Genomic DNA, 57,671 nt, shown 5'->3' on the forward strand with positions numbered 1-57,671 from the left:
AAGAATAAAAAAACCCACTTCGCAATGAGTGGGTTTTTCAGAATCTTGGCTCTCCCACCTGGGCTCGAACCAGGGACCTGCGGATTAACAGTCCGTCGCTCTACCGACTGAGCTATGGGAGAATAGATTGGCTCTCCAACCTGGGCTCGAACCAGGGACCTGCGGATTAACAGTCCGTCGCTCTACCGACTGAGCTATTGGAGAATCTGCAAGCGATTATAGAGAGATTTAAAAAGGGGTCAAGGCACTTTTATAAAAAAGCTAAAAAAACTGAATCAAGTGTTTTAAAAATAATCAAAAATGATTGTAGTTCAAAATGTTATGTTTATGTAAACCCAGATTAAGGGTAGAGGGGTTGCGTGATTATTCGCTGCCATGGTTGAGAGTCGCTAAAATTATAAACAAGACTCATATAGATATTTAATCCCAAAAAGATAGACATAAAAAAACCCACTTCGCAATGAGTGGGTTCTTTCGGAATCTTGGCTCTCCCACCTGGGCTCGAACCAGGGACCTGCGGATTAACAGTCCGTCGCTCTACCGACTGAGCTATGGGAGAATAGATTGGCTCTCCAACCTGGGCTCGAACCAGGGACCTGCGGATTAACAGTCCGTCGCTCTACCGACTGAGCTATTGGAGAATCTGATGCGCATTTTAGGCAGGAAAACAAAGACCGTCAATCAATTCCTGTAAAGAAATGAATCATTTGCTTTTTTAATATGCACCTCAGGCCTAAAAATAAAAAAATCACCCATAAAGGGTGATTTTTTAAGCTGGAAATAAAAATTATTTCTCAACACCAGCAGGTTGACCTGCATATTTCGCGTTTGCGTAGTCCCAGTTCACCAGGCTTTCTAGGAAAGTAGAGATGTATTTAGGACGAGCGTTACGGTAATCGATGTAGTAAGCGTGTTCCCAAACGTCGATTGTCAACACAGCGATTTTGCCGTGCGCCATCGGAGTGTCAGCATTTGAAGTTTTAAGGATAGACAGGTTACCGTTTACTTCATCAGCAACTAACCAAGCCCAACCTGAACCGAACTGAGTTGCAGCAGCAGTTGCGAACTCTTCAGCGAATTTTTCGTAAGAACCGAAAGCTTCGTCAATTTTTGCAGCCAAAGCGCCAGTTGCTTTACCGCCACCGTTTTTAGTCAAGCAGTTCCAGTAGAATGTGTGGTTCCATACTTGCGCAGCGTTGTTAAATACACCTGCTTTAGATGAATCACCAGCAGTTGCTTTGATGATTTCTTCTAGCGTTTTGCCTTCAAGCTCAGTACCAGCGATCAGGTTGTTCAGGTTAACCACATAAGTGTTGTGGTGTTTGTCGTGGTGGTATTCTAAAGTTTCTTTGCTGATGTGTGGAGCAAGAGCGTCGTAGTCGTATGGTAATGGTGGTAAAGTAATGGTTGTCATGTTTTCAATTCCTTGCATTTTGCTGGGTTTTGACAATAAGTGGCGTTATTGTAATAGATTCTTAGGCAAAAATGGGCACTGTGTATAAATAACAATACAGAATAAAGCCTGAAAATTTAAAGATAAAGCCACCAATGTACTTGCCAATCGAAATTAAATCGGATTGTTTAATTCGAAATAACTATACTCAATATTAAATTGTTCTGAAATAGCTTTAGCCAGACGTTGTACACCATATTTTTCAGTGGCGTGGTGGCCGCAGGCATAATAATGCACATCCAGTTCCTGAGCATCATAAAAAGTACGTTCACTGACTTCGCCAGAAATATAAGCATCACAGTCTTGTGCTGCCGCTTTATGAATATAATCCTGTGCACCACCGGTACAGAAACCGACTTTTTGAATCAGGTTTTTTTCGGCAGGTAAATGTAACGCATCATAACCGAGTCTTTCTGAAACATAGGCTTTGAATCCTTCTGGCGTCATGGCCTGTTTTAAATAACCAATATTCCCAATTGGACGGCGCTCATTCGGATCAAGCTGTTCAAGGTTTTCCAGTTCCAGCAGGTCTGCAATCGCAGCATTATTTCCCAGAGTTGGATGGCTGTCTAAAGGCAGGTGATAGCCAACAAGCGAAATATCATGTTGGATCAGGCTTTTAATGCGTTTACCACGCATCCCGGTAATCGGGTAGGCTTCACCTTTCCAGAAATAACCATGATGTACCAGTAACAAATCAGCACCTTGTTCAATCGCAGCTTCGATCGCAGTTTGGGAGGCAGTAACCGCACATAAAATTTTATTGACTTCAGCGCGGCCTTCGATCTGTAAGCCATTCGGTGCATAGTCCTTAAATTCGGAAGATGCCAAAGTCTGATCGCACCAGCGGATAATATCGTTTAAATTCGCCATAAAATTCCTGTCAGTTGATGAACTTGCCAATTCTTATCTATATGTCCAATTGTAACTAAAGCAGCACAAATCTCTGTGGATTTTTTTGTGTTTAGTTATGTATTTGGCATTACAATAGGATACAAATTACTTAGTCATCAACGAATTAAAATATTTTAGAGGATAGCAAAGTGCGCCGCACCTTTACATGGTTACCTTGGGTGTTACTGATTTTAGTCATTATCGGTTTTTTGGGGTGGCAGCAGCTGCAGAAACCTAAATCACCGATTGCGCCGGATGGCGTAAAAATGCCTGCTGAAAAAGTAGAACCGTTGATTGATACTTCGCGTTCTGGAGGGGTTGTCTCCTATAGTGCCGCCGTGAAAGTCGCAGCACCTGCGGTGGTGAATATCTTTACCACACAAAAAGTAAAACAGCAGGCGCACCCTTTACTGACTGATCCAGTCTTCCGTGAATTTTTCGGTGATCAGTTGCCAGACCAGTTTGGTCAGAGTCCAAATGAAAACAGTTTAGGTTCAGGTGTAATTGTACGTCCTGATGGTTATATCCTGACCAATAACCACGTGATTGCACAAGCAGACCAGATTGTGGTGGCCTTGCATGATGGACGCCGTGCCGAAGCCAAGGTCGTGGGTACAGACCCAGATACGGATTTGGCTGTAATCAAGATCGAACTTGAACAATTGCCAGTTTTGCCATTCAAGCTGAGTGGCAATGAAGTCGGTGATGTTGTTCTGGCTATTGGTAACCCGTTTGGTGTCGGTCAAACCGTGACTCAGGGGATTATTTCTGCGACAGGCCGTTCTGATCTGGGCATCAATACCTATGAAGACTTTATTCAGACAGATGCTGCAATTAACCCGGGTAACTCGGGTGGTGCATTGATTGATGTTGCTGGTAACCTGATCGGGGTAAATACAGCAATCTTCTCCCAAACAGGTGGCTCACTGGGGATTGGTTTTGCGATTCCCGCTAAAATCTGTCAGCAAGTGATGAATGCAATCCTGAAAGATGGCCGTGTCGTTCGTGGCTGGCTGGGTATCAGTCTGTTGCCGACAGAACGTAATGATGTACTGCAACCTAAGGAATCAGGTGTAGTGGTCGCTGAAGTGCTGGAAAATGGACCTGCAGCAAAAGCTGGCATCCAGCGTGGTGATAAAATCATTAAGGTGAATAATGAAGTGATTACTTCTGCCTCACATCTGATTAATTTTGTCGCTTTACAGGCCCCAAACAGTACTGTTCAGATTGAAGTAGAACGCGCTGGAAAAACTATGACACTGGATGTGGTGATTAGTGAACGTAAAACGCAAAGCAGTTCTTCACAATATATTCCTTTACCAGGTCAGTAATTTTTTTCTTAAGAAAAATCCCTCCATGTGAGGGATTTTTTATGCATGCTGTATTTACTATAGATACAAAACAAAAATATTTTATGTGAATTAAATCATTTAACTTCATTGAATAAAAATCAAAAAGGGTGAAGAACAATGAGTTTTATGACTGCGGATCAGGCCAAAATTTTATCGGATGTGGCCAATTTAAATATTGAAATGTATAAGCCTCGCTTGGCTCAACTGATTGAAGATAATGCCCGACTGGGCAATACCGCTGTGCTAACGGTATTTCCCAAACATTTGCCCTTGGAAGAAATTCGTGGTCTTTCGGCGGAGTTAACTGAGCTTGGTTATAACGTGCGCTTTGAGGTGCAGGAATTTTATTATAGCTTTAATGTCTACTGGCTATAATTTTATCAATTGTTCAAAAAAAATCCTGTTCAGGCATATATCTTGCTGCATTCAACTCATAGTTAAAATATGAGAGTGATATGTCTTTATCTATTCATTTTGCAGCACAGGCAGATGCACCTTATATGGTGCTTTCGTCCGGATTGGGCGGACATGCCAGTTTCTGGAATCCTCAAATTAGAGTTTTACAGCAGCATTTTCATGTAGTCACTTATGATCAGGAAGGCTGTCATTCAGATTCTGAGCTATTGCCCACGTCTTATTCGATCGACCATATGGCCGGCCAGATTCTGGATTTATTGATCAATGATGGCATTCGAGAGTTTCATTTCATCGGGCATGCATTGGGCGGACATATCGGCATGCAATTAGCGACCTATCAGGCTGAAAGAAAGTTTAAGCTACTCAGTCTGACCATGTTAAATGCTTGGGGAGAGCTGGATGCTCATACTCAGAAGTGTTTCGAAGCCCGGACTTCGTTATTGCTCAATAGCGGGGCAGAGGCATATGTGAGAGCACAGGCTTTATTTCTTTATCCGCCGCAGTGGATTTCAACCCATATTGATCAGTTAACCGAAGCAGAAAATAAGCAGCTCCTTGACTTTCCACCGATCCAAAATGTTCTGGCACGCCTACAAGCCGTGCAGGCTTTTAAACTGAACGCAGAACATCGTCAGGCACTCAAGGATATTCCTGTGCATCTGCTTGCTAATCAGGATGATTTTCTGGTGCCTTATCAACGGTCACAGCAATTACAACAATGCTTGCCGCATAGTCATCTCAGTTTGCTTGATACAGGTGCACATGCTTCCACCGTGACCGAGACAGATCAGGTCAATCAACGGATCCTTTCCTTCCTGATTTCCCCTTAGTTTGAAGATTTTTTAAAAGCCAGACCTCCTGTCTGGTTTTTTATTTTTTCTAATTAATCATTTTGTAGCGTTAGTATGGTTTTTACTTCGAATTGATGCATGAACTGCAAATGCACAAATTGCTACGAGTGCACTTGAATGAAACAGTATGTTCAAAATTGACTCATAGGTAAAAATGGTTATTTTACTAAAAATTCAAAAAATAAAATATTAAGTATCTGATAATTATAAATTAAATAGAGTTGGCACACGCTTTGCAATGTTTATATCGTAAATAAAATTCCCGAAGTGGAATCAGAATTTTGAATAAGTGTTAAAAATAATGAGGTGTGAAAATGAAAATAGGTGTCTTTTGTCCAATCGGAAATAATGGCTGGTTACTCTCTGAAAATGCACCGCAGTACATGCCGACTTTTGAGTTAAACAAACAAATCGTACAGCGTGCTGAGCACTATGGTTTCGATTTCGCACTTTCTATGATCAAGCTGCGTGGCTTTGGCGGCAAGACTGAATTCTGGGAACATAACCTGGAAACGTTTACCCTGATGGCAGGTCTTGCGGCTGTCACCAGCAAAATTAAAATTTTCGCAACTGCCGCAACTCTGGTGATGCCACCTGCAATTGTCGCGCGCATGGCATCAACCATTGATTCGATTTCAAATGGCCGTTTTGGTCTGAATGTCGTAACTGGCTGGCAGCCACCTGAATATACCCAAATGGGTATGTGGCCAGGTAATGACTATTTTGGCAAACGCTATGAATATCTGTCTGAATATGTACAAATTCTGCGTGAACTTTGGGCGACTAGTAAATCAGACTTTAAAGGCGAACATTTCCAGATGGAAGATTGCCGTGTTAGCCCACGTCCACAAGCCGACATGAAGATTATCTGTGCAGGTCAATCTGATGCAGGTTTAGAGTTTTCTGCACAATATGCTGACTATAACTTCGTGTTTGGTAAAGGCCTGAATACTCCAACAGCTTATGCAGAAATTAATGACCGCCTCAAAGAAAAAACAGATGTGACTGGCCGTGATGTACAGACTTATGTGCTGTTTATGGTGATTGCTGCAGAAACTGATGAAGAAGCGCAAGCCAAATGGCAGCACTATAACGATGGTGCTGATATGGAAGCGATTAACTGGCTGATGAATCAAGGCGGTAAAGATACCACTTCCGGTGCAGACACCAATATCCGTCAAATGGCTTCTAGCGTATCTCCAGTCAACATCAATATGGGTACGCTGGTGGGTTCTTATGAAAATGTGGCACGAATGTTGGATGAAATTGGTGAGATCAAAGGTACGGAAGGCGTACTACTAACTTTTGATGATTTTATTCAAGGGGTTGAAGACTTTGGTCAAAAAATCCAGCCGCTAATGAAATGCCGTGATCATATTGTCATTGAAGATGAAGCGCCAGTTTTGGAGAAAAGCGCATGAGTGAATCAGTCGTCACAGCCGGTTTTACGGAAAAACTCGGCACAGGAAAAACGCTTAAAGCGGAACCCGAAGCGATTTGTCTTGCACCAGAACAGACAGCCTTGATTGTGATTGATATGCAAAATGCCTATACCTCTCAGGGTGGCTATCTGGATCTGGCGGGCTTTGATGTCTCGAAAACCAAGCCCGTGGTTGAAAATATTAAAAAGGTCGTTGATGCCGCACATGCAGCCGGTATTCAGGTGATTTATTTCAAAAATGGCTGGGATGCAGAATATAAGGAAGCGGGTGGTAAGGACTCTCCAAATTTCCATAAATCCAATGCCTTAAAGACCATGCGTAAACGTCCTGAATTACAGGGGCAATTGTTAGCAAAAGGTGGCTGGGATTTTGAGCTGATTGATGAGTTAAAGCCACTGCCACAAGACCTGGTGATCGAAAAGCCACGTTATAGCGGTTTCTTTAATACTGCGCTGGACAGCATGTTACGTGTCCGAGGTATTCGCAATCTGGTCTTTGTCGGGATTGCCACCAACGTGTGTGTGGAGTCGACGCTACGTGATGGCTTCTTCCTGGAGTATTTCGGTGTCGCACTTGCTGATGCCTGCCATCAGGCCGGTCCAGTCGAAGCGCATGAAGTCAGTCTGTATAACATCAAGACTTTCTTTGGCTGGGTATCAGATACCAAAAATTTTGTAGAGACCTTTCAAAAAGAAAGTGAGTCACTAAAAGAAACTAAATTAGCTGTAAGCGCATAAAGAATTAAAGAACAGAATTAAGGAAAAAATAGTATGCCTAAAGAAATCATTATTCCAGCAGGAACATCGAAACCATTAGCACCGTATGTACCGGCAACCAAGGCAGACAATATCGTGTATGTATCCGGTACATTAGCTTTTGATGAAAATAATAATGTGGTGCATGTCGGTGATGCCGCAGCACAGACCCGTCATATTCTGGAAACTATCAAGCGTGTGATTGAGGAAGCAGGCGGCAGTATGGATGACGTGACCTTTAACCATGTCTTTGTCAAAGACTGGGCAGATTATGCTGCGATTAATGCAGTTTATGCAGAGTATTTCCCGGGAGATAAGCCGGCACGGTATTGCGTACAGACAGGTTTAGTCAAACCTGATGCGCTGGTCGAAATTGCTTCGATTGCCCATGTATAAGTCGATCTACCTGATTCAATCTCATTACTAGATGCCCCAGGTCTGAAACTGAATATTGACTTGGGGGCGGGAGAACAGCATGAATGCCAAACTATCTAAAATCATCACAGAAACAGTTGCAGAAAATAACGCATTAAATAAGGTTTTGGCGACTAACGCATCAGATGACATCTTTACCCAAGTTGATCAGCAGATTTTCCGTCAAGGCATGTCCAATCTCGGGGCTGCAGTTAATGTCATTACCACGCAAGGTGAGGCAGGACAGGCAGGATTTACTGCCTCAGCCGTATGTAGCGTGACGGATACACCACCAACGTTGCTGGTGTGTCTGAACCGTTCTGCTTCAGTTTATGAAACCTTTAAAAAGAATCAGGTGTTGTGTGTGAATACCCTGGCATCACATCAACAACATCTTTCCAATCTGTTTGGTGGAAAAACACCAATGGCAGAGCGTTTCAGTCAGGGGAACTGGAAAACTTTGGTGACCCAGTCACCTGTACTTGAGGATGCCTTAGTCAGTTTTGACTGCGAGGTGGTCCAATGTTTATCCGTAGGCAGTCATGACGTGCTGTTCTGTGAGGTGAAAGCGATGTGCCAGAGTCAAGGCAATGCGCTGATGTACTTCAATCGTTCTTACTGTGAGCCACACAAAATGTGCTAATTCAATTCAATCCTAATCAAGGAGGGGAAGCCGATGCAAGAAAAAGAAACGTGGTTTCCAAAATTTAAGCCTTACCAAGGCAATCTCGATACCACACCCGTGCAAACAGATGAATATCTGCCTGCTGGAAAAAGTATTATTCTCGGGTTGCAGCATGTGTTTGCCATGTTTGGCGCAACCGTGCTGGCACCCTTATTAATGGGGTTTGATCCCAATCTCACGATTTTCATTACCGGGATTGGGACCATTTTATTTTTCCTGATCACGGGCGGTCGATTGCCAAGTTATCTAGGATCCAGCTTTGCCTTTATTGGTGCGGTCGTCGCAGTTACAGGTTATTCCGGAGTTGGTGCGAATCCTAATATCGGACTGGCGCTTGGCGGTACCATTGCTTGCGGTATTGTCTATGCCTTGATTGGTCTGCTGGTCATGAAAACCGGTACCAACTGGATTGAAAAACTGATGCCGCCAGTAGTGACAGGCGTGATTGTGATGATCATTGGTTTGAACCTGGCGCCAGTCGCAATTAAGAGTGTTTCAGCGAACCAGTTTGATTCGTGGATGGCATTAATCACCATTATCTGTATCAGTGTGATTGCTGTGTTTACCCGAGGAATGGTACGCCGTCTGTTGCTGTTATTGGGCTTGTTATCTTCCTATCTGATTTACTTCATTTTCACCAATGTGATGGGCTTCGGACCTGCGATTGATTTTACCAAGGTCAGTGAAGCCGCATGGTTTGGTTTGCCTAATTTCCAGAGCCCGGTATTTGAAATGAATGCCATGCTGATGATTGCACCAGTAGCGATTATTTTAGTGGCAGAAAATCTGGGGCACTTTAAAGCTGTATCTGCGATGACTGGTAAAAACCTGTCGCCATATATGGGCCGTGGTTTCTTTGCTGATGGGGTGTGTACTTCATTGTCAGCTTCTGTCGGTGGTACGGGGATGACCACTTATGCTGAAAATATCGGTGTGATGGCAGTCACCAAGGTTTATGCAACCACGGTATTTGTCTTCGCGGGTATCTTCGCGATTTTACTCGGACTTTCACCTAAATTTGGTGCAGTGATCAGTACCATTCCAGTGGCTTTATTGGGTGGTGCATCGATTGTGGTCTTTGGTCTGATTACGGTGGCTGGTGCAAAAATCTGGGTAGATAACAAGGTTGATTTTACCAAGAACAGTACGCTGATTATTGGTGCCGTGTGTCTGATCATGGGTACAGGGAACTATAGCTTGCAGATTGGTGGTTTTGATCTGGGGGGTATTGGTACTGCGACTTTAGCTGCGATCTTACTCAATCTATTCCTGAATCGTGGTGAAGATAAAGAATTGCCAGCATCTGAACCAGCTGAAACCATAACTGAGGTTGAGGCTAAGCCAGTCGCTTAAAATGAGGAGTATTTTTTGAGTCATACAATTGCATTTTTAGGACTCGGGGCAATGGGCTGGCATATGGCCTCCCATCTGCCAAAACTCGGACATCAGGTTTGGGTCTGGAACAGGACTGAACAGAAAGCTGTAGCGCATGCTGAAACTTTTGCGACTCAAGCGGTGAGTATTGATGAGGCGGTTCAGGCGGATTTTATTTTTTCCTGTTTGCCGACCAGTCAGGATGTGGAAGCATTGATTGCAGCCCATCCACCCAAACAAGGTGCAATCTGGATTGACTGTACCAGCGGGGTGCCGGAATCTGCACAGAAACTGGCGAAGTTATTGGAGCAACAAAGCAGTTTTTATCTGGATGCACCGGTTTCTGGCCAAACCATTGGAGCGGAACGCGGTACTTTAACTGTGATGGTCGGAGGCAATGAACAAGCCTTTGAACAAGTCAAGCCGATCATTGATGCCTTTGCAGGTTTGATTGAATATGTGGGAGAAAGCGGTTCTGGTTTTGCGGTGAAAGCCGTGAATAATACCTTAATGGCGACTCACTTATGGGCATTGGCTGAAGGGCTGACTGTGCTGAAAGGGCAGGGCGTTGATTTAAGCAGTGCACTAAACTGTATTAATCATTCCAGTGGTAAAAGCAGCATGTCGGAAAATATCATGGCACAGCGTGTACTGAGCCGTGAGTTTCACAAGACCTTTGCGCTGGATTTATTGCAGAAAGATATTGGTATTGCTTTGGAGCTGGTGCAGCAACAGCAACTGGATTTAACGGTGATGTCTTTGGTTCAGCAAGAGTTTCAGCAAATAGCGAAATCTCAGGCCAGTCAATTAGATTTTTCCGCTGCGGTGCAAGGCTTGGAGCAACGTACTCAAATTGAATTAAGAGGATAAGTTTATTTTTAATTTTTTATTAAACAGAGAAACTATGATTCTTTAATTAAAGAACAATAGATTTATCGATTCAAAATTTAAAAAACCGGGAATTTTAATTCCCGGCTTTATTATTGCTAAGATGGCTAAATAGCCTAAGCAATTCTTAACTCTGCTGATTCGATTGATATTCTTGGATCACTTCAAGCGCTGCACGGAATGCTTCTTGTGTTGCAGGAGCGCCGCAGTAAGGCAAGCTATGCAGTAGTACTTCCTGAATTTCTTCAACTGTCGCACCGTTATTCAAAGCGCCACGAACATGGCCTTTCAATTCAGTTGGGCTTTTTTGCGCGGTAAGAAAAGCAATAGTAATTAAAGAACGGTATTTACGTGGTAAAACCCCTTCACGTTGCCAGGTTGAACCCCAGGCATGTTCATTAATCCAGTCCTGTAACGGTTGGGTAAAAGGAACCGTATTGTCCTGAGCACGTTTTACAAAACTTGCACCCATCACTTCAGTACGGACTTTCAAGCCATTTTCATAATCTTGTTGTGACATCATTAACCCTCAATTTTATTATCGGTCTAGCTTAAGGCTTTAAAGGCAAAATGCCATCGTGCAATAGTCGTAAAAAAGTGGCTGGGTAGCCACTTGAGAGATTCCAAAGCAGAGTAAAGAAATAATACTTCGCTTTGGAATCAAAGATCGATTTAGATAAAAGCTCTATCTAAGGAGTCGTTGAATGTGAAGGTGCACTTTGAACTGAAGTATCGGTACCTGTTGCATCTGCTTTCGAAATATGAGGATTTTCAAGTTCCAATACTTCCTGTAAATGCAAATCGAAGACATCAGTCAACATGCTGTCGTAGCGACGCGCATTATAGTCCAGCAACTTATTGGCTTCTTCTTCATTAATAAAGCCTTGTTCATGCGCATCAGCCACATGATCAGCAAAACTGAGTCCTTTAAATTGACCTTTGTTTTCGGCTTTTTTAAAGCGATCCCAAAGCTGCTCAATCTCCAATAACATGGTGAAGGTTGATTCCATACGACCATTCACATCATCTTCCGCTGTGCTATAGAAAACATGCTTTTTCAGTACTTTCCGGAAAGCGTTATCTTCCATCATGACATTTGCGACTTCCTGTTTAAGTCGGTCAGATGGCTTCGCGACAGGTCGGCCAAATGGGAAACAGATAAGTTTGACCATGCCAGCAGCAACACCCACCGGGAAATTTGCAAACAGGTCATAAAACGCTTCCTGAGCCGTATATAAAGATTTCTCAATTGCCAATTGTGCATGCAGACGTTCAGCTTCAGTTTTTTTGCTATGTTCAAAGAATTTCAGGATTGCCGTCGCAATAAACAGATGGGCATGAATATCAGCCAGACGGCCAGAAAGCATTTCCTTGCGTTTAATATCACCTGCTAATAAACCTAAACACATATCTGCAGTCAGGGCAAAGTTGGCACTGAGCCGGTTGATAATCTTGTAATAGGGACGGGTAAAATCAACTGCACTTTGTGGCGCAGCACTTGAACCACCGCTAAAAGCATAGGCAAAAGAGCGGGCAGTCCGGTTAAAGGTATAACCCAGATGCTTAAACAACATAGTATCGAATGGATTCAGAGCGGCTTTTGGGTCTTCAGCTTGCAGAAGCTGTAATTCTTCATATAGATAAGGATGGCAACGCATTGAGCCTTGACCAAAGATCATCAATGAACGGCTCAGAATATTGGCGCCTTCGACTGTAATCGATACTGGAATGGCCTGATAGTTGAGAGCCAGGAAGTTACGAGGTCCCATTTGAATCGCACGGCCACCCACGACATCCATACCGTGATTGACAATTTTACGCATGGTCTCAGTGGCATAGTATTTAGCAATTGCCGTCATGACTGCCGGTTTACCACCTTGGTTCAGACCACAAGTCACTAAATAACGGAAAGCTTCCAGCATATAGGCATCACTGGCAATTTCACTATTGGCTTCCTGTACGCCTTCAAATTTACCCACTGAAATCTTGAATTGCTGACGGATTCGCGAGAACGCACTGACATTCAGGTAAGTCATTTCGGCACTGGAGGTAGACAAAGCCGGTAGGGAAATACCACGACCAACCGCTAGACATTCCATCAGCATACGCCAGCCTTTACCGGCATTTTTCACGCCACCAATGATCCAGTCTAAAGGAATAAATACATCCTTACCTTCAACAGTACCATTCATAAAAGGGGAGCCAGGATTATGACGTGGACCGACTTTTACCCCTTCATGATTGGCCGGTAGCAAGGCACAAGTAATCCCATAATCCGTTTTATCACCGAGTAGATAGTCAGGATCATACATTTTAAAAGCCAGACCAACCACGGTGGCAATTGGTGCTAGAGTAATCCAGCGTTTGGAGAAATTCATTCTCAGTCCCAAGACTTCCTGACCTTCAAACTGTCCATAGCAGACCACACCGGTATCTGGAATCGCACCGGCATCTGAACCGGCTTCAGGACTGGTCAGACCAAAACATGGGATTTCTTCACCTTTGGCCAGACCGGGTAAATAACGATCTTTTTGTTCATCGGTACCATAATGTAGTAACAACTCACCCGGCCCAAGTGAGTTAGGCACCATACAGCTCACAGCAGCAGTGAGAGAGCGTGAAGAAATTTTGCTCATCACCCGGCTTTGAGCAAAGGAACTAAAGGCACGACCGCCGTATTCTTTGGGAATAATTAGTCCCAAGAAGCCATTATCTTTAATATATTGCCAGATATGTTCAGGCAGCATTTTCTTCTCATGAATTTCCCATTCATCCAGCATGCTACACAGCGTTTCGACTTCGTTATCCAAGAATGCCTGTTCCTCAATGGAAAGTTTTGGATAGGGATAGCTATTAAAGGTTTCCCAGTTCGGCGCCCCCATAAAGAGCTCTTTTTCCCACCAGCTGGTGCCGGAATCAAGAGCCTCACGTTCTGTCGGGCTAATGCTCGGCATGGCATCCGCTAATGCCTTATAGGCTGGCCTGGAAATGAAAGACATACGCAAAGGTTCGATCATGACGACCAGACTGATCAGGATCAGAGGAATACCCAGAATCAGTGACCAAGGACTGATAAAGGCACAAACTACTGACATGATAATCAGGGTAATTGCACCAGTGGTACGGGAGAGTTGAAAAAAGAAAATCGCCCATAAACTGGCAATGAGAAGAAGTACGGCGAAAATAAATAGCATTGTTATATTTCTCCAGGGTCATACAATTGTGATGCTGCCGATCTCCCTAAGGTGTCTTCATAAGACTTGATCAATTTTTTTACATCGCTTAAGCAACTGGCAAATTCACAATTGTTGTTGTGAGAACGATCGTTATTAAATATTTCAACGATATATTGAAGTGTTTTATCTGTTTTTGAGATTGTTTGAAAAATGCACAGTCTTCAAGTGAGAACACGCAAAGAAATGTGAAGATAAGTAATAACTTAATCTTTAAGAGAGGGTAGTTAAAATAATTAAAAAGTGAACAAATACAAATTTAGTTAGGCATAAAAAAGCCCTCTACTTGAGAGGGCTTTGATCTAAGTCATTTTAAGCTTCAATTGCCTGTACAGCGATTTTCTTCGCTGGATCAACTTTACGGCGTACTTCTGGAACCGGTTCGCCGTAGTATTGACGATCCGCAAAGTAACTTGAACGTACCATCGGTGCTGACCAGATATTCTTAAAGCCAAGCTTACGGCCATGTTCTGCATAACGTTCGAATTCTTCTGGCGTTACAAAACGGTCGATTGGCGCATGCTGTTTAGATGGCTGTAGATACTGGCCAATCGTTACATAATCCACGTCATGTGCTTTCAGGTCGTCTAACAGAGCGAGAACTTCTTCTTCAGTTTCACCAATACCGACCATCAAACCACATTTGGTTGGAATTTCTGGGCAATAATCTTTAAACATTTTCAACAGATTTAAAGAGTGCTGATAATCAGAACCTGGACGCATGGCTTTATACAGACGTGGCACAGTTTCAATGTTGTGGTTAAACACGTCTGGTGGACATTCAGTCATGATGCGTAAAGCGATGTCCATACGACCACGGAAATCAGGTACCAGAATTTCCAGCAAAGTCTTTGGACTCAAAGCACGAGCTTCTTTAATACAGTCTACAAAATGCTGTGCACCGCCATCCAATAGGTCATCACGGTCTACTGAAGTGATGACTGCATACTTCAGACCCAGGTTGGCAATTGTTTCTGCCATATGACGCGGTTCATCTGGATCGAGCGCATTTGGACGACCATGTGCTACATCACAGAACGGACAGCGACGCGTGCAAATATCACCCATAATCATAAAGGTTGCTGTACCCCCACCAAAACATTCAGGCAGGTTCGGACAGGCAGCTTCTTCACATACGGTATGCAGTTTTTGCTGACGAAGTGTAGTTTTAATACGCTGAACTTCCTCGGGAGCGGCCATTTTCACGCGGATCCAGTCCGGCTTACGTGGCGTTTCAACCGTAGGAACAACTTTTACAGGAATACGGGCGACCTTTTCTGCGCCGCGAAGTTTGATACCCTGTTCAGGTTTACGGTTTTCAGACATATATAACTTTTCCACTGTTTTGAAGGAGGGAGATAAATCAAAGTTAACACTTTTTTAATTATAACGAAACTCGGGTGAAATAGGGCGAAAAGGATTATTCATTTAAAAAATGTTCTTATCACACAATATATGTAAGTTAAATACACCAAATTGGCAGCAATTACGTCATAATATAGCGTAGATTAAAGCAAAATTTTTTAATTTTAAGGAGCGTTGAATGCCACGTAAAAAAGAGGTCGTTAGTGGGACTTTCGTTAAGTACGATGCGGTAGTTCTAGGTTCAGGCCCTGCGGGCGAAGGCGCGGCAATGAAACTTGCCAAATCGGGTAAGCGTGTTGCAATTGTGGATATGCGTGAACAGCTGGGTGGTAACTGTACTCACGTAGGTACGATTCCAAGTAAGGCATTGCGTCAAACGGTATCCAGCATTATCCGTTATCAACGTGATCCAATGTTTCAAAAAGTAGGTGAATGGAAACAATTCACCATGAAACAGGTACTGCGCAATGCACATAAAGTGATTCAGCAGCAGGTGGATACTCACTCACGTTTTTATGACCGTAACAAGATTGATATCTATCATGGTCGTGCTTACATTCAAGACGAAAATACGATCTTTGTATTTACACCAGATGGCATAAAAGAAACTATTATGTTCCAGCAACTGGTGATTGCGACTGGTTCACGTCCATACCGTCCAGAGATTCTTGATTTCAATCATCCACGTGTATTTGATTCAGACAAAATTCTGGATCTGGATTTCTCAATCCAAAAAATCATTATTTATGGCGCAGGTGTGATTGGCTGTGAATATGCATCGATCTTTATTGGTCTGGGACATAAGGTTGACCTGATCAATACTCAACCAAAACTGCTCAGCTATCTGGATGACGAAATTTCCGATGCACTGTCTTATCACTTACGTGAACAGGGTGTATTGATCCGTCATAATGAACAGATCGACTTCCTTGAAACTTCTGATGATTATGTCGTTCTGCATACACAAAGCGGCAAGAAAATTAAAGCTGATGCTATTCTGTGGTGTAACGGACGTTCAGGGAATACTGATGGTTTAGGCCTTGAAAATATTGGTCTGAAACCAAACAGTCGTGGTCAATTAACCGTGAATGAGCAGTATCAGACTGAAGTTGAAAATATCTATGCTGCAGGTGACGTGATTGGCTGGCCATCACTGGCTTCTGCTGCCTATGACCAAGGTCGTTGTGCAGGTGCCAACATGAGCGGTGAACAAGACGTTGCACCTGTGACTGATATTCCGACTGGTATTTATACCATTCCGGAAATTTCTTCGATCGGTAAAACTGAGCAGCAGCTGACTGAAGAAAAAATCCCGTATGAAGTGGGTCAGGCTTCTTTCCGTCATCTGGCGCGTGCGCAGATTACCGGTGATACAGTTGGCGAATTAAAAATCCTGTTCCATCGCGATACGCTGGAAGTTCTGGGTGTTCATTGCTTCGGTAATAATGCATCGGAGATTATCCACATTGGTCAGGCAGTCATGAACAGCCCGAACAATACGATCAAGTATTTTGTGGAAACCACATTCAATTATCCAACGATGGCAGAAGCCTATCGTGTGGCAACCTTGAATGGTATGAACCGTTTATTCTAATTTGATTTATTCAGGTTAGATCAAAAACCCGCAGGTTTGGCTTGCGGGTTTTTTATTTTCCAGATTGAAAAAATTCAATCTTGTCAGTAATGCTGGAAATTAGGCTGCCATTTTGCGGCATTCTTCAGCACAGCGACGGCAAGCTTCGGCACATTGCTGGCAATGATCATCCTCATGATGGCCACATTCTTCTACACAATAATCGCAAGCTTTAGCGCATAGCTCGCAAATCTCTTTGATAAATGGAGATTGCTTTTGTTGCATGCGGGCGCAGAGCTGACACAGATCAGCACAGTCCAGACAGCGCTGGATACATTCCCGCATCATTTCTAAATGTTCTTCTTTCAGGCAGGCACTGGCACAGTTGGTACAGGCCAGAGAGCAGGTCATACATGCACGAACACAATCTGAAAACTGAATCTCGTTCATTTTCTTCTCCTTTTTGCAGCTATGGCAATGGCTTGTTTTTTTAATACGCTAAGCAGAAAAGGAAAAATACACTAGGCAGTTTGAGTGAGAAAAAGTAATCCAATTGCCGATTTTGTTAAAAGCTGTATTTTTAAAAAATTTAATTTAAAACCTCTATCCTGATATTCCCAAAATAGGATGACTAAAAATTTAAAAATAAAACCATTGAGGCGGTCATTCCTCAATGGCGGAAAATCTACATGATGAGTCGTTATTGTCGAAGGCTTAAATGACCTTTCTCTTTATTATATTTTTATGGTGATTAAAATGGACGACTACCTGCCAGGCTGATACGTTTTAATAAACGGCGCTGATCAGCAGGGAAAGGACGGCGTGAATGTAGAGTAACCTGATTGTCCCAGAACACGATATCGCCTGCTTCCCAATGGTGCTCATAAGCGAATTCAGGTTTTAAGACATGCTCACGTAATTTTGCAATCAGTTCACTACCTGCCTGATCGTCATAATTCACTAATTCAACTTCAGTATGGGTATTTAACCAAAGTGCTTTACGGCCAGATTCAGGATGGGTGCGTACCAGTGGGTGCGGATAGGCATGACCTAAAATTGGCTGATCTTTAAAGCGATATTTTGGCATATTTCCCGCATACGCATTACCACCTTTATTGCTCTGGAAGCGTACAAATGGATTATAGGTAATGAGCTGTAATTGATCGATTTTTGCTTTGGTTTTTTCATCTAAGGCTTCATAAGCCTTGATGGTATTGATCCAGGACGTCTGGCCACCGTCTTTTGGCAGTTCAATGGCATAGAGTAAAGAGCCAAAAGAAGGTAACGGTGTCCACTGGTGATCGGCATGCGGTGCAAGTTCACCATGACCGGTGTAATCCCCTTGACCGACTGCATTGGAAACTGGTACGACATCAGGTGGAGTGCCCGTATCTGTTTTAGAAGCCAGCACTGGCGTGTCGGCATCTGGACGGAAAATCGAACCGAAATAGGTGGCAAATGCCAGATACTGTAGATCATCCAGACTTTGATTCTTAAAGATCAGGATTAAATGTTCAGCCAGAGCTTGCTTCAGACGCAGGATGGTTTCGCCAGATTGGGCTTTACGGGCATCGAGGCCATAAACCACTGCGCCTAGGGCTTGATCTGCCTGCGGGACAATTTTGATTTCATCATTATTCTGAAACTGATCTTGCTGATGCCAGCGTGGTGCATCGTGAATGGCTTGTGAAAGTTGGGTCAAGCTTGTCATTGGAAAGTCTCTGAATTTTCTTGTTGCAGAAAATCTAAAAAAAACCAGAGCAAAAATAAAATCAAAAGAATTGCTAAACTTATGAAAAACTTAATAAAAATATCTAAATGATTGATTTGATATCTTTTAATTAAAATGGCAAAACAAAGTCCTAAAGCTGCTGAAAAATGTCAAATATTTGACAATCAGTGTGCGCAAAAAGCCTGATTAAAGTACTCAAACAGTTCTGGAGTCTGGCTCCAGAGCAATAGAGAAATAGCGAGGAGAAGTACCATTGCTATCGCAATGGAAAGCTTGAGCAGAAAGGTGGAATCAGTCATGTACGATTTGCTCCTCATTTACCCATAAGTGCACCAGTACACCAAAAATACTTAAGGCAATCGACAGCATCCATACCGCATTATAATTGCCACTCATGTCATGGTTTACACCGCCGAGCCAGCCGCCAAAGAATGAACCGACCTGATGGGTAAAGAATACAATCCCGCTGAGCATGGTCAGATATTTCACGCCAAACATATTGGCAACAATACCGTTGGTCAGTGGTACGGTAGAAAGCCATAATAATCCCATGATGACACCAAACGCATAGACCGTCCAGGTGCTTAAAGGCAGCATCAGAAAGGCGATAATTGCAAGCCCGCGCAGACCGTATAAGCCCATTAGCAGACGTGATTTGGAATATTTTCCACCGAGCCAACCAGCCGTATAGGTACCGACAACATTAAACAGGCCGACCAGCGCCAGAAAAATGGTACCAGTTGTAGCATTGAAACCATGATCAATCAGATAGCCTGGCAGGTGAATCCCGATAAAGACCACCTGAAAGCCACAGACAAAAAAGCCCATCGCCAGAAACCAGAATGGCTTATGGTTTTTGACTACCACTAAAATCTCTTTAAAGCTGAGTGATACCTTATTCGGTGTAGGAGTCGCATTCGGATCGACATACATCGGGGCTTTTAGCATCCAGGCCAAAGGTACAATCAAAGCGATTAAAATTGAGCTAACGACAAGTGCTGCTGACCAGCCGACATTTTGTAAAAGTAATAATGTTGAAGGCAGCATAATAAACTGGCCGAAGGAGCCTGCTGCACTGGCAATCCCCATTGCCAGACTGCGTTTTTCAGGTGGTGCAGCTCGTCCAACCGCAGATAATAAAACCGGGAAAGAGGTGGCAGACAAGGCCAGACCTAAAATCAGTCCGACGCTGAGATTCAACAATAATCCGGTTGAACTGACAGCCATCAATAACAGGCCAAGCGCATATAAGGCACCGCCAACGGCAACGACAATCTTGCTGCCATATTTGTCAGCGAAGGCACCAGTAATGGGTTGAACAGCACCCCAGATCAAATTCTGCATGGCAATGGCTAAACTAAAGACATTATGACCCCAGCCAAATTCTTCACTCATTGGTACCAGATACAGGCCAAATGCATGACGAATCCCTAAAGATAAAGCCAGAATAATGGCAGCGCCAATCAGCATAAAAATCAGGGTTCTGGAAAATTGACTGTCAGCCATAAGTCATTCATGCATATAAAGTTGATAGATATAGTATTCGATTCAACCTAGAGAGGCGATAAAATAAAAATTAATCAAACGATAAATTTTTTTTATAGCTGCATAGAACGTCAGAAAACAGAACAACGGCCGTAGCCGTTGTCCTGAAGTATTCAGTTTTTTTAATGAAAGAATTAATTGATTAGAAACGCATCCCGAATCCGGCATAGGCCAGAATTGGATTGACTTCAATATCGGCTTTGGAGCGAATCAGTTCACCTAGATTTGCATCTGTTACCGTAATCGTGGTGTCATTTTTCAGATGAGCATAAGATACAGAACCTACCGCGAACCAGGTATCATTAAAGTCATAAGTGAAGCCGACAGTCGCGACAGGAGCAAAAGCATCAGACGCTTCCAGATCAACTTTTGGATTAGCACTACTTTCTATCCCATCTAGAGAAGCGCCAGCTTTGCCTTCCTTAATGTTGGCAATCATATGACCGGCTTTAATCAGGTCTTGTTCAGTACTTGAATTGATTTCCAGTTCATTGAAATAGGCATACATGAGTCCAAGCCCGACATAAGGACGGAATTTATTGACACCTGTTTTGCCAAAATGGTACTGAAATTCAAAAGCCGGGGTCCAGGCACGTGCAGATGCTGCCGGTCCATATGCTTCCAGATCCGTAATCGGGATGTCATTTTTTAAGTCAATACTCGGTAAATCAATGCCACCCGGTATTTGAGGAATTAAATCAATACTTGGCGTTGCCATTGCAGAGAATGGTGCATAAATCTTGCCTTTACCTTGCAAGTCGACTTTGGGAGGAATGCCGGCTTTTATTTCCAGTGAGACATTGTCGGTAAAGAAATAGTTGGTCATGATCCCGAGTGTAGTGACATCATCAGCTTCCAGACCTGTTCCAGCATTATTCCAGCTTTCCAAGCCATAAATCTCTGCACTGCCACTTAAATTGCCAGATAAAGTTTTTCCGCCTAAGCCATCGATGAGGTTAATGAAGCCGGTTGAAAGATTCGACTCCATAGCAGGATCAAGATTGCCTTTGACTGCAGCGATCGAGATGTCACCAACTTTAGCCGTTTCACCATCTTGAACTGCTGTATTTACCGCAAATGGTTGTGCTTTTCCTTGTGGCATGACATGCAGTGCACCGACTGAAACGGAAAATCGCTTAAAGCCATCGCCATCCTGTAGGCTGAAATATGGGGATTCTGCATGTGCAAGCAGGGGTAGTGTGGCTAGACCTGCCATGCATACCATGATTGTCTTCATTGTTCAGAGGACTCCTTGTCCGTGCTAGTTATTTGTTTTTCTATTGAACAATTTAGTTAAATCTCACCAATTTACACAGTTACAGAACGAGTAGTGAAAAGTTAACAGAAAGTAAAAAATGCCAAAATTTGTATAAATTGTATTAATAAAATATATATTTATGTAAAAATTATTATGAATAGTGAAGATAAATAGGATATTAATTTTTATAAAATTTTCAGTTTTATCGAAGTAATAGAATAATAAGTGGGTAACATTTTTCTCATTAATCTAAGTTTTAAATAATGATTTAAGCTTTCTATCCTGGACGTGATTTGTACAAGAAATCAGAAAATTTTCTGCTCAAAACCTACTAGAAAAAGCTTGAATAAATTTAGCCAACCGGTGGTACACAGCAGATAGAGTTTTTTTGTACAATAGCCGCATAAATTATTGAGTATTGCGCATGAGCTCCCAAAATTCTCCCAAGAAAAAGCCCTTGGTTAATTTACCGTTTCCATTAAAACAAGCAGAACAATCTGCTTCAGATGAGGTTCTGGAAGATCTACGACCTAAACCGCAGCGTTATGCCGACCGGACTTGGATGCCACCTCGTGGTACACGCCGTTCAATGGGCAAACGTTAAAAAATAAAAAAGCCATGAAGTTCATGGCTTTTTTATGAGTAAAATTTGGGAGCTACCTTAGCGAACTGTTTTACGTGCTTTATTTTCAGGTTTTGGTGGGGCAATCTCACGATCACCTTTCCAGACATCAATAAAGTCTTTTTCATTGATATTATAAAGTTCCAGAAGTGCCAAAATCACAGCACCAAACAGCATGGAACCTTCAGAATTATTCTGGAAATCAAAAATCTTGCCATTCAGGTTATGCAGAATATCTTCAATCTCAAATACACGATCGCGGCCATTGCTGTCGACCGGATAAATCTGAGTGTTAAGCAGAATCTTGGCCAGACTCTTTTCATTGTCGGTCAGTGCCAGAACATCAATCAGCTCATCTGTTGCCGGAGTAAAAATCACCGAATCCCGAAAGATGGTATGCAGGAATTGCGACGTAATTTTCGGAAGCGCTTTTTCTACAAAAGGCCGGAAAGATTGCGGAAAAATGACATTGTGAGAAATGCCTTTGAACATTGGAGCGATCTCTTCGACTTTATAACCAGCAATGCCACAACCGACCGAAGTAATAAAATATTTAATTTTAGGATGGTTCTTGGTGTAAATCTTGAAGTCATCAATATAGTGCTGGATTTGTGAGAGAGGCATCTGTTGCAAATGCTCATTCATAGTCGGAATGGCATAACTTTGACCTGCCCAGCCACGACCAACCCCCATGACCGCCCCAAAATGCTCATAAGCTGTTCTGGCTGCTCCTCCGGCATGTTGTCCAGCCAAGTTGCTTCCGAAAACAAATACCGTATTTTCTGGCAGAGATTTAACAATACTTTCATCGTGATAATGGTAAGTCATGGCTTTTTTATTCGATGTCCTGATTAGCTTCATGTTGCCTTTGAATTGAATAAGGGTCAAGGTATTATTATGCAGGACTAGCCAAACAGATAGGACAATATTCCACCCATGATCCAAAACAGCATACCGAGTAAACCTAAATAAAGTTGTTGTCTGAAAATGCTTAATTTATTCTTTTGCACAAGTGATACTCATGGGTGAGTTTTAAAAAAAGTGTTTTTGAATAAGAAAGTAAATAACGCTAACTAAATAGAAAAGGCCCAAACAAAATATGATTGTGCCCATATAGCGAAACTGATTCTTAGTCACGATTTCACGATACTCTTTATCTTTCATTATCCTGCCAATTTTTTATAATTTTTAAAGATCTCAATTTTATATTGATTGTTGCATAATTCAAAATTGATTTGGATTGATCTGTACCTTATTCATTAAATCTAAGTAAAGTAAAGCACTATAAAATAATGACAATGATACTGTTTTATTTTACTAAACAGAAACCTGGATAGGGATTGAGTAATTCAGTTTTACCCCCATAATAAATTGAGTCGATATCCGCAGTGAAATGATTAAAGCTATGAGTGATAAACAACCCTTTGAACTGGTGACCAATTATCAACCTGCTGGCGATCAGCCACAGGCCATTGAAAAGCTGGTCAAGGGTATAGAAAAAGGCTATCACGATCAGCTTTTGCTGGGGGTTACCGGTTCAGGTAAAACCTATACTATGGCCAATGTCATTGCCCGTACCCAGCGTCCGACTATTGTCATGGCCCATAACAAAACGCTGGCTGCACAGCTCTACGGCGAATTTAAAGCATTTTTCCCGAATAATGCGGTTGAATATTTTGTCAGTTATTATGACTACTATCAGCCAGAAGCCTATGTACCATCTTCAGATACCTTTATCGAGAAAGATGCGGCAATTAATGACCACATTGACCAGATGCGTCTTTCGGCCACCCGTGCACTTTTAGAACGTCGCGACGCAATTATTGTCGCTTCAGTGTCTGCGATTTACGGTCTGGGTGATCCGAATGCCTATATGAGCATGTTGCTGCATGTGGTCGAAGGCGACCGTATTGGATGTGATGATATTATTCGCCGTCTGGTTGAAATGCAGTATTCGCGTAATGAACTGGAATTCCTGCGCGGTACCTATCGTATTCGTGGTGAGATCATTGATATTTTCCCAGCCGAATCGGATCAGGATGCCATCCGGATTGAGCTGTTTGATGATGAAGTCGACTCCATTCGCTGGTTTGATCCTTTAACCGGGAAAATGATCCGTAAAGTGCCGCGTGTCACGATCTATCCTAAAAGTCACTATGTAACACCGAAAGACAATTTGGCTCGCGCGATTGAAACGATTCGAGATGAGTTAAAAGAACGTCTGGTCTTTTTCCGTGAAAATGACAAGTTGCTGGAAGCTCAGCGGATCGAGCAGCGTACCCGTTATGATCTAGAAATGATGCAGCAGCTTGGTTATACCAACGGGATCGAAAACTATTCACGTCATTTATCGGGCCGTCCGGCAGGCGAAGCACCGCCGACGCTTTTTGATTATGTACCCGATGATGCCTTGCTGATTATCGATGAATCGCACGTGACTGTTCCACAAATTGGAGCCATGTACAAAGGTGACCGTTCCCGTAAAGAAAATCTGGTGAATTACGGTTTCCGCTTGCCAAGTGCGCTGGATAACCGTCCAATGAAATTTGAGGAATGGGAACGTATTGTACCGACGACCGTGTACGTCAGTGCCACACCTGCACGATATGAACTGGAAAAATCTGAACAGGTAGTCGAGCAGGTGGTTCGTCCAACCGGTCTGATTGATCCGGAAATTGAAATCCGTCCAGTCCTGACTCAGGTCGATGATGTACTGTCTGAAATCAATATCCGTAAGGAAATGAATGAACGTGTGCTGGTGACGACCTTGACCAAGCGTATGGCAGAAGACCTGACGTCCTATTTAAAAGAATACGGAATCAAGGTTGCCTATTTGCACTCCGATATTGATACTGTTGAGCGTGTGAAAATTATTCATGAGCTGCGTACCGGTGTGCACGATGTTCTGGTCGGCATTAACCTGCTGCGTGAAGGTCTAGATATGCCAGAAGTTTCACTGGTTGCGATTTTGGATGCGGATAAAGAAGGTTTTCTGCGTTCAGAACGTTCATTGATTCAGACCATTGGTCGTGCTGCGCGTAACTTGAAAGGTAAAGCGATTTTGTATGCGGATCGCATCACCGATTCAATGCAAAAAGCCATTGATGAGACTGAACGCCGTCGTGCCAAACAGATTCAGTTCAATGAAGAGCATGGTATTACACCACGTAGTGCAGTACGTCAGGTGATTAAGGAAATTGATACGGGTGAAGTGCTGGATGATGAAACTATTGAGCTGAAAGCTTCCGATCAGGCCCGTGCGATCAGTGCAGATGAACGCCATATCATGGCCGATCCAAAGATGTTCGCGAAGCATATCAATAAACTGGAGAAAGAAATGCTCAAGGCTTCAAAAGAGCTACAATTTGAGCAGGCTGCACGTATACGGGATGAAATTTTACGTTTAAAAGCGCAGATGTTAAGTTAGGTCTGTGTGTAAATTACAGATTTAAATTACGTAAAATCAATCACAAATCTAACATAATGCTACAAAGTATGTCTGCGGATGCCGCTATTGTAAGTACGAAATATTCATGTTGAAAATTTTGTCCTGATCAACAAATAGGTATCGTATGACAACTAAAAATAATCTCCCTCATGCGGGATTGAAACTTGCAAAAATTGCAGTGGGTGGTGCAGTTCTACTTGGACTCGGGGCTGCAACTATGGCTTATGCCAAGAACGATTCTTTACCCACTGTAGAGAAAGTTGAACTGGATCGTTATTTGGGCACCTGGTATGAAGTGGCTCGTAAACCACTTACATTCCAGAACAAGTGTGATCGTGATGTTACGGCGACGTATACATTAAATGAAAATGGTAACGTTAATGTAGATAACCGCTGTATCCAGAAAAATGGTCAGGTGACCCAATCCGTAGGTGAGGCATACATTCAGAATGCACCTTATAACACCAAGCTCAAAGTAAGTTTCTTACCAGAGTTTATTCGCTGGTTGCCAGTGGGCCGTGGCGATTATTGGGTATTGAAACTGGATGATAATTATCAAACCGTACTGGTCGGCGAGCCTAAACGTAAATATATGTGGGTATTGTCACGTGATCCTCAACTGGATCAGAACGTGGTGAATGAATACCTGCAATATGCGCAATCTGTGGGTTATGATTTGAGTGATGTGATTCATACCAAACAGACCCAACAGGCAAGAAAATAAAAGGCCACTTGGGTTAGGTATAAAAACCATGCTTCGGCATGGTTTTTTAATGCTTCTCTTTTTTGAATTATATATTTTGCCTTGCTATCACCTTTGGTCAGATGAATCTTCAAGCTTTATTTTAGACTAATCGTTATAATGCGCTGGAATGATCTTGAGTTTGAAGCATGTATAAAGGCATTGCATTATCGGTATTGGCATCAGTAGTATTTGGTGTTCTTTATATATTCACGCCATTTTTGCAGCCTTTAGACAGTGAACAGACCTTTGCCTGGCGGATGTTGGCGACCATTCCATTTTTGACTGCGTTCATGTGGTGGTCAGGTGACCTCAGCCATATCACTCAAATTTTAAAACGCATTCTCAAACAACCTGCTTTTCTGCTCTGGTTGATCATCAGTTCCCTGTTATGTACGACACAGTTGTGGCTCTTTTTATGGGGACCAATTAATGGCCGCGGTTTACAGGTATCCCTAGGATATTTCCTGTTGCCCTTAGTCATGGTGCTGGTCGGATGTGTGCTTTATAAGGAAAAACTATCGCGCTGGCAGATGGCAGCAGTCGCACTGGCCATATTAGGTGTGGGACATGAAATCTGGCGAATCGGTTCGATCGCCTGGGAAACGGTCTATGTGGCTTTGGCTTATCCACTGTATTTCTTCCTGCGCCGTCGCTTTGGTACGGATCACTTGGGTGGATTCTGGTGGGACTTGTGTCTGATTCTGCCAGTGGCTTTCTATCTGGGCTTTGTACATAGCGATTCTCTCAAGCTTATGGTCAGTTTCCCTCATCTCATCTTGGCAGTGTTGGGTTTGGGCTTCTTAAGTGCTTTAGGCTTAGGTAGTTATATTCTGGCAAGCCGTTATCTGCCTTTCGTAATTTTTGGTCTGCTGAGCTATCTGGAGCCAGTACTTTTGGCTTTTGCGTCTATGGCATTAGGGGAGCGGGTTGAAGCCGGCGAATGGCTGACCTATCTTCCGATCTGGCTGGCCGTCGTATTGTTGGTAATTGAAGGTATACTACACATTATTGAACAACGAAAAAGACGCCTGACACTAGCACAAAATTTAGAGCGTTATCAGAAACGTTTAGATTCTTGAATGATAAATTTGGCTGAATAAACAACATTTAACAAAAATCTGGTTTTTATAGTTAATAGATGATTTTTCAAATTTTAAATGCAAAATCATCTGACTAATTACAATTATTTTCAAAATTTATAGTGAATATATCGGATTTTCGGCCAGAGTTAATCAGCTTTTGATTCAAACTTGCGGCCAATTCCATTACAATTATCGGGTTTTGAAATTTATGCTTAGATTTACAATTAATTAGAGGACGTATCTGTGAGCAAAGACACTATCGTTGCCCTCCATGCAGAGCACCAAGGTCGTTGGAAAAACCGTGAAGAACTTGCGGAACGTATGATTGCCCTAGTAGGTCAGTTATATCGTGAAAAAAATATCGTAGCTACAGTTTACGGTCGCTCTTTAATTAACCGTTCTGTAATCCAGATCCTTAAAGCGCATCGTCGTACTCGCGTATTAGACGTTGAGCTTTCTGTTGTAGACACTTTCCCAATCCTTGAAGCATTGGCAAAAGTGGAAAACATCGGTACTGCTGAAATTGATCTAGGCAAACTTGCTGTTGAATTCAAAGCAAAAGGTGGTGATGTTAACGCATTCGTTGCTGACGCTGTGAAATCACTTGAAGGCAATGCAACTTCTGTAGAAGGTAAAGATGTTGTGCTTTACGGTTTCGGTCGTATTGGTCGTATCCTTGCCCGTTTGATGATCAGCCAGTCAGGTCTAGGCCGCGGCTTGAACCTGAAAGCAATCGTAGTTCGTAAATCATCTGACGGTGACCTTGAAAAACGTGCGTCTTTATTACGTCGTGACTCAATCCACGGTCCATTTGCGGGTACGATTTCTGTAGACGAAGAAAACGAAGCAATCATTGCAAACGGCCAGTTCATCAAAGTGATCTATGCATCTAATCCATCTGAAGTGGATTATACTGCATACGGTATCGAAAATGCATTAGTGATCGACAACACTGGTAAATGGCGTGATGCTGAAGGTCTTGCTCAACACCTGAAATGTCCAGGCGCTGCTCGCGTAATTCTGACTGCACCTGGTAAAGGTGACATGAAGAACGTTGTATTTGGTGTGAACCAGGCTGACATCCTTGATGAAGATCAAATCATCTCTGCTGCAAGCTGTACTACCAATGCGATCACTCCAACACTGAAAGTGTTAAACGACAAATACACAGTGATCAATGGTCACGTTGAAACAGTTCACTCGTTCACAAACGACCAGAACCTGATCGACAACTACCATAAAGCTGATCGTCGTGGCCGTGCTGCAACATTGAACATGGTTATTACTGAGACTGGTGCTGCTAAAGCGGTTGCGAAAGCACTTCCTGCACTGAAAGGCAAGTTGACTGGTAACTCTGTACGTGTTCCTACGCCAAACGTATCTCTTGCAATTCTGAACCTGACTTTAGACAAAGAAGTTGATCGTGATGAAGTAAATGAATACATTCGCCAAATCTCAATCAATTCTAACCTTCAAGGTCAAATCGGTTATACAAACTCGACCGAAGTTGTATCTTCTGACTTTATCGGTTCTCGTACTGCAGGTGTATTCGACGCTCAAGCGACCATCACTTCAGGCAACCGTTTAACTTGCTACGTTTGGTATGATAACGAAGTAGGTTATAGCTGCCAGGTACTTCGCATTGCTGAACAAATGGGCGGCGTAAGCTATCCAAAAGTTCCTGCTGAAACAAATGCATAATTTGTAGAAGTCATCTAAAAAAAGAGCCTCTTTTGAGGCTCTTTTTTATTGTGGAAGATAAAGGTGGAAAATTAGTTTTATCAAATCATATGCATTAATTGATGGAAAATTCACCTTGATACGCTCATATGAATCTGTTAGCTTACAAATGGTAAGTACATTAAAAATAGTAAGTAATAACTAAAAACCGTGATCAAGAAAGGAACTCTTCAATGACCAAGTATGCAATCAGTCCATTACTGGGGCAGGTGCTATCTAATGAATGCCCATCCCGTGAAATACTGGAACATCTCACCAATAAATGGTCGATCTTGGTTTTACGTTGCCTGAGTGAAGGTGTGCATCGCTTTAGCGAGTTGAAACAGCGCATTGAAGGTGTCAGTGAAAAGATGCTTTCCCAGACTTTAAAAATGCTGGAACAAGATGGTTTTATTCTGCGTACTGTCTATCCGGTGGTGCCACCTAAAGTAGAATATCAGTTGACGATTACTGGCTCACAAGCAGCTGAAAAAATAATGAATTTGATTGGCTGGATTGAGAAAAGCCTGCCTGAGATTTTGGAAAATAAAGAACGTATATAACAAATTTAATTTAGATTAAATTTAGAAGAGACAGTAAATGGATATATCTAATTGGGACTGGGGGGCAACGGCCACGCTTATAGCGGCTGGGGTGGCATGGCTGATTTCAAAGGAATGGAAGACTCAGAAAAGTAGTGAAGTAATAGCTAATGAGGCTCAATCATTATTAATGTTAATAAATGATTATGATAGTCAATGCTTAGAAGTTCATAGTGCAATTATGAACCAAAGAAGAGCTATAGTAGAACTCGAAAATCTTAAGAATATAGCTTTAAAAATAAGATCGAAAGCCCAGTTTTTTTATGAACTCACCTTCAATAAGCATGATGAGCTATTAGAGTTAAAAGATGAGATTACAAGAGTATATAAGACATTAGAAAAATTTGAAGGAGCTGAGTTTAAAAATATCATTCTAGATAATAATTTTCCTTACCTAGTTGAGGTAATGCGTGAAGTAATTAAAGAATCTAAATATTTACTTATGGCATATTTTAAACACCAAAAATAAATTTCTTTCATAAATCATTTTTTAATGACTATAAGTAAATTATATATCTAAAATAAACAATAGATTTGAGTTGGTATTGGATTCATAAGTGTGGCAGGGATGCCACACGTTTCCCATCACAACAAGGATGTTGTGTATGGGAAACAAAAGGTTTTTTGCTACTTTTGACCTTTCAAAAGTAGAGCGATGGCCCACTCAAAGGTATCAAAATAAAAAATGCAATGTGAGGCAGTGCTGATTTTATAAATTTAATATGGAGTATTCTCTGACTTATGAAAGAAGTCTATTATTTATTACATATAAAATTATTCCATCCTCTTAAAATCCCACCGATCAATCAGCAAAATCCCAATCGAGAAAACAAGGCCAAGTACCACACAACCAACCCATTCAAAGTGCTCCCAGGCATAAACCGCACCGAGTGAGCCTAAAGCTGCACCACTAAAATAAATGGTCATATATACTGCATTAATTCTGGAACGTGATTTCAGGTCAATCCGATAAACCAGATTCTGATTTAATACATGGAATGCGGTCAGGCCAAAATAAGCCATCAATACGCCAATCGCATAGATCACAATATTCTGCTGGGCAAAATATAAGGGCAGTGTAGAGCTGAGCATTAAAGCAATACATAGCTTGGCGACCAGATTTTCTCTGCCTTGTCCTACGGTTTTGCCTGACCAGCTTGATGAATAAATTCCAATCACACCGAGTAAGCCGAACAGGCCAATTTCAAAATCAGTGAAATGGTAAGGTGCGCTACCTAGTACGAAGGTCATGGAAGTAAAGACCATAGATAGAATACCGAAGCCTAAAGCACCTGCGCAGGCACGACGAATCAGATGCGGGTTCTGCTTAGCGATGACAAATAAAGAGCGATAGATACTGCCAATGGTCAAACCCGCCTGCGGTTGAGTATCCGGTAGTTTTCTCCACATGAGAGTGGCAAAAAGCAGGGTAATGATTCCACTAAATAAGTAAACACCTTCCCAAGACCAGTAGGTCGAAACAAAGCCAGCAAAAGTCCGCGACAGAATGATGCCCATCACCAAGCCACTCATCAGTTTACCGACAATGGTAGCACTGGATTCAGATGGACTAATCGTAGAAGCAAAAGGGATTAAAACCTGAGCCGAGATTGCGCCAAATGTCGCACATAAGGTAAACACATAAAGCGTTGATAAAGTCGTGCTGAATGAAAGCAGAATCTGCGAAATGGCTGCAAAGACCATCAGACTGACAATCAGCTTACGTTTATTCAAGAAATCTCCCAATGGTACTAACAGCATTAAGCCCAGTACGTATCCAATCTGGGCGATTACTACCGTTAAGCCAGCCTGACTGGTTGTAATTCCTAAACTTTCCTCGATTGAATAGATTAAGGGCTGATTAAAATAAGCTGATCCGGCACAGAGACCACATGCCATTGCCATAAGTAATACAAATTGTGATGACAATGGGCTGACAGAATTCTTTTCTGTGGTCATAGCTATACCATGGGCTCTTTTTCGACGTTGAGCACTATAGGCAGCTCGATGCCAAATCAGAAATAATAAAAAACGATCAATTAAGCTTTAAAAACTATATTTTGAATTTTTATAGGTCTGAATATTTTTCAGACGGTTTTGTATTTTGAGACAAGCTGAATGAAATTACCCTTGAAATGAGCGATCTTCATGGAATAGTGCATAAATGTAGTCGAGAAATGCTTTAAAATATGGCAGAATAGGCGGTTTTTAAAGTTTTTAGAGGATTGGCATTATGCGCTTTGTTGATGAAGCAGTCATTACCGTAGAGGCTGGCGACGGTGGCAATGGCGTAGCCAGTTTTCGCCGTGAAAAGTTCGTACCATTTGGTGGTCCAGATGGTGGTGATGGTGGTCGTGGCGGCAGCATTTATATTCAGGCTGACGACGACACGAGTACCCTTGTAGATTATCGTTATACCCGTAAATTTCGCGCTGAACGTGGTAAAAACGGTGCTGGCGCAAACTGTGCTGGTCGTGGTGGCGAATCAGTTATTTTAAAAGTTCCTGTAGGAACAACTATCGTCGATTCAGAATCTGGCGATATTATTGGCGATCTGGTTGAAGATGGCCAGAAAGTATTAGTGGCACATGGCGGCCAAGGTGGTTTGGGTAATACGCACTTCAAATCATCGACCAACCGTTCTCCGCGTAAATGTACGCATGGTACCAAAGGCGAATTCCGTGAAATCCGTCTTGAGCTGAAAGTACTGGCTGATGTGGGCTTGCTTGGCATGCCAAACGCAGGTAAATCAACCTTTATCCGTGCAGTTTCTGCTGCAAAACCAAAAGTGGCAGATTATCCGTTTACGACCATGGTACCTAATCTGGGTGTAGTGGATGCGGATCGTCACCGTTCATTTGTAATGGCGGATATTCCAGGTCTGATCGAAGGTGCGGCAGAAGGTGCAGGTCTCGGGATTCGCTTCCTGAAACATTTGGCACGTACCCGTATTCTGCTTCACATTGTCGATGTTCAACCGATTGACGGTTCAGATCCAGCTTACAATGCCAAAGCGATTTTGAATGAGTTGCAAAAATTCTCCCCAACACTTTCAAAATTACCGGTGGTATTGGTTCTGAATAAGGTCGATCAGCTTGCTGTAGATACTCGCGATGAATGGTGTAATCACATTCTTGAAGAATTGCAGTGGGAAGGTCCTGTCTTTAAAACTTCAGGCTTAACGGCTGAAGGAACTAAGGATGTGGTGTATTACCTGATGGATCAAATCGAGCAGCAACGCGAACGCGAAGTTGAAGATCCTGAATACGCAGCAGAGATGAAAGAATTCCGTGATCAGCTTGAAGCTGAAACACGTGAACAAACGATTGCTGCGAAAGAAGCTTATCGTGAAATGCGTCGCGCTCAACGTCTGGGCGGCGATGACTTTGATGATGAAGATGATGACGACAGCGACGTAGAAGTATATTACGTACGTTAATCTTTTAAAGATAAGTCTGAGGACAAGATGATAGAAGTGGTAGATGGGCAACGTCAGCTCAAGGGTTGTAAACGAATCGTTGTTAAAATCGGATCATCTTTACTCACAGCAAACGGGCAAGGTTTAGATTTAGATGCTATCTCGCATTGGGCGGGACAAATCGCGGATCTACACAATGCCGGACACGAGATTATTCTCGTTTCTTCCGGAGCTGTGGCTGAAGGTATGGTTCGAATGAAACTTGAGAATCGACCCACCGATCTACCCAGTCTTCAGGCTTGTGCTGCCATTGGTCAGATGGGTTTAATCCAGACCTGGTCAAGTGTGCTGGAAAAACACAGCATTCAAACTGCTCAGGTGTTATTGACTCATGATGACCTGGCAGACCGTCGTCGCTATCTCAACTCTTGTGATGCTTTGCAGCACCTGATTGATTGGCATGTGATTCCGGTCATTAATGAAAATGACACGGTTTCTACTGACGAAATTCGCTTTGGTGATAACGATACCTTAGCTGCGATGGTGGCGGGACAAGTTCACGCAGATCTGCTGATTATCCTGACTGATCAGGAAGGCATGTTTGACTCGGATCCACGTTCTAATCCGGATGCCAAACTGTTTCATACCGTGCGTGCCATGGATGAAAGCCTGTTTGATATGGCAGGCGGCGGCGGAAAATTTGGTCGTGGCGGTATGCTGACCAAAGTCCGTGCTGCACGTCTGGCTGCAAAATCTGGTTGTCCAACGCTGATCGCTAGTGGTGATAGCGACAATGTTTTATCGCGCCTAATGGCAGGTGAAATGTTGGGTACACTTTTTATCACTGATGATGATCGCATGACTGCACATCAGCAATGGTTAGCAGCGCATCTGCAAACTGCAGGTCGTTTGGTGATTGATGATGGTGCGGTTAAAGCCATCAAAGAAAATCACCGTAGCTTGTTGCCTGTCGGTGTCAAAGCGGTAGAAGGACATTTTGACCGTGGTGATGTAGTGGAATGTGTCGATCGACAAGGTCACCGTATTGCTGTAGGACGTGTCAACTTCAGTTCGCGTTCAGCGGAAATTGTCAAAGGTCTGGCATCAGATAAAGTACATCAGGTGTTAGGTGAGGCACGTTCACTAGAAATGATTCATCGCAATCATATGGCGATTTACTAGTTTGAGTCTTTTAGGAATGTATTCCTTGAGAAAAACTTGAAAATGAATTTATAAAAGCCCATTTTAAAATGGGCTTTTATCTTATGTAGTGGTGATCAATCTACGATTTCTTTGTAGTTAGGATGAAGTTCATAAAAATGTATAAATGCTCTGAATAAGTCAAAAGGAAAGGACTGTTATAAGTCAGAAGTGGTGATGGAAAATTTCAGTGATTCTTATATAATGTTTTAAAATCAAAACAATAAGATCACCTATGACTAATTATTATTTACCCGAACGTGAAATTTTAAATTTCAAACCTTATCAGTATAAACTCGCTAGTTGGGCATCTTTATCTGCTCTAATCCTCTTGGTCTGTTTTAATCTAAAGCACATCCTAGTCGGAGAATTTCAAAATATTGATTATTTTGATTTTGGCCTTTTTATTATTGTCTTTGTAATTTCCAGCTCAACAAAACTCATCCTCACAACACATTATTTGGAGCTGGCATATACACCTCTATTCCGGAGGAGAATCGCACGAAGTGATATCGAGAAAATGCATATTACACTACCTTTTAATATGGCATTTAAGCAAAAGCACCCCATACTGACTAAAAAGTTATTCAGTCGTAAATCTGATGATAAGCAAGACTTGAATCTAAAAGAAATTGGTCTTTTACAATTCATTCCATTGCATACTCAATCCAATATTTCAGCCATTCAGAAATTCTCTGTATTAAAACAGATTAATCTGCAAGAGCTTTCTAAAGAACAAAGCGAGAGCTTGTTAAGACATTTAAAGCAGGATTGGTATTTTGATATTCCGGTTGTTAATCAACCCCATCAGTCCACTAAACCTGAGCTTCATCAGGATATTGGTAAAACTCCTCTTATTCTAATTTTTATAGCGGTGATTCTTGGTTTTTTATGCGTCTTTCTACCAATGGATGGTCTACATTTTGGTACTGAATCTTATCTAGGATTAATTCCTGCCACTCTTTTCACTTTTATTCTTGGTTATATAGTGATTCGTGCAGAGAGAAAAGCATATGCATTTATCACGACTTTAATATGTAGTGTAGTGCTCGGGCCGTGTTTGTATTTTGTCGGTTTACAAGCAAATCGCCTTTACAATGAAGCTCAAGCTCCCATCACACACACTCACATACTTCAACTGATTGCAACCAATGCGCGTTATCAGACTTGGCAACTCCCACTAGAACTCACTGAAAAAACTGGTCTAGATGAAATTTATATCAATCAAAAATGGGCAGGATTTAATCATAACTTAAAATCTGGGCAATCCTACCCAGTTGCCATTAATGAAGGATATTTTAAAGATTTTTGGATTCAAAAAGATGCCTTTAAACACTTAGAAGTAATACAGGGGCATCAGCCATGATGATACCTGATTCCTTAGTTCAACATAGTATTTGCACTAACAAAGAGGAGAAATCACTATTTGAATTTCAACTTTTAAAGCAGGCGAAACTTGATTATAAACATTCAAAAATCAATGCATTTTTAGTTCACAAAAATACTTTTCCTATACTCTTCCTGTTGGCTTTGATACTTTTGTTATTTGATAAAAATAGGCTTTTTTTAGGGCTTACAATCAAACATTATATTTATATTTTGTCTGTACTCATGATTTGCCAATCGGCTTATCAAATCTGGATTGACTATAAAATCAAGCAAAAAATTAAACCTGAGAATGAGAAATATACATATTTTTCTTCAACAGGCATCATCAGAAAAATTATTTCCCATATGCCTAAAAAAAATCTGATTGAGTTTGAGATTGAATATTTGAATCGAGAATCTCAAATTCAAACACGTATTTTTAAACATTTTTACCAAATTGATATTTTTAATCCTGATGATTTTAATGACAGAGAAAGCGCTATCTACGCTTTAATAAATCAGTCTGTCATTCTTTATTTATCTTCTGAGTCTGAAACTTTGCTTCAACTATATTTAAAAGATCATGAACTACAAAACGTGAAGTTTAAACCTAGCCGTTTTTTCTTTAATTGCCAACCTTTTTGGCTATTCACCCAAGGCCCGCTCCCGCTGCCTATAGTAATTCACCCTGATGATCTACATAGTATTGAAATTCAATATTTGGCACAGAGTGAGACCTGGTCGTATATATTTAAAGGGCAGATTTTTGAAGACATTTATCTGTTGAGCCAGATTGAAAATATCCACGATTTTGAGCTAGCGTTATCTTCCAATTTGGCTGATTTTGATCATCAAAAATATAAAAAAATCAAACTAAGCAAATGTGAATATGCACAGCAAATTTGGCAAAATCCAAAGCCTTTGAATGAATTAAAAAAGACGCGAAAGCGCAAAAAATTAGCAATTCAATTCACCAGTTTTCAACTTATCTTGATCTTCACTAGCTTATGGCTTGCTTATCCATTTAAAGATTTTTTTCACATATCATTTGCCATTCTTTTTATTTTAATCACAAGTATACTTATGATTTTTATCTATATGTATTTATGTCGTCACTTTAAATACATGATTACGACTGATCAAGTTGCTTTATTTCAGATTCATCCGCGTAAAAAAGGTGGAAATCTATGACTGCTCTATTACGTCTACATATTAAAAAACTGCTCAGTGATGAACGTCGAAAATTATTCAAAACACAGATTACTTTATTGTGCAGTCCCACATTTATTCATCACTATAAAGTCAGGTATCACCGTTATATTGAAATATGCGAGAAAATAAATTGGTTTATTCTTTTACTATTACAAGCTTTATTATTATTCGGTCAAATTTCACAGGAAAATATTCAAACAAACCGATGGTTATACATCATCATAGCGATTTTTTATTATTCCTATATGGTTTTGTTGCACAAACCTGTCCATAACAGCTTATTCAGCAATATAATTCTTAGATGAATAAGCCCACACCTAAAATCTATCGTACAACTAATTGGTCCTCTTATAACAAAACCTCGTTGATACTAAAAAAGCCTCTCAATTTGAGAGGTTTTTTAGTATTTAATCAATTATTGCAAAAATAAATTCTCTTTAAAATAATATTAATTATCTACTTTGCTATGGGAGATTAGTCGATTATTTAAACTGAATCGCCCCATTCGCGCTGACGGTCATTTGCGATTCGCCTGCCGCAACTTCCTGCTCAGGAACCGCCATATCAGCCGATGCAGATTTCATCATGGCCATACGCGGTACTGGCTGTGGTGAATAATTGTTAGTATTCAGGTTTAAGTTCACCAGTTGATAACTCGGTTTGTTCCAGGTCTGGGTGAGTGCCTGTGCGCGTTGCTGGAAGTTTTTGGTGGCTTCAATCATCAGTTCGCTTTCAACTTTTTTACGCTTTTCGTCAGATACCTTGAAATTAATCGACTGGGTCTGGAAGTGCTGTTGTAATTCAGCAATTAATTGAGATGTCGCTTTAAAATCTTTTGATTCTAGACGAATCTGGGCACGACCACGCCATTCTTTCAATTTACGGTTGTCATTGTCATAAATAGGGTAAGTACTTTGTGCCCCAGTCTCGATTTTCACAGTTGGATATTTGCGTGCTGTGGCAATTGCTTGATTCATCAGCTGGTTAATTTGAGTGGCTAGTTCAGCCGGCTGTTTATTGGATTTTTCAACAAATAAATTGGCATTCATCAGGTCATTGGAAATATCGCGACTGGCTTCTGCCGAGATATTCACCACATTATAATTCAAGGTTTCTTCAGGAGCTGCGAAAGCGGCAGAAGATAATGCGCCGAGCAAAGCAAGCGCTGAAAAAGAGGAAAGACGCATTTTGTTGTCCTGTTTTAGTGGAATTGTTGGCCTTGTGCTGATCATAAAATACTAAGGTGGAAATGTGTTGATATTCCGAAATTATTGTCGTTGGATTGTTAAAAATATATTTTATTTATTGTAGATATATCGGAACCAAATGTGATGAAAATTATATACTTATTGAGATAATTGTTTGATAATTACACTGTTGTATTCATGACAACAAAATTGCATAAAATGTTTAGGCTTCCTTGTCATTACTATGCATAAAGTTGATAATTTAGACAGCAACATTTTTTGATATATTTTTTCAATAACAGTCGAGGCAAATTGATACTAAAAGTTGTTTATTTTCCTGAAAAAAACTGTATCATCCGCCTCTCCTAGTTACTGAATAGAAAATTGTCTAACTAGATTATATAAAGCACCGAGTCAAACGACCGCAAGTCACCAGACTTATTTCTTTCAACCCATATCAGAGATGGTAATTCGATATGAGCGTTTCTTCTGTAAATCCTGCCACCAATTCCACAAACGAATACTACTTGACTCGCCAAAGTCAGATGGAATCGAATGTGCGTAGTTATCCACGTAAATTACCGTTAGCGATAGCGAAAGCACAAGGTTGCTGGGTTACCGATGTTGAAGGTACGGAGTACCTTGATTGTTTAGCTGGGGCAGGGACATTGGCATTAGGCCATAATCACCCTGCGGTCATTCAAAGTATCCAGGACACACTTGCAAGCGGTCTTCCATTGCATACGCTGGATCTCACCACTCCTTTAAAAGATGCTTTTACTGAGGCACTTCTTGCTTACCTGCCAGGTGGTAAAGAAGAATATTGCTTACAGTTCTGTGGTCCATCTGGTGCAGATGCGACTGAAGCAGCGATTAAACTTGCTAAAACCTTTACTGGCCGTAGTTCAGTGATCAGCTTCTCTGGTGGCTATCACGGTATGACTCACGGTTCTTTGGCAATGACGGGTAACCTGTCTGCGAAGAATTCAGTAAATGGTTTAATGCCAGGCGTTCAATTCATGCCATATCCGCATGAATACCGTTGTCCACTAGGTCTGGGTGGTGAAGCGGGTGTTGATGCTTTGACTTATTATTTCGAAAACTTCATTGAAGATGTCGAAAGCGGTGTAACCAAGCCAGCAGCTGTAATTCTTGAAGCGATTCAAGGTGAAGGCGGCGTGGTAACTGCACCGGTAAAATGGTTGCAAAAAATCCGTGAAGTGACTGAAAAACACAACATCGTGTTGATTCTTGACGAAGTTCAAGCAGGCTTTGCGCGTTCAGGCAAAATGTTCGCATTCGAACATGCGGGTATCGAACCTGATGTGGTTGTCATGTCTAAAGCCGTTGGTGGTAGCTTGCCACTTGCAGTACTGGGCATCAAACGTAAATTTGATGCATGGCAACCTGCTGGCCACACCGGTACTTTCCGTGGTAACCAGCTGGCAATGGGTACAGGTCTTGCGACTCTACAAACCATTAAAGAACAAAACCTTGCGCAAAATGCACAAGAACGTGGTGATTTCCTGCAAGCTGAACTGAAAAAACTGGCTGCTGAATTCCCATGTATCGGTAACGTTCGTGGTCGCGGTCTGATGATCGGTATTGAAATCGTCGACGAGCGTAAACCGGCGGATCATATGGGTTCTTTCCCTGCTGATGGCCAATTGGCTGCAGCAATTCAAACCGCTTGTTTCAACAACAAACTGTTGCTGGAAAAAGGTGGTCGTAACGGTACAGTAATCCGTTTACTTTGCCCATTGATCATTACTCAAGCTGAGTGTGAAGAAGTTCTGGTTCGCTTCAAGAAAGCGGTTTCTGAAGCTCTAGTCGCAGTTCGAGGCGCATAATTCATGGTAGATTTTGCAGAACACCGTAAAGCGTTACTCTGCAATGATGCTGCATCTATCGCTGACTATGAGTCGGCGATGGATCAGGCGACCAAAGCGGTTGCAGCATGGTTGCAAAACGACAAGATGTATACCGGCGGTAGCATCAAGGAATTGCGTAGCGCAATTGCTTTCAATCCTTCTAAAGAAGGTCTGGGCGTACAAAAGTCTTTAGAGCGTATGGTTGAGCTATTCCTCAACAAGAGCTTGAAAGTCCATCACCCGCATTCGCTTGCACATTTGCATTGCCCAACGATGGTCACTAGCCAGATCGCGGAAGTGTTAATTAACGCCACTAACCAGTCAATGGACTCTTGGGATCAAAGCCCGGCAGGTTCTTTGATGGAAGTGCAGTTGATTGACTGGCTACGTCAGAAAGTTGGCTATGGCTCAGGCCAGGCAGGTGTATTCACTTCTGGTGGTACGCAATCCAACCTGATGGGTGTATTGCTGGCGCGTGATGCCTGCATCGCGAAAAACTGGAAAGACGAAAACGGCAATCCGTGGTCTGTTCAGCGTGATGGTATCCCTGCGGATGCAATGCGTAACGTCAAAGTCATCTGTTCTGAAAATGCACACTTCTCTGTGCAAAAGAACATGGCGATGATGGGTATGGGCTTCCAGTCCGTCGTGACTGTTCCTGTGAAAGAAAATGCGCAGATGGATGTTGATGCTCTGGAAAAAACCATGGCGCATCTTCAGTCTGAAGGCAAGATCGTGGCATGTGTGGTGGCAACTGCTGGTACAACTGATGCTGGTGCAATTGATCCCCTCAAACAGATTCGTGAAATCACCAATAAATATGGTGCGTGGATGCACATCGACGCAGCATGGGGTGGTGCACTGATTCTGTCTAATGACTATCGTTCTATGCTGGATGGCATCGAGCTGTCTGATTCTGTGACACTGGATTTCCATAAGCATTACTTCCAGACGATTTCATGTGGTGCGTTCTTGCTGAAAGATGAAGCGAACTATCGTTTCATGCACTACGAAGCAGAATATCTGAACTCTGCTTATGACGAAGAGCACGGTGTACCTAACCTGGTGTCGAAGTCGCTACAAACCACTCGTCGTTTCGACGCGTTGAAATTGTGGATGACTGTAGAAGCGTTGGGTGAAGAGCTTTATGGTTCGATGATCGACCATGGCGTGAAATTGACTCGTGAAGTCGCAGATTACATCAAGGCAACTGATGGTCTGGAACTTCTGGTTGAGCCACAATTTGCATCGGTATTGTTCCGTGTGGTTCCAGCAGGCTATCCAGCTGAGTTTGTCGATGCCTTGAATCAGAACGTCGCGGATGAACTGTTTGCGCGTGGTGAAGCGAACATTGGTGTCACTAAAGTCGGTCAGGTTCAATCTCTGAAAATGACGACTTTAAGCCCGGTTGCAACGCTTGAAAACGTGAAGAACCTGTTGGCACTTGTGCTTGCAGAAGCGGACCGTATCAAAGATTCAATTGCTGATGGTACTTATACACCGCCAATCGCATAAGCGGTTGCAGGTGAAAAAAGGAGATCTAGATGATCTCCTTTTTTATTGGGTTTTGATCCATATATAGATCATCAGCTTCAAGGTGATTAAGCTGCAAATAAAGGATTAAAGCCTTTTTTCCTTAACAGTTTACGGTACATACTGGAGCTGCGATCTGCCGGGAAATGTGCTTCCAGAGATAAGTCTAGCGGTAAAAACTCAGGCTTCTGGTTTTCGACAATCAGACGATCTTCTTCAAAAATCTTCAGATTAAAATCATAGGCTTCTTCGACAGGTAAGTCTTTATCATAATTACGACAGATAGGAGCAAACAGTCGGGTCTGACGGGCGGTCATCGGTGAAGCAGCATTCATAATCACCTGTTTGGCATCATTAGGGAAATGGATGGTCAGGGTTGCGGTAAAGGGCAGACTAATTTCAAAATGCCGTAGCCATTTAAAATCTTCCTGACCGCGCTGATCTAACCCAATCGGATAACGGCCGACACTGCTGATATAGTCGGCATTAAAACCATATTCAGTTTCCGTTGTGGTGTAATCCGGGACTTCGACATCATTCGGATCACCAAAGGTATCCGGATGTACCCAGGCAAAATGGGCGACATCAATAAAGCCTTCTAGCTGTCTGCCAGCAAAACATTTGATGTCGACTTGTGGGCAAACCAGTTGCTGATAATCTGCATCATTCCAATAAGGCATCATTGGAATATTCGGTTCAGCGTCTTTGTCAGCTGTCAGTGAACACCAGATCAGACCATAACGTTCAACCGCGGCATAGGTCCATAAATGAAACCGATCTGAAATTTTATGCTGTGGATGGGCAGGGATACGGTTGCATTTACCTTGTGTACCAAAACGCAAGCCATGATAAGGACAGACCACGCCTTGACCATCATTTTTTCCCAGACTTAAGGGCACACCACGATGCGGACAGGCATCCTTGGCCACGATCAGTTCATCCTGCATCTTGTAAATGACCAGAGGCATATCTAGCAGCATTGTCCCTAGCGGCTGTTCAGAGACATCACGGGCTAAGGCCACTGGATACCAATATTGAGCCAGGAGATGCCAGTCATGTTCTTCAAATGTCATGTGAATCGGTAAATCTGGATTGAAAACTGGAATGGTTGTGCTATTCATGACGCTATCACTGTGATTCTTTATTTCCAATATAGGCCAATGTGATGTTCTACGAAATTTCAAAGATCAGGACATCCTGTTGCATAAATTCGAACAGGATGTAAGGAAGAATGAGCTATAGGCAAAAAATTAAAGGAAGCAATATTTAAAGTTCCAAAAAAGCATCCCGAAAGATGATTCTTCTATTTTCCATGCACAAAATGTGCATTCAGGACTTTATGCCTAATGTGATATGCAAGCTCCATTCAGACAAAATCAGCTAATGTCAGGGAACAACAAAAATATCTGATTCAGGATGAAGAGATGACTAATTTGCATGTATCCCAACCCGTTGGCTGTATTATTCAAGGAAAAATGGTACAAGGCGCTGCCGAAAGTTTTGTAGTGATCAATCCTGCTGATGAGCAGGTATTGGCACTGTGTTCCTCTCCCTCGGAAGCACAAATTGAAGACACCATCCGTAGTGCCGAGCAGGCTTTTCACCAATGGAAAAATATGGATGATGCTGCGCGACAGGCAATCCTGCATCGTATTGCAGATCGTATTGAAGAACACCGAGAAGAATTAGCGCGTTTAGTGGTGCAGGAGCAGGGCAAACCCTATGCACTGGCTGAATTTGAAGTCGGTGGGGCCATTGCCTGGACCCGCTATCAGGCAGAACTCAAGATTGAAACTGAAATCTTACAGGATGATGCCAACAAGCGGATCGAACTTCATCATCGGCCTTTAGGGGTCGTGGCATCGGTTACCCCATGGAACTGGCCTTTAATGATTGCTGTCTGGCATATCATGCCGGCAATTCGCGCTGGCAACGTGGTGATCAATAAACCTTCAGAATTTACCCCATTGTCGACACTTCGACTCGGTGAGCTGATTCAGCAAGAGGTTGCACCTGGAGTGGTCTCTATACTTACAGGAGGCGGTGAGGTCGGTGCCAATCTGACCAGTCACCCTGCAATTGCCAAAGTGGTATTTACCGGTTCAACTGCGACTGGGCAAAGAATCATGCAAAATGCAGCCGCGACTTTCAAACATCTGACACTGGAACTTGGTGGCAATGATGCAGGCATTGTTTTGCCAGATACCGATATCCAGGCAATGGCAACCCGAATCTTTAATGGAGCTTTTATCAACATGGGCCAGACCTGTGCAGCGTTGAAACGGCTGTATGTGCATGACAGCCAATATGATTCACTGGCACAGGAATTAGTGAAAGTCGCACAGCAACAGTCTCTGGGCGATGGTTTAGCCGAGACGACTACTTTTGGTCCAGTGCAAAACATCAAGCAATACCAAAAAGTTCAGGCCATGATTCAGGAAGCCCGTGATGAAGGGGCAATAGTTATGACATCTGGTCAGAATCTACCGGATACAGGCTATTTTATTGCACCGACGATCGTGACCAATGTGAACCCAGATAGTCGTCTGGTGCAGGAAGAGCAGTTTGGCCCGGTATTACCTTTGATCCGTTATCACGATATTGAAGAAGTACTGACTAAAGCTAACAATACAGATTTTGGTTTAGGCGGCTCGATCTGGTCATCCGATCTAGAGCAGGCACAACAGTTTGCACAGCGACTGAGTTGTGGTACGGCATGGATCAATACGCATGGTGAGATTTTCCCGCATGTACCTTTTGGTGGATGGAAGCATTCGGGCATCGGTGCCCAGTTCGGACTGAGTGGGCTGCTCGAAAATACGATTCAACAGGTTGTTCATATCAATAAAAATTAAATCAAAAAAAGCTCAAGTTTAACTTGAGCTTTTTTCTTTTACTTAAAATATATCAACGTAATAAAGGGCGGGCAGCCTGAAAATCAAAATGTAATTGCTTGAATTTATTTAAGACAATATAAGATTTGATATGGCCGATAAAATTACAGCTTAGTAATTTTTCAGTCACAAAATTTGCCAGCATTTCCAGATTTTTGGCACCTACTTTTAACATGAAATCTGCATCACCACTTAAAGAAAAAGCTTCCTGAATAGCTTCTTCTTCTTCAATCAATTGTTGAAAAGCGATCTTGGCTGCTGCGTCATGTGTTTTGAGATTGACCTGTACCATAGCCAAAACTGCAATTCCCAAAGCTTCAGGATGAATGCAGGCGCTATAACCCAAAATAATTCCTTTTTGCTCCAGCAGCTGACGCCGTCTAGAACATTGAGAGGCTGACAAACCGATTAAATCTCCGATTTCCTGATTCGTCAGGCGCCCATTTTTTTGCAAAGCCTGGATGATTTTCCAGTCAAATTTATCCATTGCATCCATTGCATTGAATCCTTATTCGATACACGTTCTATGTATTTTTAAATCATTGTGACTTGCATTATGCACGAAATCAGAAAATGAAATGCAATATTCTGTAATTGAAGCATAATAAGTGATAGGGAAAATAATAATGTTTATGGAAATTGGTCAGTACCTTAATCAGCGCCTGCAAGAACTAGGAATTCAGTATATTTTTGGTGTGCCAGGTGACTTTAATCTCTCCTATTTAGAACAGATTGAAATTGATCCAAAACTGGAATTTATCGGTAACTGTAATGAGCTAAATGCAGCTTATGCAGCAGATGGTTATGCACGTCTGCATGGTGTCGGCGCTTTACTGACCACTTATGGTGTGGGCGATCTAAGTGCGATTAACGGTATTGCAGGTGCATATGCTGAGCAGGTTGCCATGGTGCATATTTCCGGCATTCCACCTTTGCATGCCGTAGAGCAGGGCGCTTTGTTACACCATACCCTGATTGATGGCGATTATGACAATATCATGAACTGCATGCGCGAATTTACCGTGGCACAGACACGTTTGACTCCAGCCAATGCAGTGAGTGAAATTGACCGGGTATTAAAGCAATGTATATTGATGCGTCGACCGGTTCATATCCAGCTCCCTTCAGATATTACCCATCTCCAGATTAAAGTACCTAAGCAACTTCTAGATCTGAGCCGTCCACAGAGTGATCCAAAACTTCTGCAAGAAACTGCGGCACGGATAGCTAAACGCATCAAACAGGCACGTCAGCCAGTCCTGCTCATTGACAATGGAGCAGAAATTTTCCAGCTTACCGATATGCTGCAAAATTGGGCTGAGCGCATGCAAATCCCCTATACCTGCCTGTCTACTGCCAAAAATATCATGAATGAAAGCCATCCCTTATATGCAGGTGTTTATGCAGGTGCAGCAAGCGCAGCATCAACCTGTCAGCTGGTGGAACAGTCGGATTGCCTGATCGCTATTGGGCCACGTTTTACCGATGTGGCCACCGCCTTTTTCTCACATCGTGTATCCGTACAAAATATGCTGTATCTGGCGGATTCCTGTCTTTGTCTGGATGGGCAGATGATCAGTGGACTGGATTTAGCTCAGTTGATCCAAACTATCTCAAAACAGACTTTAGATGATCAACCAAGTACTTTTAATCCTGCACCGAAACCATCGTTACAAACTCAACAGATCGAAGAAAATACTGCGCTGAGCCAAACTGCACTCTGGCAGCAGATTTCTGAATTCTTACAGGAAGATGATGTGATTGTGGCAGAAGTGGGCACCGCCAATGCGGGGTTGTCTGGACTAACCTTGCCAGTGACCGCCAAGTATCTGGTACAACCGATCTGGGGTTCAATCGGCTATACCTTGCCTGCCTTGCTTGGCAGTATGCTTGCTGCACCACAGCGCCGTCATCTGCTGTTTATTGGTGATGGTTCGATTCAGCTGACCATTCAGGAGCTTTCTACCTTATTAAGAGAAGGCTTAAAACCCGTAATTTTTATTTTAAATAATGGCGGCTATACCATTGAACGTTTGATCATGGGTGAAAATGCCAAGTACAACGATATTCAGAACTGGCAATACAGCCAGTTTGCTCAAGTCTTTTCTGCTGATACTCCGCATCAGGCTCATATAGTGAAAACCCCGGCAGAATTAAAGCGTACACTCGCACAAGTTCATCAGGCTGAGGAATTATGTCTGATTGAACTGCAACTCCCACGTATGGATGCACCACAACGTTTAAAACAGTTTGCTGAAGTCGTGGCACGCTATGACTATGGTGAATATGGTTATAAGCAGCTGGTTGAGCAGAATACACCTCCCTACAAAAAGGCAATCTAGCAAAATGTAGAAATTAAAAAAATTGTTCACAAGGAGTGACAATATGGATGTTGAAGATCATCAATTAAAAAAACAGCTTTCCAACCGGCATATCCAGCTAATCGCCTTAGGTGGAGCGATCGGTACAGGATTATTTTTAGGTTTATCACATACAATTCAGCTGGCAGGCCCATCAGTGCTTCTGGGCTATGCCATCGCTGGCATGATTGCATTTCTGATCATGCGCCAATTGGGTGAAATGGTGGTGCATGAACCGGTCAGTGGTTCATTCAGTTATTTTGCCAATAAATACTGGGGCAAAAAAGCAGGCTTTATTTCAGGCTGGAACTATTGGGTGCTCTATGTCTTAGTGAGTATGGCTGAGTTGAGTGCAATTGGTACTTTTATTCAGTTCTGGTGGCCGGAGATTCCGACCTGGCTCACGGCACTGGCATTCTTCCTGCTTATGAATGGGATCAATCTGGTCAATGTCAAATTCTTCGGTGAGAGCGAATTTATATTTTCCATGGTCAAGATCATTGCCATTTTAAGCATGATCGGATTCGGGATCTATCTGCTGTTTAGCGGTTCTGCAGGAAGTCAGGCCAGTGTGACCAACTTGTGGCAGCATGGCGGATTTTTCCCTGAGGGCTGGTCGGGTTTTATGATGGCACTTGCCGTGATTATGTTTGCATTTGGTGGGCTGGAGCTGATTGGTATTGCTGCTAGTGAAACCAAAAATCCAGAAAAGACCATTCCAAAAGCAGTCAATCAAATTGTCTACCGTGTACTCATTTTTTATATTGGCGCCATAGGTGTGTTGCTATGTCTCTATCCATGGAATCTGGTGGCGCAAGGCGGTAGTCCGTTCGTAATGATTTTCCAGTCATTGAATAGTCACGGCGTGGCCAATGTTCTTAATTTTGTAGTCTTGGTCGCTGCACTTTCGGTCTATAACAGCTGTATTTATTGTAATACCCGCATGTTGTTGGGTCTGGCTCAGCAGGGTAATGCACCGGCATTCTTAAAGAAAATTAACCGCCGTGGTATCCCGGTAAATGCTGTTCTATTCTCGGCAGCAGTCTCCGGTATCTGTGTATTAATGAATTACCTCATGCCGGGTGAAGCTTTTGGTATTCTGATGCTATTGGTGGTGTCTGCTCTGGTGATTAACTGGCTGATGATTTCACTGACCCATCTGAAATTCAGAAAAGCCATGCAGGAACAGCAGCAGACGACCGCATTCCCAAGTCTGTTTGGCCGCTGGAGTAATTACCTGACGATTTCATTTATCATCATGATTTTAATGATCATGAGCTTTACCAAAGAAATGCAGATTGCTGTTGCATTGGTGCCGGTCTGGTTGCTGTTTTTGACGGTGATGTATGTGATGAAATATCGCAGGAAACCTGTGCTCTTGCCTGAATCTACTGAACCCACCACTTAAATAAAAAGGCCCTGAACAGGGTCTTTTTTCTATTATATTGTCTTGATCAGGTGATGGATTAATTATCATAAAACCGTCATAAAGCTGTAACCCGGCTGTCATATTCCAAAATCAAAATGTGAGTATCGAAAACAGGTACTCAACTGAATCAAAAGTGGTGTACTCGAAATTTTAATAAATGAGAGAGATCCAGAATGCGCTTAACAAATATAGCAATCTTAATTGCAGCGGGGGTAGCGGCATCCACGACAGCGAATGCAGCACGTGACACCATCCAAATTGCAGGTTCTTCTACTGTTTTACCTTATGCCAGTATTGTCGCTGAAGAATTTGGCAATACCTTCCCTCAGTTTAAAACACCAGTCGTTGGTTCAGGTGGTTCATCTGGCGGCTTAAAACAGTTCTGTAATGGTGTAGGGGACAATACCATCGATATTGCGAATGCCTCGCGTCAAATCAAAAGTGCCGAACTGGCAGAATGTAAAAAGAATGGTGTCAACAAGGTACTAGAAATCAAGATCGGGTATGACGGGATTGTCTTTGCATCTAATTCAAATAAAGCCGCTTATAAATTACGACCTCAGCATGTTTATGCTGCTTTAGCTGCGCAGTTACCTTCCAAAGGGAAAATGGTAGCAAATCCATATACCCGCTGGAACCAGATTGATCCAGCCTTACCGAATGAACCTATCACTTTAGTGATTCCGGCTTCAAATCATGGCACACGTGAAGTCTTCCAGGAGAAGATGGTGGATGCAGGTTGTGAATCGTATGCTGCTATTAAGGCTCTAGCGAAAGATGCACAGAAAAAAGCATGTACCAGCTTCCGTAAAGATGGTCGTGTTGTTGAAATTTCAGGTGACTATACTGAAACTTTGGCACGCTTAAAAACCTCACCGAGCGCTGTTGGCGTATTCGGCCTGGGCTTTTACGATCAAAACCGCGACAAGCTACGTGTAGCAACCGTCAACAACGTTGCTCCTTCTGAAAAGACCATTTTAAATGGGGCTTATCCGGTATCTCGCCCGTTGTTCTTCTATGTCAAAGGCGAACACCTGAAATCAATCAAAGGTTTGCAACAGTTCACAGAGTATTTCCTGAATAAAAAGGTATCAGGTAAGGGTTCCAAGCTGGAAAAAGCCGGCTTGATTTCAATGTCAGACAAAGAACGTGCAGCAGTGCTGGCAAACTTTAAGGCTGCAAAAGCCGTAGTAGTGAAATAAAACAGGATTTAGGAAAATGCTGGTGACAGTCGACCTGTCATCGGCTTTTCATAACAAGCAAGTTTTTTCACAGACTAAAATCCTGAAAAGAACCATGGAGAATACATGAATCTGCTACTTATAGGTGTGTTACTGGCTTTAATTGCCATCGCCTATCAAATCGGATTAAGTAAAAGCCGGAAACTAGCAGGTCAGGGCAATAATTCTGCGATGCTACATTCACGTCCTGGATATTATGGCGCGCTCGTAGCTTTGTGGTGTGGACTTCCTGCATTTTTGATTCTGATGGCATGGAACATTGTTGAACCTAGCCTGCTGGAACAGGTCGTAATTAAACACCTACCTCATGATGTTTTGACTCATCTGGATCAAGCCAGTCTGAGTGTGGTCATAGATCGTGTACAGGCATTGGCTTCCGGTTTCGGTGTCAGTGATCAGCCGGCTGCTTATGAACTTGCAGCAGCAGAACAATTAGCTAAATTTTCTACCATCGGTACTTTTGCCAAACTGGCAGTTGTCATTTCTGTGGCTTTGGCCAGTCTGGTCTGGGCAAAAAAACGGATCAGCCAGAATTTTCGTGCACGGAATCAGGTCGAAAAGATCATGAATATCGGGCTGGCCTTGTGTTCTGGAGTAGCCATCCTGACCACACTCGGCATTGTGATGTCGATGTTTGGCGAAGCCATGCGATTCTTCAGCTTTGTCAGTCCACTGAATTTCTTCTTTGGCACCGAATGGGATCCGGGTTTTAGCACCACGGGTCATGCCGAAGGCAGTTATGGATTATTGCCATTGCTGTGGGGAACATTGATGGTCAGCGGGGTTGCATTACTTGTTGCAGTCCCCTTAGGACTGATGATTGCGATTTATCTGGCCGAGTACGCATCACCACGCTTCCGAGCTTGGGCAAAGCCGACCATTGAAGTTTTGGCTGGAATTCCAACGATTGTCTACGGTGTTTTCGCCTTAATGATTCTGGGGCCATTTCTTAAAAGTCTAGGTGCTTTGGTCAGTATTGATATTAATGCCACCAGTGCGCTTACTGCTGGCTTCGTCATGGGCATCATGATTATTCCATTCGTGTCATCTTTATCAGACGACATTATTACCCAAGTCCCACGTGCCTTAAGGGATGGTTCTTTAGGTCTGGGCGCGACCAAATCTGAAACGATTCGTCAGGTTGTCTTACCAGCCGCTTTACCCGGCATTATTGGCGCTTTTTTGCTGGCTGCATCGCGGGCCATTGGTGAGACCATGATTGTGGTACTCGCAGCAGGAAACAGTCCGCAACTGCACGCCAATCCGCTGGAAGCAGTCTCAACAGTGACCATTACTATCGTCAATCAGCTTACGGGTGATACTGACTTTGCCAGTCCGCAGGCGCTGGTGGCTTTTGCGTTGGGTCTTACCCTGTTTGTCATTACATTAGGGCTGAACATTGTTGCACTGTACATCGTGCGTAAATATCGAGAGCAATACGACTAATGAGTACTTCAAATACAACGCCTGTAGATCAGCCTATTGATCCATCTGTGGCTGCTGAGCAACGTGAAAAGCGCAGGAAGACCATTCAAAGCTCTCTGGCACGACGTCATCGCAAAGAAAAAACCTTTCGTGTCATGGGGCTTTCTGCCGTATTGGCTGGTTTGTTCTTTGTGGTAGTTCTTTTCGGCAGTATTTTGGGCAAAGGTTTGCCGGCATTCTGGCAAAGCAGTATCAGCTTGCCGATTCATTTTGATCCAGCCATTGTCAATATTAATCCTAAACCTAAACAGGCTGCGGGAGAATCCCAGGCACAATTTGAACAGCGTATGGTGGATTGGCAAATGCAGGTCGGTCTGGTTGACTGGGATGCCTTGATTGTAAATGGCATGATTGCCAAAGACAGTAAGCTGGAAAGCCAGCGTGATGAACTGGGCTATTTATATACCAGTTCAGAAGCGTATCGTCTGCGGGATATGGTACTGAATAATCCGGCTTTGGTCGGTCAAACCAAAGACGTAAAAATTCTGGCAGATGCCAATGTTGATGTCTGGCTGGCTGGCAATATTGACCGCGATCTGCCCGATGAACAGCAACAGCTCAGTCTTGAAGTCCGTCAGCTTGCGGATGATATGAAAGCTTCTGGCATAATAGAAAGTAGCTTTAATACCAATATCTTTACCAGTCCGGACTCGCGCAGTTCACCTGCTACCTCAGGTCTCGCAGGCGCATTTATGGGCTCATTGTTCATGATGCTGATCGTGATCTTTATTTCGATTCCGATCGGGGTCGCATCGGCTATCTATCTGGAAGAGTTTGCGCCGAAGAACTGGATTACCGATGTCGTAGAAGTGAATATTAATAACCTTGCGGCAGTTCCTTCCATTGTCTTTGGTTTACTCGGTGCAGCGATTTTTATTGGCTGGATGCATTTACCACTGTCAGCACCGTTGGTGGGTGGTCTGGTATTAAGTTTGATGACACTACCGACTGTGATTATTACTACGCGTGCATCACTTAAAGCCGTACCGCCATCCATTCGTCAGGCAGCATTAGGCTTAGGTGCATCACGCTTGCAAACCGTATTTCACCATGTTTTACCGCTTGCACTACCAGGTATTTTGACGGGGGCGATTATTGGTGTGGCACAAGCACTGGGTGAAACGGCCCCGCTATTATTGATCGGGATGAGTGCTTTTGTCGCAAGTGTACCGGCTTCACCATTTGATCAATCCACAGCATTGCCGGTGCAAATTTTCCTGTGGCAAGGCAATGAGCTACGTAACTTCTTCGAAGGACGTACTGCAGCAGCCATTATTGTACTTCTGGCCATGATGATCAGCCTGAACAGCTTAGCCATCTGGTTACGTAAGAAATTTGAAGTCCGTTGGTAAGGAAGAGCAGAATATGAATACAGCAAATCCAACTATAAATGCCTTAGAAAAGGATCCGTCTGTGAATCCACAACATACACAATTTACCCAAGATTCTGTGACCCAAAAGCCGGCGACTGCTTTTGTTACCCAGTTTGATACTCAGGCTGAAAACAAAGCACCGAAAAAGTCAGATCAGGTCAAAATCAGTACCTCAGATGTACATGTTTACTATGGTGAAACAGAAGCAATTAAAGGTATTGATCTGAACATCTATGAAAATGAAGTGATTGCTTTTATCGGTCCTTCAGGTTGTGGTAAGTCAACATTCCTGCGTACTTTAAACCGGATGAATGACACGATTGATCGCTGTCGTGTAACCGGTAAGGTGTTGCTGGATCATCAGGATATTTATGACACGAATCTGGATGTGGTATTGCTGCGTGCGCAGGTGGGGATGGTGTTCCAGAAGCCAAACCCTTTTCCAAAATCGATTTTTGACAATGTCGCTTATGGGCCAAAATTGCATGGTCTGGCACGGGATAAATATGATCTGGAAGAAATTGTAGAAAACAGTTTGCGTAAGGCAGGGCTGTGGGATGAAGTCAAAGACCGTTTAAATCAGCCGGGTACGGGGCTGTCGGGTGGTCAGCAGCAGCGTTTATGTATTGCACGGACGATTGCCGTTTCTCCTGAAGTGATTCTGATGGATGAACCTTGTTCAGCACTCGATCCGATTGCAACAGCCAAAGTTGAAGAACTGATCTCCGAGCTTTCAACCCAATACACCATTGCTATTGTGACTCACTCCATGCAGCAGGCAGCGCGAGTCTCTGATCGGACTGCTTATTTCCATTTAGGTGATCTGATCGAAGTCAACTCGACCGAGAAAGTCTTTACCCAGCCAGATCATCAGCTCACTGAGGCCTATATTACAGGGCGTTTTGGTTAAGAAGTTTTATCTCAAGAAAGAAGGGCTAAAAAGCTCTTTTTTTTATATCCAAAAGTAACCAAAGAATAGAAGATATATCAATTGAATCAGTGAAATGTGGAAAAATAAACCGAATCCTATTGTGCCCTAAATTCTTATAGAATATGCCGTCTTTGACATGGCAGAGCTGTCAAAAGATAGATGTTAAGAAAAGGTTGCATCCGCTATGAAAACACTCAAAAAGATGTCAGTTTTTCTGATGCTGCTGATTGCATTAAGTTTAAGCATGGGTGGTCTGTGGCATCAATTACAAGGCGGCAGCATGTTTTATACACTGATTGGATTGCTGTATGGACTCAGTTTGAATTTCTATTTTAAAAAGCAGGAAAAAGCCTTATATGCGAATTCTGCTGTATTGCTGGGTGTTATTCTCTGGGCAGGTTATCAGCATGGCATCAATTTTCTATAGTGCGAATTATTTTTGCCTTACTAAGACCATATGGATACTGCTCCGTTTCAGCAATTAAACAACAATATTCTATTGAAAAAAATTCATTTGACCTTATCTTAAAATAAAACCTATATAAATAATTGAGACCCGATTTTTATGTTATTTCATACCCCCAAATTACCCGCTGAAATCCGTATTAGTCATTTGAATGCGCGCATTAATGAGCAACGAAAAAAAATAGCGCAAACAACTTCATCTAAACTGGAACTTTTGCAATTGAGCCAACAATTGTCAAAAGAAGCGCGTGCGCGTAAGAAAACTAACCAGAAAATCTATGTACTTGATTTTAAAGGTGATATGGCTGCGTCTGCAGTAGAAAGCCTGCGCGAAGAAATTACCTTAATTCTATCTACAGCCAAAGCTGGCCGTGACCGTATCATTGTACGTTTAGAAAGTCCGGGTGGTATGGTACATGGTTATGGTCTTGCAGCTGCGCAGCTGGTGCGCTTACGTGAAGCGGGTTTTCATGTGACCATCTGTGTCGATAAAGTGGCAGCCAGTGGCGGTTATATGATGGCGTGTATTGCAAATGAAGTGATTTCTGCGCCGTTTGCGATTGTGGGTTCAATTGGGGTAGTGGCACAGGTGCCGAACTTTAACCGTCTGCTGAAAGAAAACAAGATCGATTTTGAACTTTATACTGCGGGTCAATACAAACGTACGGTGACCATGTTTGGTGAAAATACCGAAGAGGGCAAAGCCAAGTTTGAAGAAGAATTGCAACAGACACATGCCTTGTTTAAACACTTCGTGGAAAAATATCGTCCACAGTTAAATGTTGAAAAAGTGGCAACGGGTGAACACTGGTATGGTCAGGATGCCCTAGACCTGAATCTGGTAGATAAATTGCAAACTTCCGATGAATATCTGCTAGGCCTATTACCACAACATGATGTGTATTTAATCCAGACCCGTAAAAAACCAACGCTGGGCGAAAAACTAGGTTTGCAAGCAGCACAAATTGCAGATTCTTTTATCCCAGCGGTGATGAATAAAGTGCTAGATACGCTAACCAAAGCCAATTCAAATCTGGTTCAGATGCGCGATCCTAAACTTTAATTCATTATTCAGTTATGAATCTAAGAGCTCACTTCGGTGGGCTTTTTTATGATCTAAAATCAAACAATTGTGCTATAAATAACTGACTTATAGTGGTTTCTTATTTATATGCTCACGTTTCTTTTACTATTCGGCTTCTTCAGTATCATTTTTATTCCGATGCTATGTATGTTCTATTCTGAAGCGAAATTAACCACTGACGAATCGAAGAAGATTTTATTTTGGCTCAGCTTTCTTCCGGGCACTTCAATCATTTTACTTTACGCATTTTTAAAGCCAGATGCTCCACCAGTTAGTCCTTCGAAGGACTGTGGCGTGATTCAATTTTACCAATTCAATGCTCGTCGTGGTGGTTACTTTGAGCGTGTCAGCATCCGCTTTGATGGTGCTCAATATAATCGCCATCTATTTTTTGATAAGCATCTAAAGAAAATTCCTCAAGGTCAAAAAGCCTGCTTTGAATATTTAGATAAGTTCAAATATCCGCATTTGGCAGAATCTAAGCTGGTTAAATGGATTGAACCTTCATAAATATCAGCCATGGTTACTGCTCATCAGCTAAAATGAAGCATATTTCCATTAAGAGCAGAAAGATGACCGTGGCTGAAGCATTTTTAGCAATCCAAAATTGTTATTTTAACTATGAATTTGAGGAACTGAATTTAGCGGATGACTTCCCAGAAGAGTTGCCTGTTTCTCTACGTGGAATTATGTACAGACATGAGATTCAATATCCCGATGCCACCTATTATATTTATTACAGCGAGATATTGACGGGTAATGAATTGCAAAAAATGAAAGATGATTGGCAGCGATATTGCCCACTTCCATAATTTAAAATAAGAAAATATAAAATCTAAGTCTTTAATTCCAGCAAATAAAAAAGCTCACTTTAGTGGGCTTTTTTATTTGCTGGAATTAACATCAATCCACCAGTAAACATCGCCCCAACTGTCGCTAATAATATATCTTTATGGGCATCCCACATATCACCTTGCTGGCCGTTATAACTTTCCGCCTGTTCAGGTGATAAGCCAATGGCGATCAGCCATTCAATCCATTCATAAATCAGACTGGTTGCCATCACAAATTGAATGACTAAAAGAAAAATGGTGAATGGTTTTTGCTGGGGTAACCAGACCTGAAACAGTCGATAAAAAACAGGATAGAGCAACAGGCCAAAAACCAGATGCACAAAACGGTCAAACATGTTGCGAGACCAGCCTATGAGAGCATTTAGGTCAAAGCCAAACAGTGTCTGAATCCAGTCATTATAAGGCACATAAGAATATAGATAATGTGCTGCAACGATATGGATGAATAAAAACAGAATATACAGATTAAAACTAAGAAAACTGAGTCCGATTTTATACAGGCAGAAAATCAGCATACCGATCATAAATAGGGTACCGGTCTGATGCAGTAAATAGGATTGCATTTCCAGAGGCTGAATGCTGGCAACAATGATCGCAGCCACCAAAACCCCCAGGCTGATCAAATGTTTGCCGCTCAATCGATGATCTATCATCTTGTTATCTGTCGTTTTGTTTTGAAGTTGAAAATAATTATAAATAAAAAAAGCGAAGCCGGAGCCTCGCTTTTGGTCTTAATTATCTAAATTAGATTTTAGAAATTAAGTCTTTAATTTGTTTTGCCTGGTCAGCAGCATTACCTGTATAAGTTGCAGGGGTCATTTCAGCCAGACGCGCACGGTCTGCAGCAGGAACTGCTTCAAGCTCATTACCATTCACGAAGCTCACCATCATGTCACGAGTCATCGCTTGACCACGAGTCAGTGCTTTCAGTTTTTCGTATGGTTTTTCAACGTTATAACGACGCATTACTGTTTGGATTGGTTCAGCCAGAACTTCTTGTGCGTGGTCAAGATCTTCAAGAATACGAGCAGCATTCAGTTCAAGTTTACCGATACCTTTTAAGCATGCCTCAAACGCGATCAAGCTTTGTGCAAAACCAACACCCATGTTACGAAGCACAGTAGAGTCAGTCAGGTCACGCTGCCAGCGAGATACAGGCAGTTTTTCGCCCAGGTGAGCCAATACGGCATTTGCAATACCCAGGTTACCTTCAGAGTTTTCAAAGTCGATTGGGTTCACTTTATGCGGCATGGTAGAAGAACCCACTTCGCCTTCTTTCAGTTTTTGTTTGAAGAAGCCGAGAGAGATATAACCCCAAACGTCACGGTTAAAGTCGATCAGGATGGTATTGAAACGACGCAGTGCATCAAACAGTTCCGCCATATAGTCGTGCGGTTCGATCTGAGTGGTGTACGGGTTGAAAGTTAGACCTAAAGATTCCACGAAAGCTTGTGAGTGAGCAGGCCAGTTGATTTCTGGGTAAGCAGAGTAGTGTGCATTGTAGTTACCTACAGCACCGTTGATTTTGCCCAGCAATTCAACATTTTTGAACTGTTTGATTTGACGAGCCAGACGGTAAGCCACGTTCGCCATTTCTTTACCCAAAGTGGTTGGGCTGGCAGTTTGACCGTGAGTACGAGACAGCATTGGCTGTTCAGCGTGAGTCTCAGCCAAAGCCACGATTGAATCGATAATTTGTTGCATAGACGCGATTAAAACATCACGGCCATTTTTCAGCATTAAAGCATGAGACAGGTTATTGATGTCTTCAGAGGTACATGCAAAGTGAATGAATTCACCCGCATTTTTCAGCTCTTCAATCCCTGCAATTTTTTCTTTCAGGAAATACTCAACCGCTTTCACGTCATGGTTTGTAGTACGTTCGATCTCTTTAATGCGGTTGGCATCTTCTTCAGAGAAGTTTGCAACAATCGCATCAAGTGCAGCATTGGTTTCAGATGAGAAAGCTGGCACTTCAGTGATTTCAGGACGGTTGGCAAGCGCTTGTAACCAACGCACTTCAACAGTCACACGAGCATGGATCAGACCAAACTCAGAAAGAAAAGGGCGCAGCGCATCACATTTGCTAGCGTAGCGTCCATCTAATGGAGAAAGTGCAGTTAAAGCGTTCATATCGATTCCCTAAATTTTGGAATTAAACGAAAAACGGTGCGCGTACAACAACATGGTTTAGATCACCTGAAACTGTAAGCGCGCGAGATTTTGGATATCCTGTAGCAGCTTGCGCTTGCCAAAAATCATGCCCCATGAACTGCCACCAAGCTGACGCCATAAGTGCGCCATCTGCAGTCCAGTA

52 protein-coding genes and 4 tRNA genes (1 of these 56 only partly in view) are annotated in these 57,671 nt (G+C 42.5%); 34 read left to right on the forward strand and 22 right to left on the reverse strand.

From position 1 onward, the window contains the following. Window positions 1-46: 46 nt before the first annotated feature. From FTU72_RS06280 to FTU72_RS06305, 6 genes are all read right to left on the reverse strand, one after another. Window positions 47-122, reverse strand: a tRNA-Asn gene (locus tag FTU72_RS06280). Between the two features lie 6 nt (window positions 123-128). After that, window positions 129-204: transfer RNA gene (locus FTU72_RS06285), tRNA-Asn, on the reverse strand. Between the two features lie 279 nt (window positions 205-483). After that, a tRNA-Asn gene (locus FTU72_RS06290) sits at window positions 484-559 on the reverse strand. A gap of 6 nt (window positions 560-565) precedes the next feature. Continuing rightward, window positions 566-641: transfer RNA gene (locus FTU72_RS06295), tRNA-Asn, on the reverse strand. A gap of 146 nt (window positions 642-787) precedes the next feature. After that, entirely contained in the window at window positions 788-1,414 is a 627-nt protein-coding gene (locus tag FTU72_RS06300) for a superoxide dismutase (protein ID WP_004782758.1), read from the reverse strand. A gap of 153 nt (window positions 1,415-1,567) precedes the next feature. Beyond that, the gene (locus FTU72_RS06305; RefSeq protein WP_180052551.1) at window positions 1,568-2,326 is read right to left on the reverse strand and encodes a Nif3-like dinuclear metal center hexameric protein; all 759 of its coding nucleotides are present in this window, start codon (window positions 2,324-2,326) and stop codon (window positions 1,568-1,570) included. A gap of 170 nt (window positions 2,327-2,496) precedes the next feature. Here FTU72_RS06305 and FTU72_RS06310 point away from each other — a divergent pair, with 170 nt between their 5' ends. From FTU72_RS06310 to FTU72_RS06350, 9 genes are all read left to right on the forward strand, one after another. Continuing rightward, complete coding sequence (locus FTU72_RS06310; protein ID WP_004782756.1) at window positions 2,497-3,678, forward strand: S1C family serine protease; 1,182 nt, start codon at window positions 2,497-2,499, stop codon at window positions 3,676-3,678. 138 nt (window positions 3,679-3,816) lie between these two features. After that, window positions 3,817-4,074 (forward strand): hypothetical protein, encoded by a 258-nt coding sequence (locus FTU72_RS06315; protein WP_005234869.1) that lies wholly within the window; start codon window positions 3,817-3,819, stop codon window positions 4,072-4,074. A gap of 80 nt (window positions 4,075-4,154) precedes the next feature. Continuing rightward, on the forward strand, window positions 4,155-4,946 hold the full coding sequence (gene rutD / locus FTU72_RS06320) for a pyrimidine utilization protein D (protein ID WP_180052552.1): 792 nt from the start codon (window positions 4,155-4,157) through the stop codon (window positions 4,944-4,946). A gap of 335 nt (window positions 4,947-5,281) precedes the next feature. Further along, window positions 5,282-6,388 (forward strand): pyrimidine utilization protein A, encoded by a 1,107-nt coding sequence (gene rutA, locus FTU72_RS06325; RefSeq protein WP_180052553.1) that lies wholly within the window; start codon window positions 5,282-5,284, stop codon window positions 6,386-6,388. Then, window positions 6,385-7,146 (forward strand): pyrimidine utilization protein B, encoded by a 762-nt coding sequence (gene rutB, locus FTU72_RS06330; RefSeq protein ID WP_180052554.1) that lies wholly within the window; start codon window positions 6,385-6,387, stop codon window positions 7,144-7,146. The genes rutA and rutB overlap by 4 nt, the downstream gene beginning before the upstream one ends. 33 nt (window positions 7,147-7,179) lie before the next feature. Beyond that, window positions 7,180-7,560 carry a pyrimidine utilization protein C gene (gene rutC / locus FTU72_RS06335; protein WP_004646493.1) on the forward strand — a complete coding sequence of 127 codons (381 nt, stop codon included), beginning with the start codon at window positions 7,180-7,182 and terminating at the stop codon, window positions 7,558-7,560. 145 nt (window positions 7,561-7,705) lie between these two features. Next, window positions 7,706-8,221, forward strand: coding sequence for an NADH-dependent FMN reductase RutF (gene rutF / locus FTU72_RS06340; RefSeq protein WP_373683632.1), 516 nt, complete (start codon window positions 7,706-7,708; stop codon window positions 8,219-8,221). A 33-nt stretch (window positions 8,222-8,254) separates the two neighbouring features. Continuing rightward, window positions 8,255-9,616: a pyrimidine utilization transport protein G gene (rutG, locus tag FTU72_RS06345; protein ID WP_180052555.1), complete on the forward strand. Its 1,362-nt coding sequence runs from the start codon at window positions 8,255-8,257 to the stop codon at window positions 9,614-9,616. 51 nt (window positions 9,617-9,667) lie between these two features. Beyond that, window positions 9,668-10,507, forward strand: coding sequence for an NAD(P)-dependent oxidoreductase (locus FTU72_RS06350; RefSeq protein WP_373685623.1), 840 nt, complete (start codon window positions 9,668-9,670; stop codon window positions 10,505-10,507). 145 nt (window positions 10,508-10,652) lie between these two features. On the opposite strand, the gene FTU72_RS06355 is transcribed toward FTU72_RS06350, so the two are convergent. From FTU72_RS06355 to lipA, 3 genes are all read right to left on the reverse strand, one after another. Then, window positions 10,653-11,045 (reverse strand): carboxymuconolactone decarboxylase family protein, encoded by a 393-nt coding sequence (locus FTU72_RS06355; RefSeq protein WP_099336964.1) that lies wholly within the window; start codon window positions 11,043-11,045, stop codon window positions 10,653-10,655. 169 nt (window positions 11,046-11,214) lie between these two features. Beyond that, window positions 11,215-13,719 (reverse strand): acyl-CoA dehydrogenase, encoded by a 2,505-nt coding sequence (locus tag FTU72_RS06360; RefSeq protein ID WP_180052557.1) that lies wholly within the window; start codon window positions 13,717-13,719, stop codon window positions 11,215-11,217. A 351-nt stretch (window positions 13,720-14,070) separates the two neighbouring features. Next, window positions 14,071-15,084: a lipoyl synthase gene (lipA, locus tag FTU72_RS06365; protein ID WP_004782741.1), complete on the reverse strand. Its 1,014-nt coding sequence runs from the start codon at window positions 15,082-15,084 to the stop codon at window positions 14,071-14,073. 217 nt (window positions 15,085-15,301) lie between these two features. Between lipA and sthA the strand changes: the two genes are divergently transcribed. After that, on the forward strand, window positions 15,302-16,717 hold the full coding sequence (gene sthA / locus FTU72_RS06370; protein WP_005234884.1) for a Si-specific NAD(P)(+) transhydrogenase: 1,416 nt from the start codon (window positions 15,302-15,304) through the stop codon (window positions 16,715-16,717). Window positions 16,718-16,816: 99 nt separating this feature from the next. On the opposite strand, the gene FTU72_RS06375 is transcribed toward sthA, so the two are convergent. From FTU72_RS06375 to FTU72_RS06390, 5 genes are all read right to left on the reverse strand, one after another. Further along, entirely contained in the window at window positions 16,817-17,146 is a 330-nt protein-coding gene (locus tag FTU72_RS06375) for a four-helix bundle copper-binding protein (RefSeq protein ID WP_004782738.1), read from the reverse strand. 301 nt (window positions 17,147-17,447) lie between these two features. Continuing rightward, the gene (locus tag FTU72_RS06380; protein ID WP_180052558.1) at window positions 17,448-18,407 is read right to left on the reverse strand and encodes a TauD/TfdA family dioxygenase; all 960 of its coding nucleotides are present in this window, start codon (window positions 18,405-18,407) and stop codon (window positions 17,448-17,450) included. Window positions 18,408-18,592: 185 nt separating this feature from the next. After that, window positions 18,593-18,727 (reverse strand): hypothetical protein, encoded by a 135-nt coding sequence (locus FTU72_RS16390; protein WP_257218399.1) that lies wholly within the window; start codon window positions 18,725-18,727, stop codon window positions 18,593-18,595. Further along, a complete protein-coding gene (locus tag FTU72_RS06385; protein ID WP_180052559.1) occupies window positions 18,720-19,934 on the reverse strand; it encodes an MFS transporter in 1,215 nt (404 codons plus the stop codon). The genes FTU72_RS16390 and FTU72_RS06385 overlap by 8 nt, the downstream gene beginning before the upstream one ends. Before the next feature lie 181 nt (window positions 19,935-20,115). Beyond that, window positions 20,116-21,210, reverse strand: a complete 1,095-nt coding sequence (locus FTU72_RS06390) for an OmpW family protein (protein WP_034702885.1) — start codon at window positions 21,208-21,210, stop codon at window positions 20,116-20,118. A gap of 445 nt (window positions 21,211-21,655) precedes the next feature. Between FTU72_RS06390 and FTU72_RS06395 the strand changes: the two genes are divergently transcribed. Beyond that, window positions 21,656-21,835, forward strand: coding sequence for a hypothetical protein (locus FTU72_RS06395; protein WP_004782731.1), 180 nt, complete (start codon window positions 21,656-21,658; stop codon window positions 21,833-21,835). A 57-nt stretch (window positions 21,836-21,892) separates the two neighbouring features. Here the strand turns inward: FTU72_RS06395 and FTU72_RS06400 are convergent, their stop codons facing one another. Beyond that, window positions 21,893-22,681 carry a hypothetical protein gene (locus FTU72_RS06400; protein ID WP_034580895.1) on the reverse strand — a complete coding sequence of 263 codons (789 nt, stop codon included), beginning with the start codon at window positions 22,679-22,681 and terminating at the stop codon, window positions 21,893-21,895. Between the two features lie 577 nt (window positions 22,682-23,258). Here FTU72_RS06400 and uvrB point away from each other — a divergent pair. The 6 genes from uvrB (at window position 23,259) to FTU72_RS06430 (ending at window position 29,918) form a co-directional block, all read left to right on the forward strand. Further along, complete coding sequence (gene uvrB, locus FTU72_RS06405) at window positions 23,259-25,280, forward strand: excinuclease ABC subunit UvrB (RefSeq protein ID WP_180052560.1); 2,022 nt, start codon at window positions 23,259-23,261, stop codon at window positions 25,278-25,280. Between the two features lie 145 nt (window positions 25,281-25,425). Further along, a complete protein-coding gene (locus FTU72_RS06410) occupies window positions 25,426-26,025 on the forward strand; it encodes a lipocalin family protein (RefSeq protein ID WP_004782725.1) in 600 nt (199 codons plus the stop codon). Between the two features lie 167 nt (window positions 26,026-26,192). Beyond that, on the forward strand, window positions 26,193-27,125 hold the full coding sequence (gene rarD / locus FTU72_RS06415) for an EamA family transporter RarD (RefSeq protein ID WP_034702892.1): 933 nt from the start codon (window positions 26,193-26,195) through the stop codon (window positions 27,123-27,125). A 246-nt stretch (window positions 27,126-27,371) separates the two neighbouring features. Further along, complete coding sequence (locus FTU72_RS06420) at window positions 27,372-28,829, forward strand: glyceraldehyde-3-phosphate dehydrogenase (RefSeq protein ID WP_004782721.1); 1,458 nt, start codon at window positions 27,372-27,374, stop codon at window positions 28,827-28,829. 212 nt (window positions 28,830-29,041) lie between these two features. Beyond that, window positions 29,042-29,410 (forward strand): helix-turn-helix domain-containing protein, encoded by a 369-nt coding sequence (locus FTU72_RS06425; protein WP_180016739.1) that lies wholly within the window; start codon window positions 29,042-29,044, stop codon window positions 29,408-29,410. 37 nt (window positions 29,411-29,447) lie between these two features. Beyond that, a complete protein-coding gene (locus FTU72_RS06430; RefSeq protein ID WP_005107387.1) occupies window positions 29,448-29,918 on the forward strand; it encodes a hypothetical protein in 471 nt (156 codons plus the stop codon). A 305-nt stretch (window positions 29,919-30,223) separates the two neighbouring features. On the opposite strand, the gene FTU72_RS06435 is transcribed toward FTU72_RS06430, so the two are convergent. After that, window positions 30,224-31,408, reverse strand: coding sequence for an MFS transporter (locus FTU72_RS06435; protein WP_180016737.1), 1,185 nt, complete (start codon window positions 31,406-31,408; stop codon window positions 30,224-30,226). A 274-nt stretch (window positions 31,409-31,682) separates the two neighbouring features. On the opposite strand from FTU72_RS06435, the gene cgtA reads away from it, so the two are divergent. The 4 genes from cgtA to FTU72_RS06455 all read left to right on the forward strand — a co-directional run bounded on the left by cgtA (window position 31,683) and on the right by FTU72_RS06455 (window position 36,626). Continuing rightward, on the forward strand, window positions 31,683-32,888 hold the full coding sequence (gene cgtA / locus FTU72_RS06440; protein WP_004782712.1) for an Obg family GTPase CgtA: 1,206 nt from the start codon (window positions 31,683-31,685) through the stop codon (window positions 32,886-32,888). Window positions 32,889-32,915: 27 nt separating this feature from the next. After that, window positions 32,916-34,049 (forward strand): glutamate 5-kinase, encoded by a 1,134-nt coding sequence (proB, locus tag FTU72_RS06445; RefSeq protein WP_005234922.1) that lies wholly within the window; start codon window positions 32,916-32,918, stop codon window positions 34,047-34,049. Window positions 34,050-34,302: 253 nt separating this feature from the next. After that, a complete protein-coding gene (locus tag FTU72_RS06450) occupies window positions 34,303-35,433 on the forward strand; it encodes a hypothetical protein (protein WP_180016710.1) in 1,131 nt (376 codons plus the stop codon). Beyond that, entirely contained in the window at window positions 35,430-36,626 is a 1,197-nt protein-coding gene (locus FTU72_RS06455) for a hypothetical protein (protein ID WP_180052561.1), read from the forward strand. The genes FTU72_RS06450 and FTU72_RS06455 overlap by 4 nt, the downstream gene beginning before the upstream one ends. A 503-nt stretch (window positions 36,627-37,129) precedes the next feature. Here FTU72_RS06455 and FTU72_RS06460 read toward each other — a convergent pair. After that, entirely contained in the window at window positions 37,130-37,834 is a 705-nt protein-coding gene (locus tag FTU72_RS06460; protein WP_180052562.1) for an SIMPL domain-containing protein, read from the reverse strand. 476 nt (window positions 37,835-38,310) lie between these two features. Here FTU72_RS06460 and FTU72_RS06465 point away from each other — a divergent pair, with 476 nt between their 5' ends. Then, window positions 38,311-39,684, forward strand: a complete 1,374-nt coding sequence (locus FTU72_RS06465; RefSeq protein WP_180052563.1) for a diaminobutyrate--2-oxoglutarate transaminase — start codon at window positions 38,311-38,313, stop codon at window positions 39,682-39,684. Window positions 39,685-39,687: 3 nt separating this feature from the next. Then, window positions 39,688-41,220 carry an aspartate aminotransferase family protein gene (locus tag FTU72_RS06470; protein ID WP_180052564.1) on the forward strand — a complete coding sequence of 511 codons (1,533 nt, stop codon included), beginning with the start codon at window positions 39,688-39,690 and terminating at the stop codon, window positions 41,218-41,220. Window positions 41,221-41,306: 86 nt separating this feature from the next. Here FTU72_RS06470 and FTU72_RS06475 read toward each other — a convergent pair whose 3' ends face one another. Next, window positions 41,307-42,359, reverse strand: coding sequence for an aromatic ring-hydroxylating dioxygenase subunit alpha (locus FTU72_RS06475; RefSeq protein ID WP_180052565.1), 1,053 nt, complete (start codon window positions 42,357-42,359; stop codon window positions 41,307-41,309). 303 nt (window positions 42,360-42,662) lie between these two features. On the opposite strand from FTU72_RS06475, the gene FTU72_RS06480 reads away from it, so the two are divergent. Then, entirely contained in the window at window positions 42,663-44,093 is a 1,431-nt protein-coding gene (locus FTU72_RS06480; protein ID WP_180052566.1) for an aldehyde dehydrogenase family protein, read from the forward strand. Window positions 44,094-44,145: 52 nt separating this feature from the next. On the opposite strand, the gene FTU72_RS06485 is transcribed toward FTU72_RS06480, so the two are convergent. Continuing rightward, window positions 44,146-44,619: an Lrp/AsnC family transcriptional regulator gene (locus FTU72_RS06485; RefSeq protein ID WP_034703664.1), complete on the reverse strand. Its 474-nt coding sequence runs from the start codon at window positions 44,617-44,619 to the stop codon at window positions 44,146-44,148. 139 nt (window positions 44,620-44,758) lie between these two features. Here FTU72_RS06485 and FTU72_RS06490 point away from each other — a divergent pair, with 139 nt between their 5' ends. The 10 genes from FTU72_RS06490 (at window position 44,759) to FTU72_RS06535 (ending at window position 55,312) form a co-directional block, all read left to right on the forward strand. Further along, the gene (locus tag FTU72_RS06490) at window positions 44,759-46,474 is read left to right on the forward strand and encodes an alpha-keto acid decarboxylase family protein (protein ID WP_180052567.1); all 1,716 of its coding nucleotides are present in this window, start codon (window positions 44,759-44,761) and stop codon (window positions 46,472-46,474) included. Window positions 46,475-46,517: 43 nt separating this feature from the next. After that, a complete protein-coding gene (locus tag FTU72_RS06495) occupies window positions 46,518-47,900 on the forward strand; it encodes an amino acid permease (protein ID WP_180052568.1) in 1,383 nt (460 codons plus the stop codon). 194 nt (window positions 47,901-48,094) lie between these two features. Next, window positions 48,095-49,123: a substrate-binding domain-containing protein gene (locus FTU72_RS06500; RefSeq protein WP_180052569.1), complete on the forward strand. Its 1,029-nt coding sequence runs from the start codon at window positions 48,095-48,097 to the stop codon at window positions 49,121-49,123. Window positions 49,124-49,228: 105 nt separating this feature from the next. Beyond that, complete coding sequence (gene pstC / locus FTU72_RS06505) at window positions 49,229-50,608, forward strand: phosphate ABC transporter permease subunit PstC (protein WP_180052570.1); 1,380 nt, start codon at window positions 49,229-49,231, stop codon at window positions 50,606-50,608. After that, window positions 50,608-51,999: a phosphate ABC transporter permease PstA gene (gene pstA / locus FTU72_RS06510; protein WP_180052571.1), complete on the forward strand. Its 1,392-nt coding sequence runs from the start codon at window positions 50,608-50,610 to the stop codon at window positions 51,997-51,999. Before pstC ends, pstA begins: the two co-directional genes overlap by 1 nt. A 13-nt stretch (window positions 52,000-52,012) precedes the next feature. Next, window positions 52,013-52,930 carry a phosphate ABC transporter ATP-binding protein PstB gene (gene pstB, locus FTU72_RS06515; protein WP_218947509.1) on the forward strand — a complete coding sequence of 306 codons (918 nt, stop codon included), beginning with the start codon at window positions 52,013-52,015 and terminating at the stop codon, window positions 52,928-52,930. A gap of 205 nt (window positions 52,931-53,135) precedes the next feature. After that, window positions 53,136-53,378, forward strand: a complete 243-nt coding sequence (locus FTU72_RS06520; RefSeq protein WP_180052572.1) for a hypothetical protein — start codon at window positions 53,136-53,138, stop codon at window positions 53,376-53,378. 138 nt (window positions 53,379-53,516) lie between these two features. Continuing rightward, on the forward strand, window positions 53,517-54,479 hold the full coding sequence (gene sohB, locus FTU72_RS06525; protein ID WP_180052573.1) for a protease SohB: 963 nt from the start codon (window positions 53,517-53,519) through the stop codon (window positions 54,477-54,479). A 108-nt stretch (window positions 54,480-54,587) separates the two neighbouring features. After that, window positions 54,588-55,010, forward strand: a complete 423-nt coding sequence (locus FTU72_RS06530; protein WP_180052574.1) for a hypothetical protein — start codon at window positions 54,588-54,590, stop codon at window positions 55,008-55,010. 62 nt (window positions 55,011-55,072) lie between these two features. Continuing rightward, complete coding sequence (locus tag FTU72_RS06535; protein WP_159123128.1) at window positions 55,073-55,312, forward strand: hypothetical protein; 240 nt, start codon at window positions 55,073-55,075, stop codon at window positions 55,310-55,312. 59 nt (window positions 55,313-55,371) lie between these two features. Here the strand turns inward: FTU72_RS06535 and FTU72_RS06540 are convergent, their stop codons facing one another. The 3 genes from FTU72_RS06540 to hflD form a co-directional block, all read right to left on the reverse strand. Then, window positions 55,372-56,007 carry a DUF2238 domain-containing protein gene (locus tag FTU72_RS06540; protein WP_125278405.1) on the reverse strand — a complete coding sequence of 212 codons (636 nt, stop codon included), beginning with the start codon at window positions 56,005-56,007 and terminating at the stop codon, window positions 55,372-55,374. A 91-nt stretch (window positions 56,008-56,098) separates the two neighbouring features. Beyond that, complete coding sequence (purB, locus tag FTU72_RS06545; protein ID WP_034703634.1) at window positions 56,099-57,487, reverse strand: adenylosuccinate lyase; 1,389 nt, start codon at window positions 57,485-57,487, stop codon at window positions 56,099-56,101. Between the two features lie 57 nt (window positions 57,488-57,544). Continuing rightward, window positions 57,545-57,671, reverse strand: partial view of a high frequency lysogenization protein HflD gene (gene hflD / locus FTU72_RS06550; protein WP_004782648.1) — the end only. Its footprint extends 605 nt past the window's final position; 127 of the gene's 732 nt are visible here — the last part of the coding sequence; its start codon lies beyond the right edge, outside the window — the gene reads right to left on this strand; its stop codon occupies window positions 57,545-57,547.

Origin of the sequence: Acinetobacter sp. YH12137, from assembly GCF_013418535.1 — a bacterium.
Lineage (GTDB): Bacteria > Pseudomonadota > Gammaproteobacteria > Pseudomonadales > Moraxellaceae > Acinetobacter.

Bases quoted from the DNA above. Each gene is read 5' to 3' on its own strand.
- FTU72_RS06430 (WP_005107387.1), top strand. From the start codon at position 29,448: ATGGATATATCTAATTGGGACTGGGGGGCAACGGCCACGCTTATAGCG.
- FTU72_RS06425 (WP_180016739.1), top strand. From the start codon at position 29,042: ATGACCAAGTATGCAATCAGTCCATTACTGGGGCAGGTGCTATCTAAT.
- FTU72_RS06315 (WP_005234869.1), top strand. From the start codon at position 3,817: ATGAGTTTTATGACTGCGGATCAGGCCAAAATTTTATCGGATGTGGCC.
- FTU72_RS06460 (WP_180052562.1), bottom strand. From the start codon at position 37,834: ATGCGTCTTTCCTCTTTTTCAGCGCTTGCTTTGCTCGGCGCATTATCT.
- proB (WP_005234922.1), top strand. From the start codon at position 32,916: ATGATAGAAGTGGTAGATGGGCAACGTCAGCTCAAGGGTTGTAAACGA.
- FTU72_RS06455 (WP_180052561.1), top strand. From the start codon at position 35,430: ATGATGATACCTGATTCCTTAGTTCAACATAGTATTTGCACTAACAAA.
- sohB (WP_180052573.1), top strand. From the start codon at position 53,517: ATGTTATTTCATACCCCCAAATTACCCGCTGAAATCCGTATTAGTCAT.
- FTU72_RS06485 (WP_034703664.1), bottom strand. From the start codon at position 44,619: ATGGATAAATTTGACTGGAAAATCATCCAGGCTTTGCAAAAAAATGGG.
- FTU72_RS06520 (WP_180052572.1), top strand. From the start codon at position 53,136: ATGAAAACACTCAAAAAGATGTCAGTTTTTCTGATGCTGCTGATTGCA.
- lipA (WP_004782741.1), bottom strand. From the start codon at position 15,084: ATGTCTGAAAACCGTAAACCTGAACAGGGTATCAAACTTCGCGGCGCA.
- FTU72_RS06465 (WP_180052563.1), top strand. From the start codon at position 38,311: ATGAGCGTTTCTTCTGTAAATCCTGCCACCAATTCCACAAACGAATAC.
- FTU72_RS06475 (WP_180052565.1), bottom strand. From the start codon at position 42,359: ATGAATAGCACAACCATTCCAGTTTTCAATCCAGATTTACCGATTCAC.
- purB (WP_034703634.1), bottom strand. From the start codon at position 57,487: ATGAACGCTTTAACTGCACTTTCTCCATTAGATGGACGCTACGCTAGC.
- FTU72_RS06375 (WP_004782738.1), bottom strand. From the start codon at position 17,146: ATGAACGAGATTCAGTTTTCAGATTGTGTTCGTGCATGTATGACCTGC.
- pstC (WP_180052570.1), top strand. From the start codon at position 49,229: ATGAATCTGCTACTTATAGGTGTGTTACTGGCTTTAATTGCCATCGCC.
- FTU72_RS06495 (WP_180052568.1), top strand. From the start codon at position 46,518: ATGGATGTTGAAGATCATCAATTAAAAAAACAGCTTTCCAACCGGCAT.
- FTU72_RS06410 (WP_004782725.1), top strand. From the start codon at position 25,426: ATGACAACTAAAAATAATCTCCCTCATGCGGGATTGAAACTTGCAAAA.
- FTU72_RS06470 (WP_180052564.1), top strand. From the start codon at position 39,688: ATGGTAGATTTTGCAGAACACCGTAAAGCGTTACTCTGCAATGATGCT.
- FTU72_RS06400 (WP_034580895.1), bottom strand. From the start codon at position 22,681: ATGACTTACCATTATCACGATGAAAGTATTGTTAAATCTCTGCCAGAA.
- FTU72_RS16390 (WP_257218399.1), bottom strand. From the start codon at position 18,727: ATGACTGATTCCACCTTTCTGCTCAAGCTTTCCATTGCGATAGCAATG.
- uvrB (WP_180052560.1), top strand. From the start codon at position 23,259: ATGAGTGATAAACAACCCTTTGAACTGGTGACCAATTATCAACCTGCT.
- FTU72_RS06385 (WP_180052559.1), bottom strand. From the start codon at position 19,934: ATGGCTGACAGTCAATTTTCCAGAACCCTGATTTTTATGCTGATTGGC.
- FTU72_RS06450 (WP_180016710.1), top strand. From the start codon at position 34,303: ATGACTAATTATTATTTACCCGAACGTGAAATTTTAAATTTCAAACCT.
- FTU72_RS06480 (WP_180052566.1), top strand. From the start codon at position 42,663: ATGACTAATTTGCATGTATCCCAACCCGTTGGCTGTATTATTCAAGGA.
- FTU72_RS06305 (WP_180052551.1), bottom strand. From the start codon at position 2,326: ATGGCGAATTTAAACGATATTATCCGCTGGTGCGATCAGACTTTGGCA.
- FTU72_RS06350 (WP_373685623.1), top strand. From the start codon at position 9,668: ATGGGCTGGCATATGGCCTCCCATCTGCCAAAACTCGGACATCAGGTT.
- FTU72_RS06500 (WP_180052569.1), top strand. From the start codon at position 48,095: ATGCGCTTAACAAATATAGCAATCTTAATTGCAGCGGGGGTAGCGGCA.
- rutB (WP_180052554.1), top strand. From the start codon at position 6,385: ATGAGTGAATCAGTCGTCACAGCCGGTTTTACGGAAAAACTCGGCACA.
- pstB (WP_218947509.1), top strand. From the start codon at position 52,013: ATGAATACAGCAAATCCAACTATAAATGCCTTAGAAAAGGATCCGTCT.
- rutC (WP_004646493.1), top strand. From the start codon at position 7,180: ATGCCTAAAGAAATCATTATTCCAGCAGGAACATCGAAACCATTAGCA.
- FTU72_RS06355 (WP_099336964.1), bottom strand. From the start codon at position 11,045: ATGTCACAACAAGATTATGAAAATGGCTTGAAAGTCCGTACTGAAGTG.
- rarD (WP_034702892.1), top strand. From the start codon at position 26,193: ATGTATAAAGGCATTGCATTATCGGTATTGGCATCAGTAGTATTTGGT.
- rutD (WP_180052552.1), top strand. From the start codon at position 4,155: ATGTCTTTATCTATTCATTTTGCAGCACAGGCAGATGCACCTTATATG.
- cgtA (WP_004782712.1), top strand. From the start codon at position 31,683: ATGCGCTTTGTTGATGAAGCAGTCATTACCGTAGAGGCTGGCGACGGT.
- FTU72_RS06360 (WP_180052557.1), bottom strand. From the start codon at position 13,719: ATGCTATTTATTTTCGCCGTACTTCTTCTCATTGCCAGTTTATGGGCG.
- FTU72_RS06530 (WP_180052574.1), top strand. From the start codon at position 54,588: ATGCTCACGTTTCTTTTACTATTCGGCTTCTTCAGTATCATTTTTATT.
- FTU72_RS06395 (WP_004782731.1), top strand. From the start codon at position 21,656: ATGAGCTCCCAAAATTCTCCCAAGAAAAAGCCCTTGGTTAATTTACCG.
- FTU72_RS06380 (WP_180052558.1), bottom strand. From the start codon at position 18,407: ATGACAAGCTTGACCCAACTTTCACAAGCCATTCACGATGCACCACGC.
- sthA (WP_005234884.1), top strand. From the start codon at position 15,302: ATGCCACGTAAAAAAGAGGTCGTTAGTGGGACTTTCGTTAAGTACGAT.
- rutA (WP_180052553.1), top strand. From the start codon at position 5,282: ATGAAAATAGGTGTCTTTTGTCCAATCGGAAATAATGGCTGGTTACTC.
- FTU72_RS06390 (WP_034702885.1), bottom strand. From the start codon at position 21,210: ATGAAGACAATCATGGTATGCATGGCAGGTCTAGCCACACTACCCCTG.
- pstA (WP_180052571.1), top strand. From the start codon at position 50,608: ATGAGTACTTCAAATACAACGCCTGTAGATCAGCCTATTGATCCATCT.
- rutG (WP_180052555.1), top strand. From the start codon at position 8,255: ATGCAAGAAAAAGAAACGTGGTTTCCAAAATTTAAGCCTTACCAAGGC.
- FTU72_RS06540 (WP_125278405.1), bottom strand. From the start codon at position 56,007: ATGATAGATCATCGATTGAGCGGCAAACATTTGATCAGCCTGGGGGTT.
- FTU72_RS06490 (WP_180052567.1), top strand. From the start codon at position 44,759: ATGTTTATGGAAATTGGTCAGTACCTTAATCAGCGCCTGCAAGAACTA.
- FTU72_RS06435 (WP_180016737.1), bottom strand. From the start codon at position 31,408: ATGACCACAGAAAAGAATTCTGTCAGCCCATTGTCATCACAATTTGTA.
- FTU72_RS06535 (WP_159123128.1), top strand. From the start codon at position 55,073: ATGACCGTGGCTGAAGCATTTTTAGCAATCCAAAATTGTTATTTTAAC.
- FTU72_RS06300 (WP_004782758.1), bottom strand. From the start codon at position 1,414: ATGACAACCATTACTTTACCACCATTACCATACGACTACGACGCTCTT.